Origin of the sequence: Brenneria sp. L4-2C, assembly GCF_040240335.1 — a bacterium.
Lineage (GTDB): Bacteria > Pseudomonadota > Gammaproteobacteria > Enterobacterales > Enterobacteriaceae > Brenneria.
Genome location: NZ_JBEIAC010000002.1, coordinates 346,030 through 402,100, shown reverse-complemented (window position 1 = coordinate 402,100; position 56,071 = coordinate 346,030). Strand labels below are relative to the sequence as shown.

Here is a 56,071-nt window from a genome sequence, read left to right as displayed (position 1 = left end):
ACTACAGAGGAATCGTGTGAACGGGGCGCATGATATCCGGCGTCAGATGTACTGTCAATGGCAAAGTCGAGAGTAATTGTCTGACTGTTTAGGCTGTGTACAGTTCTTTCTTCACGCGGGCTAATAAGTAACAGGCGCCTGATAGTCCGTGCTGTTTTGCCACGCTTTCAGTCTGGTTAACGGGTCCTGACGATAGAATCCTGTAAAGCACTGATATAGAAGTGGGAATCGCTCCTGTAATAGGGCCGGCGCGCTGAAGAAATACTCGGAAAGTACGGCAAAGCATTCAACAGGATCCTGGGCCGCGTAGGGATCCATACTGGCTGCGTCTTCTCCGACTAAATCGATTTCTTCCTGTAAGGACTCCATGGCGGCATGGAGGCGCTGCTCCCACAGGGCGACATCGCGCAGGGCAATCAGCGGAACCCCGGTCGACATGCCCCCGCCGCGGAGATCCAGCTTATGCGCGACTTCATGAATAACGAGGTTGAATCCGGATAGATCGAACGAGTCCTGGATCTCCTGCCAGTTCAGTATGATAGGCCCCTGATCCCAACTTTGTCCGGATTGCACCACTTTGCCGGTGTGAACCAGTCCGTACTCATCCTGCCATTCGTCATCTACCGTGAAAGGCGCGGGATAAATCAGCACGTCGTGAAAACCATCCAGGTTCTCAATGCCCAGTTCCAGGATCGGCAAAGCAAACAGTAGTGCGATGCGCTGCTGCATAATGTCGGTCAGCGCCAGTCCTTGTAATGGAAGGACGCGTTTTAGCTTCAGGAACTGATCCGCAATATTCACCAGCCGCGTCCGTTCCCGATCGCTTAACGGCGCGAGCAGGGGGATTGCCATCGCAGACTGCCAGCGATCCTGCACATCAACCTGAGGTTCATTTGTTTTCCACGGCCACTTTATCATCGCTGTTGCTCGCTAAGTCATCACTTGAATTCAAAGACGATAGCTAAGGCTGTTAAAATGCCTCAAAAGAGGGCATTATAGCAACCGCTTAAACGGAGAGATGCCGGAGCGGCTGAACGGACCGGTCTCGAAAACCGGAGTGGGGGCAACTCCACCGGGGGTTCAAATCCCCCTCTCTCCGCCACTATTCAATCACTTACAGTGATTCTATTCTGTGACGATTAGCTCGTCGGGGAAAATCATCACAAGATCGCAGTATCGCTTCCTTATCCAGTGGAATGCGTTGCTTTTAGCCGCCGCGATGGCGCGATTTGCATAGCGTCAGCCTTTTTCTCATAACATCATCGCGTACTTTGTTATCCGCGTTTATAGATCGCGGCGCGCCAGTAGCCATGACCTTGTTTGCGTTCCTCACACCATCCCTGTCGTTGAAGCTGCTTCGCAATCAGATGATTCATCATTCCATGTCCCAGCAGCAGTACGGATCCGGATTCCGCCAGGGCTATGAGCTGATTTGCCGCCAGGTATGCCCGTTGTCTGGCCTGGTGTTTGGATTCAACATGTCGTCTGTAGCCGCATAGCCAGGCCAGACGAAAAATAAAGCCCCAGTAAAACGGAGAAAGCCGCGGCCAACGCCAATGCGTAACCGGTAGTTCGGCTTCGCAAAACAGGGCGTCGATGACGTCAGGTCGATATCCCAGGGCTTGCAAAGAAGCAAGCGCCCGGGGAGACGAGCTTGCGACGATGCGGGTCGCGCGCGCCGCCAGTTCTCTGCCGGCATCGGGCGGCGAATCATCGCCAATTTCGGCCTGATTGTACCGCTCGATCCAGGATATCATTTCATATGGCGAGACTTTCCGGCTTACGCCCAGACTGGGTTTGCCGTGCCGCATCAGTATGATCTCCATGGTCTGGATTTTCCTTGTCAGCGTGAATAAAGTCGCAACGAATGGCCGGATGACGACCGGGCGCGGCGGTTTCTTTTATCGGTAGGCCTCAAACTTTTGCACATAGCAAAAATGTGATTTTCCCGACAGAAACACACTTGAATTTTTCACCAATGCTACCATCTTATTAAGCGGACAAGCGATGCTTGCCTCATAGGTTGAGCTTTTGAATGTATCAAGATATTCAGGAGGTTAATTATGGCACTGAGAACCTTGTCATTGTTCCCCGATATTTCCGGTTCGCTGTTTTCCGATCGTTTTAACCGTATTGACCGGCTATTTAGCCAACTGACCGGCGACACGCCGCTGTCGGCGACGCCGTCGTACGATATCCGTTTATTAGGCGACAACCGCTATGGGATCACGCTGAGCGTACCCGGCTGGAAAGAAGATGAATTGGAAATAAAAACCACCGGCGGTCGACTAAGCGTAACCGGTAAACGCGAAGAGAAAAGCGAAGCTGAAGATGAAGGTTGGCTGCATCAGGGGATTAGCCGCGCCGACTTTAGCATCAGCTATGCGTTGCCCGAGCATGTGAAAGTTCAGGGGGCGGCGCTGGAAAACGGGCTGTTGACCATTGAGTTGTATCAGGAAATCCCTGAAAGCGAAAAACCGCAAAAGATCGCGATCGAAAATCGCGGCAAGGCGATAGAACATCAGGCCTGATTATGGGGACAGGCGGCTATGCCGTTGTGTCCAATGAATAATATTTTACGTTAAGTCATGCTCAGGATGAATGCCGGTCGGCAAGGCTGATCGGCATTTTTTATGGCGGATGTTCCGTGCCGCCGCAAGCCAGGTTAAAGATCGCTCACGGCGTGTTTTGCTGTCCTGCTAGACGCGCGATAGTCGGCGATAAATTTGTCGGATTGCTCCGCGTGAGCTAGGTTGATAGTTAATCATTACGTTACGGAGATAAATATGGGTTTTTGGCGCATCGTTTTTACCATTATTTTACCCCCACTGGGCGTGTTGCTTGGGAAAGGGATTGGTTGGGCGTTTATCCTGAATATCATTCTGACGCTGTTGGGGTATTTCCCCGGCCTGATTCACGCATTTTGGGTACAGACGAAAAACGACGGTATCTGAGCCGGATGATATCGACGCCGCTTCTTCAGCGCAGTTGTATTTAGTTAAACGGGCGACGCCGGCGGCGTCACCCGTACACCCTGCATCTTTCTGCCGGATATAACACGTTTGCGACTGTTCAGTCTGCAAGCAAAAATGTTATTCTGATCACACGTTTTTTCTATCTTCCATGCCGTAAAACTACCTGTTGCATCATCGATTTTCATCTTTTGCCGTTGGTGGTGGCCAGCAGTTGCTCTTTTATACGTTAAATTATATAACCGCATAATCTATAAGGCGATTATCTCTTGCCGTCTGGTCGTTCAAAATGCGGATGTAGCAGTTATCTTTGTCGTATCGGGGAATCAAGATGGTTGATGTGCTTATCAAAGCCTTCTCATTTATTTTTGTCATCATTATCGGATATCTGCTGAAACAGTATGGCGTATTACAACGATCCGACAGCCTGGCGCTGTCCAGGATCATGATGAATATTACCCTGCCTGCGGCGGTCATCACCGGGTTTGCCAGCTTTAAAGTCGATCACTCTTTATTGATTCTGGTGGTACTGGGGTTGGGGTGTAATCTTTTACTGATGGGGGCGGGGTATTTGATTGCCCGCAAAGGCCCGGATGAAATGAAAGCCTTTTATATCATCAATTCGCCGGGCTATAACATCGGTTGCTTTACCTTGCCTTATGTGCAGAGTTTTCTTGGTCCGGCCGGCATCGTTGCGACCTGTCTGTTTGATGCCGGAAACTCCATTATCTGTACCGGCGGCAGCTACGTTGCCGCATCACACGCCACCGGCCGCAGCGCCGGTCTGAAAAGCACGATTCGGCGGCTGTTCTCCTCTGTGCCGTTTGATGTCTATATGTTGTTGCTGATTGCCGCGCTATTCGGTCTGCATCTTCCCAGTCAGGTCACTTTGGTGACATCGACCATCGGCAACGCCAACCCGTTTCTCGCCATGATGATTATCGGCATGATGCTGGAAATCAATATCAACCGGGCGGCGCTGGCGAATGTATTAAAGGTACTGGCGCTTCGCTACGGCGTAGCCTGCGCATTCGCCGTGTTGTTTTATTATTACACGCCGTTGCCGCTGGAAATCCGTCAGGTACTGGCCGTGGTGGTGTTTTCGCCGGTATCGTCGCTGGCGCCTTTGTTCACTTCAAGGTTCAGCGGGATGTTCGCCTCGGTTTCCAGCTTTACCAATTCGCTATCGGTCATCATCAGTATTACCATCATGACGACGCTGCTGACGCTGATGCAATCATAAAAGAGCGCGATATAGCAGTGATGTTATTAATAATATTTTTATGGAGCGCTGAATGAGTCATGCCGGTTTTGCCCGACTGCCTGAACCGCCGTATTTCGCCGTGGTTTTTTCATCACAACGTACGCCAGGGGATCGCGGATATGATGAGATGTCATCCAGAATGGCTGAGCTGGCCATGACGCAACCCGGATACCTTGGCGCGGAAAGCGCGCGCGACCAGCAGGGGTTCGGGATAACCGTTTCTTACTGGGATTCTCTTGACGCGATCAAACAGTGGAAGCGTCATTCAGAACATCGTATCGCGCAGGAGTTCGGTATTGCCGAGTGGTACCAGCATTATGAGTTGCGAATTGCGGAAGTGAAATACGCTTATGGTAAACGCCAGGGCTGATGCCGTCGGACAGCGCCATTAAAGCGGCGCTGTCCGGCTGGCTAGTCGTCCGATTTGATGACCCGATTACGCCCTTGCTGCTTGGCCTGGTATAGCGCGATATCCGCCCGGTTGATTAGCGCATCCAGCGTTTCCTTTGCCCGATATTCCGCCACGCCGCAGCTGATGGTGACCTGAATCGTCTCGTTACGGAACGGCACGACCATCGCTTCAACGTCATGACGCAGCGTTTCGGCGCGCGTCAGCGCATTGTCGATATCGCAGTTGTCCAGTAGCACCACGAACTCTTCTCCTCCCCAACGGCAAATTCGATCGCTGTTGCGGATGGACTGTTGCAATATCTGCGCGATTTTCTGCAACACCAAATCACCGGCGCCGTGTCCGTAGCGATCGTTGACTATTTTGAAGTGGTCGATATCCAGCAGCACGATGGCGATAGGTTGATGTTTTGCCTGTCGTTTGCCGCTCAGCCGTTCAAAGGCATAATCGAACGCCTGCCGGTTCATAATCCCGGTCAGCTTGTCGGTTGTCGCCATCAGCTCCAGGCGGCGCTGATAGCCGCCGATGGTCAGCCAAAGCAGGAACAGAAACAGCGTGCTGACGGCGATGCTGACCCCCAGATTTTTCATCAGCGTAGCGAACAGCCGCCGTTCGCTGGGATGGCTGGTTTGCTCGACCATTAAATACCAGCCAAACTCGGGGATCAGGCGGGTATTGAGAAAGATTTGCGTATCCTGAGCGTGGTATTCATAGGCGCCGCCCGGCACCGTCAGAATCGAGGTGGCGAGGGTTGCCAGTCCGGGTTGCTGTTGAATTTTCAGAGCACGATCGTAGGTTTTTCCGTGCAATGCGACGTTGCCGGTTTTATCAATGAAGTAAATCGTGCGGTTGTAGCGCTGCTCATATTTTTCAATCAGCAGTTTGACCCGCTCGATGGGAATGCCAATACCGGTGACGCCGATGAAGTCGCCGTCATAATCCAGGACTTTATGGTTAATAAAAATATCCAGATGGGTACGGTCTTCGGGATCGACGCGGACATCAATGAAGTAAGGGGTGTCATCCGACAGATTTCGGGCTTGAAAAAACCATCGATCGTCGAGGGATTGCGCCGAGATAGTGTGGTGAACGCGTTGAGGATCGTAAAAACGTTTCGTTTTGTCCGAGGCAAAAAAGGAAAACAGGGTATCGAAGCGGCGGTCAATCTCTTTCAGATAGCGAATCATGGCCTGCGAATCGCGTTCATCAGCAAGAACCCAGTCGCGAACAAAGGTGTCGTGCGCCATTAGCGATGAGATAAAGATCGGTTTCAGCAAGTCCTGCTGAATTTCGGAGTACACGTTATCGCTGGTCAACGGCAGCGTATGTTCTTTTATTTCTTCCTCCAGCGATTTTTTGGCTACTTCATAGCTGGTCCAACTGATAATCAGAAATGCGGTGAGCAACATGACGGCGAATATTATAATTGCGCGCGTTTTATTCAGCCAACGTGAGTTTGTTATCAATCCAGTCAGCAAAACGGTACTCCCGGTGTCATCAATGAGGTAGCAGACGGAAAATCATTTCTGAGCATCACGGCTGCCGGTCAACTTCCTTATTGAAGTTAAGCAGGCGTAGCCGGAAACAGCAACATAACGTCAGCCTGAATGCGTTCGAATCAACCTTGCAGGCGAGGGAGAAAGAAGGCGGCGGATCAAAGGATAGGACGCGTTTACTTTTGGACGGGTTATTGACGGTAACGGAAAATAAAATAATGCCCCGGCGGACGATATTTTAATGGACTATCGTGAATAAGCGCTATCGCCGGCAATAATGTAATGATTTGTATTTTATTGTGGTCTTACTCAATGTAACTTGTGAAAACCGATGAAATAGTGGTATCAATTAACGTTGGTCACGGTAATGAAGTCGGATAGACAATGGCGGCAGAAAGACGAGAAGATAAACAGGGGCGCTCGACGGCGCTGTTATTTATTAATCAAAACGCGAGAAATGGCGATTCATCGAAGTCATCTGTGGTTCAATTATTACAATCGCATAATATTAAGGTTATTGATCCCGGCGAACAGCATTCCGATTCCTGCGGCGATATTATCCGCGCCCATGCGCATGATGTGGACTTTGTTATTATCGGCGGCGGCGATGGCACGTTGAACTCGGCGGCTCAAGCGCTGGTTGATACCGGCTTGCCGCTGGGCGTCCTGCCGTTAGGCACGGCGAATGATTTTGCCCGTACGCTGGGGATACCAAAAGATTTGAAGCTGGCGATACAAATTATCGCGGCTGGAAATTTAAGGACCATCGATCTGGGGGAAGTGAACGGTCATCTGTTCTTTAATGTCTCCAGTATCGGATTTTCGGCTGCGCTGGCGCGCGGGCTATCGGCCAAGTCGAAAAAACGTTGGGGAACGCTGGGCTACGCGCTTGCCGCGTTTAAATTGCTTAAGCAGAGTCGTCCGTTCAGGGTCGAAATCGAGCACGACGGCATCAAGGAAAGCGTCAGAACCGTTCAGGTTTCCGTGGGCAATGGCCGTTTTTACGGCGGCGGCATGACGGTGGAACAGACGGCCGCGCCTGACGATGGCCGACTGGATGTTTATAGTCTGGAGATCTCCCATTGGTGGGAAATGCTGGCGCTGCTGCCTTTTCTGCGCCGGGGAACGCACGGGCGATGGCGCAAAGTACGCGCTTTCTCCGCGACCGGTTTAACGGTGCATACGGCAAAGCCGCATGATATTAATGCCGACGGCGAACTGATTGGAAAAACGCCGGCGACATTTACGTTGAGGGAAAAAGTCATTCAGGTCTTTTCCCCAAAAATCGAGATGGTTAATTAAACTAATATAAGTGCTGACGATGCAAACTATTATTTCTGCGATACTGGCTTTCTTTTTGTTTGAGCCACTTGAAAATGAATTAAATCGCTATGCGGAATCTATCAATATGTCGAAAGAAACCGCGCAGCAGGTATTTTCATGTTTAAAATCAGAGACGCCGAAAATTATTGACAAGGTTCAATCCGATCTTTGGTGGACCACGACGACCGTGCTTTCAATTTGGACCGGCGTGTCTGATGTTGAACAGATAATTACCGAGGCCGCGCCGCATTGCGCCGCGCCATTTAATAAAGTTAATAAACTAACCTGATTGCTTATTTTTTATTGTATCGCGTGGATATACCCTGAATACTTCGCGTCGCGGGAAGGCCAACGCTCAGGCAACCTGAGGTATTCAGGGGATATTATTACTCAAGCGCCGCAGACTTCGCAGCCTGGATTTTTAGGTAATTTTATTTCCCGGAACTGCATGGCGCCGGCGTCGAATATCAGCAAACGGCTGGTGATAACCTTGCCGAATCCCGTCACTAACTTGATGGCTTCCATCGCCTGCAAACTGCCGATGGTACCCACCAGCGGCGCCATCACGCCGGCTTCCACGCAGGTTAGCGCGTTTTCGCCGAACAGCCGGCTGAGGCAACGATAGCAAGGCTCATCTTGCTGGTAGGTGAATACGCTGAGCTGACCTTCCATACGGATGGCGGCGCCGGAAATCAGCGGTTTTTTCAGATGAAAGCCGATGCGATTCAGGCGATCGCGGATGGATACGTTATCGGTGCAATCGAGCACCGCATCGTGTTTCTCCACCAGTTTGCTCAACGCCTCATCATCCAGATCGGCGTTAATGGCATCAAGGGACAGGTGAGGGTTAATTTCCGCGAGCGCAATCCGCGCTGATGCAACCTTGGTCATGCCGATACGGGCATCATGATGCAGTATCTGTCGCTGAAGATTGGAGAGCGAAACGGTATCGAAGTCCAGCAGCGTCAGGTGGCCGACGCCGGCCGCCGCCAGATACTGTGAAGACGCGCAACCCAGCCCGCCGAGTCCGACAACCAGGATGCGTGCGGCTTTCAATTTTTCCTGCCCGTCAAAATCAAAGCCGCGCAGCACGATCTGGCGATTATAGCGCAGCGCTTCTTCATCACTGAGTTCCGGCAGCATGGCTAATTCCCCAACAGCGCATTGAAAGGTTCAATCTCGACCCATTCGCCGGCGGCGACGCGGCCGCGTTCGGCTTCCAGCACGATAAAGCAGTTAGCCTGACTAAAAGAACTGAATACGTGAGAACCCTGATGACCGGTGGTTTTAACTTCCCATTCGCCCAGGGCGTTGCGGCTAACAATACCCCGCTGAAAATCGATGCGGCCCGGCGTTTTTTTCAGCGCGCTGGTGGTTTTCACCCGCAGGCGCGTTGGCGGGCGCCATTGAGAATGACCCGAAAGACGGGCCAGCAACGGCTGCACCAGTTGATAAAATGTGACGACGGAAGAAACCGGGTTTCCCGGCAGGCCGCAGAACCAGGCGTTTTGCAGTTTGCCGAAGGCGAACGGTTTGCCGGGCTTGATGGCGAGCTGCCAAAAATCGATATTGCCCAGATCTTCCAATATCTGTTTGGTGTAATCCGCCTCGCCGACGGAGACGCCGCCGCTGCTGATCACCAAATCGGCGCCGCTGTCGGCTTGCCGGAACGCGTCGCGCAGCGCGCGCGGATCGTCGCGGACGATGCCCAGATCGTCGACATCGCAACCAAGCTGTTCCAGCATTAAACGCACGGCGAAGCGGTTGGTGTCGTATATTTGTCCGGCTTGCAGCGGTTGGCCGACGGGCTGAAGCTCATCGCCGGTTGAGAAAATGGCGACCTTCAGGCGACGGAACACATCAACCTGCGCGATCCCCAGCGATGCCAGCAAGGGCAACTCCGCCACGCTCAGCCTGGTTCCGGCGGGCAGCACGCAGGCGCCTTCACGGATATCTTCGCTAGGCAGACGGATATTCTGCCCGGCGCTTACTGGGTGAAGAAAACGGACGCCTGCTGCGCTGACCTCCGTCTGCTCCTGCATGACAACCGCATCCGCGCCTGCGGGAACCGGGGCGCCGGTCATAATCCGAATACAGGTTCCTGACGGCCACACGCCGTCAAAGGGCGCGCCGGCGAAGGCCTTACCGGCGATCGGGAGCGGGGCGGCGGACAAATCGGCGCGGCGAATGGCGTAACCGTCCATCGCGGCATTGGCAAAGGGGGGAACATTTATGGGCGAGGTTATCGCGCTGGCGGTGATGCGGCCCGTGGCATCATACAGTGAGACGGTTTCCGTTTCCGCTATCGCTTCAAGCCGGGAAAACAGTTTTTCCTGTGCTTGTTCGAGAGTCAATAAACCTGGGCTAACGCTTTCCATCAGAACTCCATCATGTTATTCATTGCGTCGTTGCCGACGGCCGGCAGGCAAAAATGCGCATCGTATGCCAATATTATGTCAGAGAACCACACTCCCTTCATCTTTCAGGGATGATGTCGGCGCGTTGAAACCCATCGGGTGTATATATCGTTTGGTTTAGGTCAACTAACTTAATGTTATAAAAGATATTTCCTCAGGATTATGCTGCATTTTCTGCTTTACATACTGCATGGCGCTAAATATAGTCAAAAAAAAGAGTTTGATGACAAGCGGTTATACGAGCGGCGGCCAGCTTGCTTTGCTGTTCCGACTCCCCCGTTTTATATGGAGATTCTCTGTTCATGACACAAACACGGCATCATCATGCGCTGCTTTCCGCCCCTGAGCCGGTTTTTTTTCTGCCGGATGACCGGGTGCTGTCAGTTCGCGATCTGGGCGTTTATTTTGAACAACAGGGCCAGCGGACGGATGCGGTGCGTGATTTAACCTTTTCGGTGGATCGAGGGGAGACGCTGGCGATAGTGGGGGAGTCCGGGTCGGGCAAATCGGTGACGTCGCTGGCGCTGATGCGGCTGGTCGAACAGGCCGGCGGTGTGATTCATCAGGGCGAAATGCTGTTTCGCAAGCGTGACGGCCAGGTGCTGGATTTAAGCGCCGCCGGGCCGTCGCTGATGCGTAAGCTGCGCGGCGCCGATTTGGCGATGATTTTTCAAGAGCCGATGACGTCGCTGAATCCGGTCTTTTCCGTCGGCGAGCAGATCGCCGAATCCATTCGACTGCATCAGGGAATGGATCATCGCGCCGCCAGGCGTGAAGCGTTGCGCATGCTGGATTTGGTGCGCATCCCGGAGGCGCGCAATGTGCTGGATCGTTATCCGCATCAACTCTCCGGCGGCATGCGTCAGCGGGTAATGATCGCGATGGCGCTCTCCTGTAAGCCGTCGCTGTTGATTGCCGATGAGCCGACAACGGCGCTGGACGTCACCATTCAGGCGCAAATCCTGCAACTTATCCGCGTATTGCAGCAGGAAATGGACATGGCGGTGATCTTCATTACCCATGATATGGGGGTGGTGGCGGAGGTCGCCGACCGGGTGCTGGTGATGTATCACGGGGAAAGCGTTGAGGCGGCGGCGGCCGAGGACATTTTCAAGGCGCCGCAGTGTCCCTACACCAAAGCGCTGTTGGCGGCGGTACCCAAATTGGGATCGATGCGCGGACAGCCTTATCCGGCTAAATTCCCCTTGCTGAATCAGGAAACCTCATCGGCCGCCGACAGCGAACCGCAAAATACCATTCCTCCGCGTGCTGAACCGATTCTTCAAGTGAAAGATCTGGTCACCCGCTTCCCGATTCGCAGCGGCATTCTGAACCGGGTGACGCGACAGGTGCATGCGGTGGAAAACGTCAGTTTCGATCTCTATCCGGGGGAAACGCTGGCGCTGGTGGGGGAGTCGGGCTGCGGCAAATCCACCACCGGACGCGCGTTACTGCGATTGGTGGAAAGCCAAAGCGGGACGATCATCTTTAACGGACGACGGATTGACCATATGGCGGGCGCGGCATTGCAGCATCTGCGGCGGGATATTCAGTTTATCTTTCAGGACCCTTACGCTTCGCTGGATCCCCGCATGACGGTCGGTTTTTCCATTATGGAGCCGTTGCTGGTCCACCGCGCGGCGAGTCGCCAGGACGCGGAAAAACGGGTCGCGTGGCTGCTGGCCCGCGTCGGACTGGAACCGGAACATGCCCGCCGCTATCCCCATGAGTTTTCCGGCGGTCAGCGTCAGCGTATCTGTATCGCCAGGGCGCTGGCGCTGAATCCCAAAGTGGTGATTGCCGACGAATCGGTTTCCGCGCTGGATGTCTCCATTCAGGCGCAAATCGTTAATTTGATGCTGGAATTGCAGCGCGAATTCGGCATCGCTTTTCTGTTTATTTCCCATGATATGGCGGTTGTTGAGCGGATCAGCCATCGGGTGGCGGTAATGTATATGGGGCAAATTGTGGAGATCGGGCCGCGCAGCGCGGTATTTGAACATCCGCAACATCCCTATACCCGCAAACTGATGGCGGCGGTGCCGGTTGCCGATCCCGCGCGGCGCCATCGCGAACAGGTTTTACTGGTTGATGAAGTACCCAGCCCGATCCGGGCAATAGGCGATGAACCTACCACCGCGCCTTTAGTGCAGGTTGGCGAACGACATTTCGTCGCTCATCATCCGATTGCCGGCGCTTATTGACAGGGCATGACAAGGAGAACGTAATACGATGAATGTTATCCATTTGAAACGCAACTGGCTACTTGCCGCCGGTATCGCCGCCGCCATGGCAACGGCGCCGGCCTGGGCGGCCAAGGATGCGGTGATCGCCGTCGGATCCAACTTCACCACGCTGGATCCCTACGACGCCAATGACTCATTATCCCAAAGCGTGGCCAAATCGTTCTATCAGGGACTGTTCGGCTTCGACAAGAATATGAAGCTGGTCAATGTGCTGGCGGAGAGCTATACCGCAAGCCCGGACGGTTTGGTTTATACGATTAAACTGCATCCGGGCGTGAAGTTTCACGACGGCACCGATTTTAATGCCGAAGCGGTAAAAGTGAATCTGGATCGCGCCAGCAATCCGCAGAATCGTCTGAAGCGCTACAACCTGTTCAAAATGATCGATAAAACGGAAGTGGTCGACGCGCAGACGGTGAAAATCACGCTGAAAACGCCGTTCTCCGCTTTTATCAATAATCTGGCGCATCCGGCCGCGGTGATCATCTCGCCGGCGGCGTTGCAGCAGTACGGCAAAGAGATCGGTTTCCATCCGGTGGGTACCGGACCATACCGTTTTGTCACCTGGAATCAGACCGACTACGTCAAGGTCGAGAAGTTTGCCGGCTACTGGAAATCCGGGCTGCCCAAACTGGACAGCATCACCTGGCGTCCGGTGGTGGATAACAACACCCGCGCGGCGCTGCTGCAAACCGGCGAAGCGCAGTTCGCGTATCCGATCCCGTTCGAACAGGCCAAAGTGCTGGAGAAAAACGCAGAGCTGGCGTTGGTTTCCTCGCCCTCCATTCTGCATCGCTATATCAGCCTCAACGTCACCCAGAAACCATTTGATAATCCCAAGGTGCGGCAGGCGCTTAACTACGCCATTAACAAAGAGGCGTTGATCAAAGTGGCGTTTTCCGGCTATGCGACGCCGGCGGAAGGCCCGTTGCCGCCGAGCATCGATTATGCGGTGAAATATCAGCCGTGGCCTTACGATCCGGCAAAAGCCCGCGAATTGCTGAAAGAGGCCGGCTATCCGGATGGTTTTACCACCACGCTCTGGTCGTCGCATAACCACAGCACGGCGCAGAAAGTGTTGCAGTTTACCCAGCAGCAACTGGCGCAGGTGGGCGTCAAGGTTCAGGTTACCGCCATGGATGCGGGCCAGCGCGCCGCCGAGGTCGAAGGCAAGGGCGTGAAAGAGACGGGCGTGCGGCTGTTCTATACCGGCTGGTCGGCCTCGACCGGGGAAGCGGACTGGGCGCTGTCGCCGCTGTTCGCCACCGCATCCTGGCCGCCGGCGCTATTTAACACCGCGTTCTACAGCAATCCGCAAGTGGATGCCGATCTGAGCGGCGCATTGAAAACCACCGACCGGGCGGAAAAGCAGAAACTGTATAAAGACGCGCAGGACAAAATCTGGGCCGACGCGCCCTGGATTTTCCTGGCGACTGAAAAGCTGGTTTCCGCCAACAACAAGAAATTGACGGGATTTTATGTCATGCCGGATACCGCCTTCAGCTTCGATGAAGCGGATCTGAAAGAGTAAATCGGTCGTCAGTGAATTCGGGGCGGCGATGACGGGTCGCCCCGTATTTTCAGCAATTCCACTCACAGGAGAGCGAGTCGCATGTACGTGGAAACTTATCCATGCTGAATTATTTTATTAAACGGTTGCTGGGATTAATTCCCACCTTATTGATCGTCATGGTGTTGGTTTTTCTGTTCGTACATATGCTGCCGGGCGACCCGGCGCGTTTGGCCGCCGGACGGGAAGCCGATGCCGTGGTGATAGAGATGGTTCGCCAGGATTTAGGGCTGGACAAACCGCTGCCGCAGCAATTCTGGCATTTTTTTACCAACGTCCTCCAGGGCGATCTGGGGACATCGATAGTATCCAAACGACCGGTGACGGAAGAAATCGCCACCCGTTTTATGCCGACGCTGTGGTTGACCATCAGCAGTATGGCGTGGTCGGTGGTGTTCGGCATGGCGATCGGCGTAGTTTCCGCCGTGTGGCGTAATGGCTGGCCCGACAGAATCGGTATGACGCTGGCGGTTTCCGGCATCTCCTTTCCGGCCTTCGCGCTCGGTATGCTGTTGATGCAGGTTTTTTCCGTGGAGCTGGGCTGGCTGCCCACCGTCGGCGCCGACACCTGGCGGCACTATATTTTACCCTCGATCACCCTGGGCGCGGCCGTCGCCGCCGTGATGGCCCGTTTTACCCGCGCCTCTTTTGTCGAGGTGATGCAGGAAGATTACATGCGCACCGCGCGGGCAAAAGGCGTGCGCGAGTCGTTGGTGGTGGTGAAGCATGGGTTACGCAATGCGTTGATCCCGGTCATCACCATGATGGGGTTGCAGTTTGGTTTTTTGCTCGGCGGCTCGATTGTGGTTGAGAAGGTTTTTAACTGGCCGGGGCTGGGGCGATTATTGGTCGACGCGGTGGAGATGCGTGATTATCCGGTGATTCAGGCGGAAGTCTTGCTGTTCTCGCTGGAGTTCATCCTTATCAATCTGTTGGTCGATATGCTGTATGCCGCGATTAACCCAGCGATTCGTTATAAATAAGGAAAGATAATGAGAAACTGGCGACGTAAAGCGGTGTTGTCGGCTATGCCGGTGATTAAGGAGAATCGAATTCGCACGCCGTGGCATGAGTTCTGGCGACGTTTCCGGCAGCAGCATGTGGCGATGTTGGCCGGTTTGTTTGTGGCGCTGCTGATTATCATTGCCCTGTTGGCGCCTTATCTGGTGCCTTACGATGCGGAAAATTACTTTGATTATGAGCGCCTGAACGAGGGGCCGTCGATCGAGCACTGGCTCGGGGTCGATGCGCTGGGACGGGATATTTTCAGCCGCATCTTGCTGGGGGCGAGAATTTCTCTGGCCGCCGGCATCCTTTCGGTCACCATCGGTATGCTGATCGGCACCGCGTTTGGACTATTGGCCGGTTACTATGAAGGCTGGTGGGATCGGCTGATCATGCGCGTTTGCGACGTGTTGTTCGCTTTTCCCGGTATTCTGTTGGCGATTGCCGTGGTGGCGATTATGGGCAGCGGGATGGCGAATGTGATTGTCGCGGTGGCTATCTTCAGCGTTCCCGCGTTTGCCCGGCTGGTGAGAGGCAATACGCTGGTGTTAAAGCAGCAGACCTACATCGAGTCGGCGCGCAGCATCGGCGCGTCCGACTGGACGATTGTTTCTCGCCATATCCTGCCTGGCACGGTGTCTTCCATCGTCGTGTACTTTTCTATGCGTATCGGCATGTCGATCATTACGGCGGCCAGCCTCTCCTTTCTGGGATTAGGCGCGCAGCCGCCTACGCCGGAGTGGGGCGCCATGCTCAATGAAGCCCGCTCGGATATGGTGATCGCGCCGCATGTGGCGATTTTCCCCAGTATGGCGATTTTCCTGACGGTGCTGGCCTTCAATCTGTTGGGGGATGGATTGCGTGATGCATTGGATCCGAAGCTGAAAGGCTGAACATCCCGCCATATCCCTGTCGATAACACGCAACCCGCGATATCTCGCGGGTTTTTTTATGGCGGGCTGTCCCTGCCCGCCACCCTTCGGGCCGTCGCGGGCGACGTTGAAAAACGCTCCCGGCGTTTTTTTATGGCGGGCTATCCCTGCCGCCACCTTTCAGGCCGTCGCGGGCGACGTTGAAAAACGCTCCCGGCGTTTTTTTATGGCGGGCTGTCCCTGCCCGCCACCTTGCAGGCCGTCGCGGGCGACGTTGAAAAACGCTCCCGGCGTTTTTTTATTTAATAAACGGACTGGCTGATTGCGCGGCGGCGCGGCGTAACACGCAATGAGAGTGAGGAAATATCCGTGATATCCGTCAGTTGGCTACCTGACGGCGACGCGCGGCCAACTATTGCTGATGAATGGGTAACCATATAAATATTTGTTGGTTGATAAAAATAGTTGCGACTTTAAATATGTGCTTGCGATTTGTTAAAAAAATTCACCTTTGGTAGCTAAAGACAACATTGCATTAATAAAGGAGCACTATGTCAAGGAGTACTGTAAGCAGAAAAAAGGCGCTCGCTGTGCTATGCGGCTTGAGCGCGATACTGGGCGGATGGCAAGCGGCGCAGGCGGCAACGGAGCCGCAGCGGGAACCGCCGCCGCAGGAAAAACCGTCTTCGTCAACGTTCGTCGAGGGTTCCAATCGAATCCCGGCTTGTCATTGATGGGCCGTTGCGGCGCATCGTGAGCGCATTCGCGGCAATGTCCGGCAGGCGTATCCCGCGATAATCCCTGTCGCCGCCATCCTACAGTTATTCGACGTATTTAATGCGAGGTATCTTTCCATGTCTAATCTGTCAGTAAACAACAAGCGGCATGCCGCCGCGCTGCTGGCGCTGAGCGCGACGCTTATGCTGTGGTTTCAGTCGGCGATTGCCGAAACCGGCGCCGTGAAACCGCTTAAAAGCATTACGCTGCAACTCGATCCCGCCACGGCGGTAGCGCAGGAAAAAGGTTTCTTTAAGGAAGAGTTCGACAAGATCGGCATCGAACAGGTCAACCTGATCGCTTCCGGCAGCGCCGAACTGCTGGGCGCGGAGGCGGCGCACCTCAACCACGGCGGCATCGCGGTGGCGCAGCGCATGATTTATCCGGCGGTGGTGCATCATGCCAACGGGCTGGATGCCGTTATCGTCTGGGAATCTGAGCCTTCCGACAAATACCGTACGCCGATCATCGCGCGGGCGGACAACAAGGAGATTAATCAGATTCAGGATCTGGACGGACGCAAATTCGCCAGCAGCCGGGTGAGCTGCTACTGGACGGCGCCGACCGAAATCCTGACCAAGGCGGGCTTGCCGCTCGACTCCCGCAAGCAGCAGGGGCGGGTGCGTTACCAGTCGATGGATAACAGCGCCGCGGTCGCCGCCGCCCTGTTAAGCGGCTCCATTGATGCGACGGCGGTGCATCTCGGCACTTCCGGCGCGGCCGCGCTCTATACCTCCGGGCAGGTGAAAGTGATCGGCCGTACGCCGGATGACGGCGTCTACGTCAACGGCGCCGGTCGGGTTTCCTACTTCGCGATGCGTTCGTTTGCCGAAAACTATCCGCAGGCCATTCAGGCGTTTCTGCTGGCGGTCGACCGCGCCAAAGAATGGGCGCGCACGAATCCCGATGAGGCGGCGGCGATCGTCGCCAAAGCCACGCGCGTGCCGGAACATATCGCCAAGTTCCAAATTACCGATCCGTCGCAGTTCTACTTTATGCGCGGCGAGGCAGACGCCGACAGCGTGCGCGACAATATCAAAACCTTCCAGGCCTGGTATATCGCGCAGGGGGACGACATCCTGAGCGAGCGCAATCTGAGCGATACCCAGGTTGATAAGCTGGTCGACGCGCGTTTTTTCAAAGGTGGCGCTTATTCGGCCTATAACTGATCTCGCTTAAAGGACGATAACGATGAGTGATAGCATTCTTAGCGGCGTGGCGACGGCAAAGATCGTTCGCCGCCGACGATCGGGGAACTGGCTCGGCTTTATTCTGCCGCTGGCGATCCTGTCCGGCTGGCAGGCCGCGTCCTATTATCAGTGGGTTCCGCCGGTCTTTCTGCCGTCGCCGGCGCGTACGCTCGCCTCGTTCTGGGACCTGGTGACCAAACAGTCGTTCGAGCAGGATTTTTTTATCAGTATCATGCTGGTTTCACAGTCATTCCTGCTCGGCGCATTGGCCGCGCTGCTGCTGGGGATCGCCGCCGGCATGTCCCGCAAGGTGGAAAACTTCTTCGGCCCGACGTTCGACACGATCCGTCATATCCCCGGCATCGCCTGGCTGCCGCTGATCATTCTGTGGTTGGGCGTGGGCGCGCCGGCCAAGACGCTGGTGATCGCCAAATCGGTGTTTTTCCCGGTGTTTCTCAATACGCTGCAAGGGATCCGCAACGTCGATCGCAACTACATTGAACTGGGAGAGGTGCTGCGCCTGACGCGCTGGCAAACCCTGCGGCGCATCGTGATCCCCGCGGCCTTGCCCAACGTGATGGTCAGCCTGCGTTACAGCGCCGGGCTGGCCTGGGCGCTGGTGGTGGTGGCCGAGGGCATCGCGGGGCAGGTGGGCATTGGTTTTCTGATCTTTCGCGCCCAGTCGCTGCTGCTGACCGACCAACTGCTGGTCTGCATGGCGACCATCGGCATCGTCGGTTTTCTAATCGACCGGTTAATGCTGGCGTTGCAAAAGCGCGCGCTGGTGTGGAAGCAGGGCTATGAGGGATAACCCATGACCGAGACATTGCATGTGCGCGGCGTGACCAAACGTTATTCGCACGACGGCGCCGCATCGCACGAGGTGTTGCGCGGCATCGATTTAACGGTGGAGCCCGGCGAGTTCGTCAGTATCGTCGGGCCGAGCGGCTGCGGAAAAAGTACCCTGTTGCGGCTGATTGTCGGGCTGGATCAGGATTATCAGGGCGAGATTACGCTGGGAAGCCGGCGCATTAGCGGCCCTGGCCCGGAGCGCGGCATTGTGTTTCAGGACCATCGCCTGCTGCCGTGGCTGACGCTGGAAGAGAACATCGCGCTGGCGGTGGAGAATGTCTCCTGGCCGGCGGCCCGTAAACGCGACACGGTGCGTGAACATATTGAACTGGTCGGGCTGGCGGGCTACGAACAGGCTTTTCCCCACCAGCTTTCCGGCGGTATGGCGCAGCGCGCCGCCATCGCCCGCGGGCTGGTGGCGCGTCCGGAAGTGCTGTTGCTCGACGAACCGCTGGGCGCGCTGGATGCGCTGACGCGAACCCGATTGCAGGATGAACTGCTGCATATCTGGCGGCATGAGCGCACCAGCATGATTCTGGTGACCCACGATATCGAGGAAGCGCTTTATTTGAGTCACCGCGTGGTGGTGCTGCAATCGCATCCGGGGCAGATCGCCAAAGTGGTGGAGGTAACGCTGCCGACGCCACGCGATCGCGCCAGCTATGCCTTTACCGACCTGCGCCGTGAAGTGCTGGCGGCGATGACGCCGGATGCCGTGCGGCATGAAGCGGCGGTAGCAGGGTAGGCGAGAGCCCCCTCGGCCCTCCGCAGAAGAGTGTGTGAGCGCCTCCCCTTGACAACTGTCTCTTAGTCACATTTTTATGCGGACTCAGAGGCAGTTTCGTGCGCCACAATGCTGGCATTTCCATGCTACGTCGCAGCACGCGCCCGACATAGGGGGATCAACGCCAGCCCCCTATGAAGGGCTTGCGGCTAAATTATGTCGCTGCGCGGTGCCTTCGTCGGTATCAGGCTTAACGGACCGCTTGCGACACAGCCACCTCCGCCCAGTCATTCCCGCAGTTGTTGGCGGGAATCTCCTACTGAAACCGTAAACCGCCGTTGGCTGATTCCCGGTTACTCGCCCCATCCCTAGGGCTCGCCCTTCGGGCCGCCGCAAGCGGCGTTCAAAAACATTCCCGATGTTTTTGTGCGCGGGAATGACGGGTTTGGGAAGGTGTGTCATCAACGCATTAGAGCGCGGCCAGGGCCGCGCTCTTGGGTTAAAACAGCGATGGGATCAGAACGAGGTGCGTTTGTAGCTGCGGTATTGCGGCTGCCAGAAGTTGTGCGAGATGGCTTTTGCCAGCGCATCGGCGGAGGTCACCACCGCAACGCCCTGCAACTGCGCGGCCTTGCCGACTTCCAGCGCAATGTATTTCGATACTTCCTGAATATCTGCGATATCCGGCAGCAATGCGCCTTGCCCGTCTTTTGCCAGCGGCGAACAGTCCGCCAACGCGCGGCTTGCCGCCATCAGCATGCCGTCGGTAATGCGTTTCGCGCCCGATGCCAGCACGCCTAAACCAATACCGGGGAAGATAAAGGAGTTATTGCACTGGGCGATCGGATAAACCTTATCCTGGAACTGCACCGGCTCGAACGGGCTGCCGGTGGCCACCAGCGCCGCGCCTTCCGTCCAGCGGATGATATCTTCCGGGCGGGCTTCGACGCGAGACGTCGGATTGGATAGCGGCATCACGATGGGACGCGCGCAGTGGCTGTGCATCTCACGAATGATTTCTTCAGTAAACAGGCCCGGCTGGCCGGAAACGCCGATCATAATGGTCGGCTTGGCGTTACGCACCACTTCCAGCAGAGAGATCGCGTCGCTGGTCACGTCCCAGCGGGTCAAGGATTCGCTTTTCTGCACCAGCTTACTTTGGAAGTCGAGCAGGTTCGGCAGTTTGTCGGTCAACAGGCCGAAACGATCAACCATAAAGACGCGGGCGCGAGCTTCTTCCTCGCTCAGGCCTTCGGATTTCATCTGGGCGATGATTTGTTCCGCGATACCGCACCCGGCCGAGCCCGCGCCGAGGAACACCACGGTTTGGTCGCGCAACTGGCTGCCGGCGGCGCGGCTGGCGGCAATCAGACTGCCCAGCGTCACGGCGGCGGTACCCTGAATATCGTCGTTGAAGCTACAGATTTCATCACGGTAGCGATTCAGCAGCGGGGTGGCGTTTTTCTGGGCGAAATCTTCAAACTGCAACAGGACATTCGGCCAGCGGCGTTTTACCGCCTGAATAAACTCATCGACGAATTCGTAATATTCGTCGCCGGTGATGCGAGGATGGCGCCAGCCCATATACAGCGGATCGTTCAGGCGCTGCGGATTGTTGGTGCCGACGTCCAACACCACCGGCAGGGTATATGCCGGGCTGATGCCGCCGCAGGCGGTATACAACGAGAGCTTGCCGATGGGAATGCCCATGCCGCCGATGCCCTGATCGCCCAGACCCAGAATACGCTCGCCGTCGGTAACCACGATGACTTTGACATTCTGTTTGGTGGCGTTTTGCAGCATATCGTCGATATTGGCACGGTTCGGATATGCGATAAACAAGCCGCGCGCCCGACGGTAGATATCGGAGAAGTGCTCGCAGGCTTCACCCACGGTCGGGGTGTAGATAATCGGCATCAGCTCGCTGAGGTGGGCGTCCAGCAGGCGATAGAACAGGGTTTCATTGGTATCCTGTATGTTGCGCAGGTAGACGTGCTTTTCAATGTCGTTTTTGAACTCCCGACATTGACGCCAGGCGCGTTCAGCCTGTTCTTCAATGGTTTCGACGGCTTCCGGTAATAAACCGTGCAGATTAAAGTTGGCGCGTTCTTCTTCTGTAAATGCGCTGCCTTTATTTAGCAAGGGAAATTCAAGAAGTATGGGGCCAGCATAGGGGATGTAGAGGGGGCGGGTACTTTCGTATTCTAATTCCATGTCTTTTATACTCTTTGGGTAACAGAAACGAATTCAGTGATAGGGCAAAACTTAAGGTATTGCCGATCTTAAATTACCCACAAAATATGTACAGAAAATGTTAATTAAAATAGTTACATATAACTTGCAATAAAAAATAAAAACAGGCTGTATCGATTCAACTACAGTTAATTAACATTGCTCGTCCCGCCTGGCTAATCGAGCAAGCGTAATGCGACGTTTTTACAGCCGAGTTCGTTCAAGATGAATCTGGACGTTTCCCATTGGCTGATGGCGGCGTGACGGCGTTCGACAATCACTGCCCGCTCTATTTCCGTGTGCTTTTCGCCAGCCAGATTCAGCAGGTTAAGCGCCACCTGCAAGGGCGGCAGACTGGGGTTGAATGCCGCATTTTCGGCATAGCGGCCGGTATAGAGATGGCCGCCGGCGGTTTGCAGGGCGACGCCGCTGATTGCCTGACTATAGGGCGCGTGGCTGCGATTGGCGGCGTCCAGCGCGGCAAGCGTCAGAGCGTCGTCATCCGCCAGCGTATAGGCGTGGCGGGCGCCATCCATTAACCGCGCGGCGATATCCAGATCCGCAGGGCCAAACGAGTCAGGCAGATAATGACTGAGCGCGGCGGGCTGCCGGCCCGGTAATTGAATACGCAGCGCGGAAGCGGTGTTCAGTTCATTCATAAACTGTCGGCAATGGCCGCACGGCGTGTAGTTCACCGTCACCGATTTCAACCCCGGTTCATTGCGCAGCCAGGCGTGGCTGATGGCGCTTTGTTCGGCATGCACCGTCTGCTGTAATTGCCCCCCGGTGAATTCCATATTGGCGCCGAAATAAAAGTTGCCGCTGACGCCCTGGGCGAGCGCGCCCACCTGAAAATGAGAAATCGGCGTCAGCGCGCAGGCGGCAGCCAGCGGCAACAGTTCAAAGGCCAATGCGTCGCTATCGAGTTGGGCGCTATCGCGCAAGATCCTCACGTCATCCGCGCTCAACATAGCGGCAAAGTTCTGCCGGTCCAACATCGGTTTCAGCGCGGATTGCAACCGGGCCGGCAACTGTTGAAAAGCATCGTTAAATCGTGGGTGCATATCGGCCTGCCTTTTTGACCCCGTCAGTGAATACCATAATAGGCAATGGATAGGGTGCTAATGGTGATAGTTGTCATATTATCAATGTAATCAATGAAATTGATAATATTAAAATGTGATGAAAATCACTATTTAATCGAGGTGCAAAAGTATTCCCATAGCGGGAATACTCAGACAGTTGACAAACCTATCTACCGAACCAGAACGGTGAGAATGGAATAGAAGAGTAAAGCGTCCGCGCCAGGGACGGCGCGGTTCGAGCTTACAGGGACGTACTCGCAGCGTCTTTACGAGCTATCCATTTTCACCGCTCGACACACTTTGTCATCAACCACAGTATTCCCATAGCGGGAATACTGCATCAGGCGAATTCGGTATGGCTTCACGGGCCAAAGGATGCTGTCCTTTGGCCCGTGAAGAAAGCGGCGTAAGCGGGGGACTTATTTAAAGAATGCGAGCAGGACAGGGAAAATAAACGGCGCGAGCAGCGAGGTCATGATCCCGCAGATAACCAACGCCAGCGAACTGAACGCGCCTTCCTGAAAATCAACCTCGGCGCAGCGGGCGGTACCCAGGGCATGTGAGGCGGTACCCATCGACAGACCGCGCGCGGCTTTGGTTTTTATGCCGACGCGATCGAACATGCCGTGTCCGACGACGGCGCCCACGATACCGACGAAAATCACGCAAACGGCGCTAATCGCCGGAATGCCGCCGATTGAGCTGGCGACCGCCATCGCAATCGGCGTCGTCACGGATTTCGGCAGCACCGACGCGGCGATTTCATTTGACGCGCCCAGCCACAATGCGACCAGCGTGCCGGAAACGATCGCCGCGATGCTGCCGATAAAGCAGACGCTGATAATGGATTTCCAGCGCGCCCGGATTTGATGAAGCTGTTCATACAATGGAAAAGCCAGCGCGACGACGGCCGGTTGCAGCAAGTTGTTGAGCACTTCGCTGCCCTTGAAATAGTGGTCATAAGGGATGTTCAGCAGCAGCAACAAAGGAATAATAATCGCCATCGACACCAGCAGGGGATTCAGCAACGAGATTTTCGTCCAGGCGGCCAGCTTGCGGGCGGCAAAAAAGACCAGCAGCGTGAGCGGCAAAGACCACCATATATAAGCAAGCATTATCCTTTGTCCTTAGGCAGTTCGGTTTCGCCGCCGATAGCGTGTTCACGCTGCATAAGCTGCGTACTGAAACCGACGACGAGCATGACGAAAAAGGTGCTGGTCAGACAGGAGATGACAATCGGGCCGAACTGTTGGCTCAGCAGGTCGTAATAATTCATCACGCCCACGCCGATCGGCACAAACAACATGGCCATATGGCGAATAAACAGATGGCAACCGGGTCTGACCCAGTCAGGCGGCAGGATCTGCGAGGCAAGCAGAGAGAATAAAATCAGCATACCGATGATGCTGCCCGGAATGACGATGGGAAGTAACGCGGATATCGCATTGCCTGCGAACAGACAGAGATAAATCAATGCGAAAGCGCGTAAATACTGCCAACAAAGGGTGATGGTATTACGCATGGAAAAGTCCTGATTAACTGATGGGGCAATCATAGCGCTAATGGAATTAGTGTGCCACCGCTCACAAGTTTTCCTTCCTCACTAATTTGCTGACCGCGTTAAATTGCAATGTTTGTCTCAATCGTTAAATAAACGCCGATCAGATACGGCTTCCCCGACGGCATTGATCAACTGCTGCAACTGCGCCGGTTGAATAATAAAGGGCGGCATCAGATAAATGAGTTTGCCGAATGGGCGAATCCAGACGCCGCGTTCAACAAAAAAGTGTTGTAGCCGCGCCATATTGACCGGGTGCCGCATTTCCAGCACGCCAATGGCCCCCAGCACCCTGACATCCGCCACCGTCCGCTCGGCGCTTAACGGCGTCAGCCCCTGCCGTAATTGTTGTTCGATGGCCGCCACCTGCCGCGGCCAGCGGTTCTCCGCCAGCAGCGACAAACTGGCGTTGGCCGCCGCGCAGGCCAGCGAATTGCCCATAAAGGTCGGGCCGTGCATAAAACAGCCTGCCGCGCCGTTACTGATGGTTTCCGCCACCTGCCGGGTGGTCAGCGTGGCGGCAAGCGTCAGATAACCGCCGGTCAGCGCTTTCCCCACGCACATGATATCCGGCGCGATACCCGCGTGTTCGCAGGCAAACAGTTTGCCGGTGCGGCCGAAGCCGGTGGCTATCTCATCGGCAATCAGCAACAGGTTGTGCCGGTCGCAAAGTTCTCGCACCCGCTGAAGATAACGCGGATGATAAAAGCGCATGCCGCCGGCGCCTTGGACGATCGGCTCCAGCACAATCGCCGCTATCTGTTGTCCATGTTCCGCCAGCAGCGCTTGCAGCGGCGCGATATCCTCTTCATGCCAGTCGCCGTCGAACCGGCACTGCGGCGCATCGGCGAACAGATGGTCAGGCAGATAGCCCTGATACAGGCTGTGCATCGAATTCTGCGGGTCGCAGACCGACATCGCGCCGAAGGTATCGCCGTGGTAGCCGTGGCGCAGCGTAAGGAAACGCTGGCGCCGCTCCCCGCGCGCCTGCCAGTATTGCAGCGCCATTTTCAGCGCCACCTCGACGGCGACCGAGCCGGAGTCCGCCAGAAACACGCACTCCAGCGCGTCCGGCGTGATGGCCACCAGCCGGCGACAGAGCGCCACCGCCTGCGGGTGGGTGATGCCGCCGAACATGACGTGCGACATCTGCGCCATCTGCTGCTGTAGCGCCTGATTGATGACCGGATGGTTATAACCGTGGATCGCCGCCCACCAGGAGGACATGCCGTCGATCAGGCGGCGTCCGTCATCAAGCTGAAGCTCGGCGCCGTTAGCCGCAACCACCGGATAACAGGGCAACGGCTGGGTCATTGAGGTGTAAGGGTGCCAGATATGGCGCTGATCGAAGGCGAGGTCTTCCGGGGTCATCATGCTATACGTAAACTAAAATGTTATTGAGTTGGTTGACAGTATAAAGGGTTAATTTAAACTGGCGAAGTGTTTTTATTTTGGAGATGCCGACATGGCTGACCGCATTCACTGGACGCTTGAGCAAGCGCAGACCCTCTTTGATAAACCTTTTCTTGAACTGATGTTCGAAGCCCAACAGATTCACCGCCGGCATTTTGATCCCCGGCAGGTGCAGGTGAGCACGCTGTTGTCGATTAAGACCGGCGCCTGTCCCGAAGACTGTAAATATTGCCCGCAAAGCTCCCGCTATCGCACGGGAATTGAAACCGAACGGCTGATGCAGGTGGAGCAGGTTCTGGAATCGGCGCGTCAGGCGAAAGCGGCCGGCTCGACCCGTTTCTGCATGGGCGCCGCCTGGAAGAATCCGCATGAGCGCGATATGCCGTATCTGGAAAAAATGGTGCAAGGCGTGAAAGAACTGGGCATGGAAACCTGCATGACGCTGGGTACCCTGAACGGCGAACAGGCCGAGCGTTTGGCGTCGGCGGGGCTGGATTTTTATAATCATAATCTGGATACCTCGCCGGAATTTTACGGCAGCATCATCACCACCCGTAGCTATCAGGAACGTCTGGATACGCTGGATAAGGTGCGTAACGCCGGTATCAAAGTGTGCTCCGGCGGCATTGTCGGTCTGGGAGAAACGGTGCGCGATCGCGCGGGATTGCTGGTGCAACTGGCTAATTTACCCAAACCGCCGGAAAGCGTGCCGATCAATATGCTGGTCAAGGTAAAAGGCACGCCGCTGGCGGATAACGACGATGTCGATCCCTTTGATTTCATCCGCACCATCGCCGTGGCGCGCATCATGATGCCGACGTCGTACGTGCGCTTGTCCGCCGGACGCGAGCAGATGAATGAGCAGACGCAGGCGATGTGCTTTATGGCCGGCGCCAACTCCATTTTCTATGGCTGCAAACTTCTCACTACGCCGAATCCCAAAGAAGATAAGGATCTGATGCTGTTTCGCAAACTGGGTCTGAATCCGCAGCAGACCGAGACCGAATACGGCGATAACCAGCAACAGCAACGGCTGACGCAGCAGTTGACCACGCATGCCGACACGGAGCAGTTCTACAATGCGGCCGTATAACAACGGTCGGCGGGCGGATTCATGAGCTGGCAGCAGCGTATCGCGCTGGCGCTGGAAAAGCGGCGCCAGGATGACGCCTACCGTACGCGTCAGGCGAATCAGGGCGGCAATGGCCGTTGGCTGGCGCAAGGCGGGCGGCGTTACCTCAACTTCTCCAGCAATGATTATCTGGGGTTGAGCGGTCATCCCGATATTATCCGGGCCTGGCAGCAGGGCGCGGCGCGCTATGGCGTCGGCAGCGGCGGCTCCGGCCACGTCACCGGCTATACCGACGCCCATGCGCGGCTGGAACAACAGTTAGCCGACTGGCTGGGCTATCCGCGCGCGCTGTTGTTTATTTCCGGCTATGCGGCCAACCAGGCGGTCGTGGCCGCGTTAACGCAGGCGGGCGACCATATTCTGGCCGATAAGCTGAGCCATGCTTCCCTGCTGGAGGCGGCGGCGCACTCGCCGGCCACGTTACGGCGCTTCGCCCACAACGATGATGAGTCCCTGCGCCGACTGTTGGCAAAGCCCGCCGACGGGCAAACGCTGGCGGTGACCGAAGGGATATTCAGCATGGACGGCGACGCCGCGCCGCTGCCGCAACTGCATGCGTTATGCCGTGAACGAGGCGCATGGCTGATGGTGGATGATGCGCACGGCATCGGCGTGCTGGGCGATGAGGGCCGGGGCAGTTGCTGGCGGCAGGGCATTCAGCCCGAGCTGCTGATCGTCACCTTCGGCAAGGCCTTTGGCGTCAGCGGCGCGGCCGTGTTATGCGCGCAGCCGCTGGCGGAATACTTCTTACAATTCGCCCGCCATTTGATTTACAGCACCGCCATGCCCGCCGCGCAGGCCTGCGCGCTGAGCGCCGCGCTGGATTGTATCCGGCAGGGCGACGCGCTGCGTGCGGCGTTACGGCGCAATATCGCGCTATTTCGCGCCGGGTGCGACGGCGAGTCGCACCGGTTGATGAATTCCCATTGCGCCATTCAACCGCTGGTGGTCGGCGATAATGCGCGCGCGCTGGCATTAATGACGCGTATCCGCGCGCAGGGATTGTGGGTCAGCGCGATGCGCCCGCCGACGGTTCCTCCCGGCGGCGCCCGTCTGAGAATTACCCTGACGGCGGCGCACCGGCCGGAAGATATCGAACGACTGCTGACGGTGCTGCGCCATGCTGACTGAAGCGCATGACAAGCAGGCCATTGCCAGAGCATTTGGCCGCGCGGCCGGCAGTTATGACCGTTTCGCCGCGCTGCAACGCGCCAGCGGCGAACGGCTACTCGACATGATTGCGCCGCATTCGGGTTCGCAGGTGCTGGATGCCGGCTGCGGCACCGGACATTTCAGCCGCCGCTGGCAACAACTGGGGAAGACGGTTACGGCGCTGGATTTGTCCGCCGAAATGCTGGCCCGGGCCGCCGAAAATCAGTCCGCCGCGCGTTATCTGCTGGGCGATATCGAAAATCTGCCGCTGGCGGCCGGCAGCGTGGACATCAGCTACAGCAATCTGGCGGTGCAGTGGTGCGATGATTTACCCGCGGCGCTGGCCGAACTGTATCGGGTTACCCGTTCAGGCGGCGCGATCGCCTTTTCCACGCTGGCGGACGGCTCGCTGACGGAGCTGGCGCAGGCCTGGCGCCGTTTGGACGGCTCGCGTCGGGTGAATCGCTTTCTGCCCGTCGAGGCGATTGAGGCCGCCTGTCGGCCTTATCGCTGCCGGCTCCATCAGGAGCGCGTAACCTGCCGTTTCCCGGATGTGCTGTCCGTACTGAAATCGTTGAAGGGCATCGGCGCCACCTGGCAGCATCAGGACCGTGCGCCGGGCTTGCTCAGCCGCTCGCGACTCAAGGCGTTGTCATCGGCGTATCCGCAGCAGGATGGTTATCCGTTAAGTTATCAACTGGTTTATGGAGTTATTTATCGTGATTAAACGCTGGTTCGTGACCGGAACGGATACTGAAGTCGGCAAGACGATCGCCAGCAGCGCGTTGTTGCAGGCCGCCAATCAGGCCGGATACCGCACCGCAGGCTATAAGCCGGTGGCCTCCGGCTGTGAAATCACCCCGCAAGGGGTACGCAACGGCGATGCGCTGTCGCTTCAGGCCAACAGCAGCGTGCGGCTTGACTATCAGAGCGTCAATCCGCTGGCGTTCGTCGAGCCGACGTCGCCGCATATCGTCAGCGCGGCGGAGCAACGGCCGATTTCGTTGAGCGCGCTTTCCGCCGGGCTACGGGCGTTGGAAGCGCAGGCCGACTGGCTGTTGGTGGAAGGCGCCGGCGGTTGGCTGACGCCGCTATCGGAGCAGGAGACGTTCGCCGACTGGGTGGCGCGGGAGCAGTTGCCGGTGATCCTGGTGGTCGGAATTAAACTCGGCTGTATTAATCACGCCATGCTGACCGCCTGCGCCGTCAGGCAGGCCGGTCTGACGCTCAGCGGTTGGATCGCCAATGATATTTTGCCGCCGGGGAAACGGCATCGGGAGTATCTGAACAGCTTGCAGCGGTTTTTACCGGCGCCGCTGCTGGGCGAAATTCCACACCTGACGGACCCGCAGTCGCAGAATCTGGCGCGCTATATCGATCTGATGCGGCTGGAATCATGAAAAGCGGCGCATTGCGCTGTGTAAAATCATAAGAGACAAAAAGGGGATAGCCAGGCGGGTAAATATTTATCGCTATTCCCTGTTGATAATTAGCCTCGTATTTATCATTCATCGGTAGAAAAAAATAACCTAAAAAACTCACTTAGCCCTTGACAGCGCTGACTTCGCGCTGATTTTTCCGTTCCCGCTATAATCATTTTTAGCCTAATATTTATGAGATAAATTGCAGAAAAAAAGTGAAGAAAATCCGTATCCGTGTTGCCGTTTGATGACGGTAGTATTTCGGCAGCTCAGAGCGGATGCGGGGTTGTGGGAGTTATCCACTATTTCTGTGGATAACTGTGTGCATTAGCGACAGGAAAACCATGCCAGGCGAGAGCTGACGCGGCTTTCCGCCAGGTTGGCGTTATTCTCCGCTTTTTTGCTAATTCTTTTTAAATCATTGTGTTATTTAAAATCAAGCCCCCTGGGCGCCGATGCCGGGTGGTTGCATAAATTAGCGGCAAAAAACAGACGGACACTTTAGCAATATCATTAATCTGGGGATAAATAATGACGGATCTGATTGTTGCATTAGAAAACCGTTTGCGGCGCTCAGGCCGCTCGCGATAAACACAAGGGCGTCGGCGAACGATTTGCCGGTTAATCGCGCGCGCGGGCAATAATTTCCTTGATGCTGTTTTTATATCCAGTATCATGGCGGTGGCAAACTCCGTGATTGGTTCCCATAATAGCGTGAGTGTCAATGCTTGCCGTCCGGTTCCGCTCGTTTGCCATCCGCCAGCCATCCAAGAGAAACGTATTCGACTATGAGTAAAGTATTCAAACTGAATTCCGAATTTAAACCCGCGGGCGATCAGCCGGAAGCCATTCGCCGCTTAAAGGAAGGATTAGAGGATGGACTGGCGCATCAGACGCTGCTGGGGGTCACCGGATCGGGCAAAACCTTTACCATCGCCAACGTGATTGCCGATCTGAATCGTCCCACGATGGTGCTGGCGCCCAATAAAACGCTGGCCGCCCAGCTTTACGGGGAGATGAAAGCGTTTTTTCCGGATAATGCGGTGGAGTATTTCGTCTCGTATTACGACTACTATCAGCCGGAAGCCTATGTGCCGAGCTCCGATACCTTTATCGAAAAGGATGCCTCGGTTAACGAACATATCGAACAGATGCGGCTCTCGGCGACCAAAGCCATGCTGGAGCGGCGTGATGTGGTGGTGGTCGCCTCGGTTTCCGCCATTTACGGTCTGGGCGATCCCGATCTGTATCTGAAAATGATGCTGCATCTGACGCAGGGGATGCTTATCGATCAGCGGGCGATTTTACACCGGCTGGCGGAACTGCAATATACCCGCAACGATCAGGCGTTTCAGCGCGGGACTTTCCGGGTGCGCGGCGAAGTGATCGATATTTTCCCGGCCGAGTCGGACGATGTGGCGCTGCGCGTCGAGCTGTTTGATGAAGAAGTGGAACGGCTGTCGCTGTTCGACCCTTTAACCGGGCAGATTCTGCATGTCGTGCCGCGTTATACCATCTACCCCAAAACGCACTATGTGACGCCGCGCGAGCGGATTTTGCAGGCGATGGAGGATATCAAGGTCGAACTGGCCGATCGCCGCAAGATACTGCTGGCGAACAACAAGCTGGTGGAGGAGCAGCGTCTTAGCCAGCGCACCCAGTTTGATCTGGAAATGATGAACGAGCTGGGCTATTGCTCCGGCATCGAAAACTACTCGCGCTATCTGTCCGGGCGCGGCCCCGGCGAGCCGCCGCCGACGCTGTTCGACTACCTGCCGGCCGACGGGCTGCTGGTGATCGATGAATCCCACGTCACCATTCCGCAGATCGGCGGCATGTACCGCGGCGACCGGGCGCGCAAAGAGACGCTGGTGGAGTATGGCTTCCGCCTGCCGTCGGCGTTGGATAACCGCCCGATGAAGTTTGAGGAATTTGAAGCGCTGGCGCCGCAGACCATTTATGTCTCGGCGACGCCGGGCAAGTATGAGCTGGAAAAATCCGGCGGCGAAGTGATCGATCAGGTGGTTCGTCCCACCGGCCTGTTGGATCCGGTGCTGGAAGTCAGGCCGGTCGCCACCCAGGTGGACGACCTGTTGTCGGAAATCCGCCTGCGCGCCGCGGTGAACGAACGGGTACTGGTCACCACGCTGACCAAACGTATGGCGGAAGATTTGACGGAGTATCTGGAAGAACACGGCGAACGGGTGCGCTATCTGCACTCCGATATCGATACCGTCGAGCGCGTCGAGATTATCCGCGATCTGCGGTTGGGCGAGTTTGATGTGCTGGTCGGCATTAACCTGCTGCGTGAAGGGCTGGATATGCCGGAAGTGTCGCTGGTGGCGATTCTGGACGCCGATAAGGAAGGTTTCCTGCGTTCCGAGCGCTCGCTGATTCAGACCATCGGCCGTGCGGCGCGTAACCTGAATGGTAAAGCGATTTTATATGGCGACAGAATTACTCCCTCAATGGAACGGGCGATTAGCGAAACCGAGCGCCGTCGTGAGAAACAGCAGGCTTACAACCGCGAACACGGCATCGTGCCGCAGGGTCTGAACAAGAAAATCGCGGACATTCTGCAACTGGGGCAGCCGGCGCACAAGGGTAAAGGCCGTGGTAAAAAAGCCGCCGAGCCTGCCGCCGGCTATCAGTTACTTACGCCGAAAGCGCTGGAACTGAAGATCCGCGAGCTGGAAAGTAAAATGATGACCCATGCGCAGAATCTGGAGTTTGAAGAAGCCGCCGAACTGCGCGATCAGGTTCAGGCCTTGCGCGCGCAGTTTATCGCCGCCTCATGATGGCGTAGGAGCGGACGGGATGACCGGGGAACCGGGCCATCCCGTCTTTCATGGATAACGGCAGCGTCTTTGCGCGCGTCAATCAGCTGGAGGATATCATCAGCCTTTATATAAAAGAGCGCTTAATGATTAAAATCCCCGAATAGTATTATCAGCGATATTGATAGTTACGCCCGGCATATTATTTGGATGACGCGCTAAATATCGGTCAGTTTATTCCATCAGTAAATAACCTCGTTAAATAAATCTAATGGTTGTTTCCGTTTTATTTTCCGGAATGGCGTGAAAAAATTATCCGGCATATTTAATACGTCTTGTTATACGGCTGATGTTATTAATTGATATCGTCCGGAGCGACAGGCGCAGGATATTATTCAGTCAGCGCTTTTCTATTATACGACAAATATAAAACGGCGATTAATTCTGTGACCGGCATAGCAATTAATGTCAGGAGGAAAATAAATTCAAATAATAATTGAAAAAAATCATCAATAGCGGCGTTTATTTCCTGCATGAATATGATAGGCGTATAAATAATTATTAATTGGTGCGATGTCTGGCATTGATAAGCTTCTATATTAGCAAGGGGAAACGACGATGACGTTTGAGAAAAAGATCACCCGGCGCGAGGCCATTACGGGCGGGATAGCGACCGCCGGGGTAGGGGCGCTTTCACTGATGGGCGCGGCGGGCATTGCACAGGCGGCGCAGACCGGAAATGCGGCGACAGCCGCGCTGGCGGCGGGCGGCGAGTCTGCATTCGATACCGTGATCCTCGGCGCCGGTTGCGCGGGCATGGTCTGCGCCATTCATGCCGCGGAGCTGGGACTAAAACCGATTCTGGTCGAAAAAATGTCGCGGCCGGCGGGCAACACCCTGTATGCCGGCGGGCATTTTCTGGGATTAAAAACCCGCTTTCAACAGGAACAGGGGGTAAATGCCGAGGATAGTGAGCAGCTGTTTTATGATGACATGATCAAGATGTCGCAGGGAAAAGGCGACCCGGTACTGACGCGTTATTTTGTCCGGCACTGCGACGCCGCGCTGGAGTGGCTGACCGATGTGGTCGGCATCAAATGGGCGAAGATTGAAACCGAGGCCTATCCGGCAAGAGGACGCAGCCATGTGGTCGACGGCCCGTCCAAGCCCGGCGGTTCACAACTGGTGATACAGCTTTTTGAACAGATCAAAGCCCGAGGCATTCCCGTGTTGACCAATACCAAGGCGCTCGAACTGCTGACGGATGACAAATTTTCCGTTACCGGCGTTAAGGTTGTCGATAATGAGGGCATTAAGAATCTTCAGGCGAAATACGGCGTGGTTATCGCCACCGGCGGTTTTCACGCCTCGGAAGATCTCGTTACCGCCTATATGGGGGGATGGGCGGCGCAGATGCCGATCCGGGGATCGCGCATCATCACCGGGGAAAACCTGAATCTGACGCGGCCGCTGTACGCCAAAATGGTCAATATCGATCAGTTTCATGCCGGCCCGATATACGGCAGCGCAAATCCGTCCATTCTGGTGAACTACGGCCCGCTGGTGACCAAAGAAGGGAAGCGTTATATCGACGAAGTGAATACCTATGTTCGCGTTGCCAAGGAAACCGCCAGGCTGATAAAAGAAAATCTGGCTTTCATTATTGTCGATGAGTCGTCCAAAGAATCCTCGGCGATGGTCAGGGAACGCTTTGCCCGCTATGAGAGAAACAAGGCGCCGGTCTATCAGTCCGACACCATCGAAGGGCTGGCCAAAGCCGCCGGCATCGATCCGCAGGCGTTGACCGCCACCATCAAAGAGTACAATGACGCCATTACTCAACAGCGCGCCGGCGAACTTAATCCGCCGCTGACGCTGGAACATCCGCGCCTTATCGCCAAAGCGCCTTTTTACGCCTTCCCGTTCCAGGGCGGGATGACGGCGACCTTTGGCGGCCCGCTGGTGAACGTCAAAACCGAAGTGCTGAATGGCGAAAGGAAAGTCGTTCACGGGCTTTACGCCATCGGCAACTCGATTGGCGGCCTGTTTTACGATGACTACATCGTGGGCGCGCAACTTACCGCGGCCACCCTCTATGGCATTGCCTGCGCCGATGAGTTGAATAAAAAACGCCAGGCCGGCGTTAAAGCGGCATAAGGTCTCCGCGTCGAGTCCGAAAATGAAAACACAGGGCGGCAGAGGTTTCATGACCTTCGTCGCCTTTATCCGTTATGGGTGTATCCTGAACAAGGGAATGAATGACATTATTTCGAGGAATTAAAATGGATATCGCCATACCTGATATCGAGGTTCTGTTTATCGCCGGTTTCGGCCCGATCGTGACGTCGCTTTCCGCCAGTCGTCAGCTTTACGTCAACACGCTGCGCCTGCCGTTGAAACCCATGCAGGGGAACGAGGATTATCTGCTCACGGATAAAATCGACGGCGCGAAACATTTTTCCCTGTGGCCGCTAACACAAGCCAGCGAGTCATGTTTCGGACAACCGCAGTGGCCGACCAATCTTCCCACCCCTCAGAGCTGGCTGGAGTTCGACGTTGCCGATATGGACGCGGCCACCCAGGCGCTCAAAAAACAGGGTTATCGATTATTGGTGGAAAACCGGTTGGAACCCTGGGGGCAGCAGGTAACGCGTTTCCTCAGTCCCGAGGGGATGCTGGTCGGCGTAACCTATACGCCCTGGCTGCGCGATGGAAAATCCGATGCATAACGACGTTCGAGCGTTACGGTTTTCCCCTCTGCGTTAACAAGCGCCGGCGATTAAGATCTATTGCGCTTTTCCGCCTGGCGTGTGCCGGGCGGCGTTCCAGCAACGGCTCCACTGCGCTCGGATAGCTGTTTTCCCCGCCGCCATGCAGGCGCCGCGCGGCAAACCGACTCTCAGGACTACAGGCGCGCGCCCGTCCGCATTAACGCGGATAAGCCTTTTTCGATGGCGGCGTAAAGTAATTTCCGGTCGTGGCGGTAGGGGATATCCGTCGCTTCCAGCGGCTGCTGGATCAGAATGCGCCCGTCGGCTATGTTCGCCGGCCCGGGCGGCATGATCACCATATCGATACGTCCTGCGCCGATGTGTTTCTCCATCATCGCCAGTTTCTGCGTTAGCGTCATGTCGGCCGCGCAGGGGCTAAGCTCGCGTCCCAGATTGTCGATGTAGATAATCGGCGCCGCGGTGTCGCGCAGGGCGAGGCTGAGATCGTCAAGCAGCAGCGGCGGCATCAGACTGGTGAGAAAGCTGCCGGGGCCGATCAGAATCAAGTCCGCATTGGCGATGGCTTCCAGCGCTTCAAGCGTTGCGGCGACGGCGGGAAACAGCATCAAATCCTGCGGCAGGGCGGGAAGCTGATCGACTTCGACTTCGCCGTATACCGGATTTCCCTGTTCATCAATCGCCATTAAATCGACCGGCTGTTCGGACATTGGAATCAACAACGCGTCGACTTTCAGCAGATTACGCAGCAGGTTAATGGCTTCCAGCGGACGAACGCTCAGATTATCGAGCGCTTTCAGCATCAGGTTGCCCAGGTTATGCCCCGCCAGTTCGCCGTTGCCGTTAAAACGGTATTCAAACATGGCGGAGGCGACGCTCGGCGCGGTAATCATCTGATTCAGACAGTTACGGGTATCGCCCCAGGCTATGCCGCCCTCGGCGCGTCTAATTCTTCCCGTCGAGCCGCCGTTATCCGTGGTGGTGACGATGCCGGTCAGACGGGAACCCAGCGAGGAAAGCGAAGACATTACCCGACCTAAGCCGTGTCCGCCCCCGAGGGCGACAACCCGATCGAGATCGGCCAACGTGCGTTTGAACATAATAACCCTATCATTTAAACCGAGAAGACAACTGCCGCCGGTAAGGTAGCTGATTTCGATAGAAAAGGCGAAAGATCATCGTGCAGGTGTGACCTGCGGCAATTTCCCCGCATGATTTTCCAGTATGCTGTATGAGTGTAGTAAAGAAAAATCGTTGTATATCAAAGTATATATCGTATTTTTAAGTGACTCCGCGTCATGTTTGGGGCTAGACTTATAGCCGAAATTTATGATTTGCGTCAGTGGGATTCGGCGGGTTATCGCCAAATCGCCGACATAAATCAAACTCCTAGCCTTGGCGCCTAAGTGATGCGTTGCAACGCATGATAAGGCGCCCTGGCCGTGACCGTTAGCGTCGCCAGGGTGCGAGGTAGAAATGCCTGCATCTCCCGTATTTGGAAAGGTGTTTATGGTGAGTCAACTGACTGATGCGTTTGCGCGCAAGTTTTACTATTTGCGGCTGTCGATTACTGATGTCTGCAATTTCCGTTGTACCTATTGTCTGCCGGATGGCTATAAGCCGAATGGCGTCAAAACCCACCAGTTTTTGTCTTTGGATGAAATCCGTCGCGTAAGCCGCGCGTTTGCCGAATTAGGCACGGAAAAAGTGCGTCTCAGCGGCGGGGAACCCTCTTTGCGTCGCGATTTTACCGAGATTATCGCGGCGATCCGCGAAAATCCGGCTATCCGTACGCTGGCCGTGACCACCAACGGCTACCGTCTTGCCCGTGATGTCGCCCAATGGCGCGAAGCCGGACTGACCGGACTAAATGTCAGCGTGGATAGTCTGGATGCGCGCCAGTTTCAGGCGATCACCGGGCAGGATAAGTTCCGTCAGGTGATGGAGGGCATTGATGCGGCTTTCGCCTGCGGTTTCAGCAAGGTGAAAATCAATACCGTCCTGATGCGGGATGTCAACCACGCCAGCCTGCATACCTTTCTTCAGTGGATTAAGGATCGGCCGATTCAACTGCGCTTTATTGAACTGATGGAAACCGGCGAAGGGAGTAAAATCTTCCGGCAGCGCCACATTTCCGGCGACGTGATTCTGCGGCAATTGTTGTCGCAGGGATGGTGCGAACAGGCCCGCGGCCGCAGCGACGGCCCGGCGCGAGTATTCCGGCACCCGGATTATCAGGGCGAAATCGGTTTGATCATGCCCTATGCGAAAGATTTCTGTCAGAGCTGTAACCGTCTGCGCGTGTCCGCCATCGGCAACCTTCATCTCTGTCTGTTCGGCGAGCAGGGGATCCCGCTGCGGGATCTGATGGCCGACGATAGCCAGCTTGATGCGTTGAAAAGCCGCATCTCCGGCGGATTATCATCCAAGAAGCAAACCCATTTTCTGCATCAGGGTAATAGCGGCATTACGCAGAACCTGTCGTTTATCGGCGGTTAAGCCCGGTGGTGCGGCGTATTTCTTAAGGAGTCAGGCATGAGCAAGGTTAGTAGCGAATTTGTCCCGCTGAATATCGCGGTGCTTACTGTGTCGGAAAAGCGTACCGCGGCCGACGATACGTCCGGCGACTATCTGCGCGAAGCGGCGCAGTCCGCCGGGCATCAGATCATCGCCAGCCGGATCGTCCGGGAAAACATCTATCAGATCAGGGCGCAGGTCTCCGCCTGGATCGCCAGCGACGAGATTCAGGCGATCCTGATTAACGGCGGAACGGGATTTACCGCCGGCGACGTGGCGCCGGAAGCGATTCGCGTGCTGTTCGACCGTGAGATTGAAGGGTTCGGCGAACTGTTCCGCATGGTGTCGTACGAAGATATCGGCACCGCCACGATACAATCGCGCGCGATTGCCGGTTTGGCCAATCAGACGGTGATTTTCGCCATGCCGGGATCCACCCGCGCCTGCCATACCGCCTGGGAGCGCATTATTCAGGAACAGCTGGATGCGCGCCAGAAGCCCTGTAATTTTTATCCTCATCTGAAAAAGTAAAATAACGATGTCACAACTGACGCATATTAACGCCGACGGCGAAGCGATGATGGTGGATGTCTCCGCCAAAGCGGATACCGTGCGCGAAGCGCGGGCGGAAGCCTTTGTTGAAATGGCCCCGCAAACGCTGTCGATGATTATCGAGGGCAGCCACCACAAAGGCGATGTGTTCGCCACCGCCCGCATCGCCGGCATTCAGGCGGCGAAACGCACCTGGGAACTGATCCCGCTTTGCCATCCGCTGCTGTTGAGCAAAGTGGCCGTCGAACTTGAGGCCCAGCCCGAGCATAACCGGGTGCGTATTGAAGCGCTGTGCCGTCTGACCGGCAAGACCGGGGTTGAAATGGAAGCGCTGACGGCGGCTTCGGTCGCGGCGCTGACCATTTACGATATGTGCAAAGCGGTACAGAAGGATATGGTGATCGGCCCGGTGCGCCTGCTGGCGAAAAGCGGCGGCAAATCAGGCGATTTTAAGGCGGTAACATCATGATTAACGTGCTGTTTTTTGCTCAGGTACGTGAACTGACCGAGATGGACAGTCTGACGCTGTCGGCGCAATACGCCACGGTGGATGAACTGCGGCAGGCGTTATGCGGACGGGGAAATCGCTGGGCGCTGGCGCTGGAGTCCGACAAGCTGCTGGCGGCGGTAAACCAGTCGCTGGTGGAGATGCGGCATCCGCTGCGCGATGGCGACGAAGTGGCTTTTTTCCCGCCGGTGACGGGAGGATGAGCATGGCTGAGACGCGAATTCGGGTCGGCGCGGAAAATTTTAACCCCGGCGACGAATACCAGTGGCTGGCGCAGTGCGATGAAGACGGCGCGGTCGTGACCTTCACCGGCAAAGTGCGCAATCATAATCTGGCGCAGAACGTCAGCGCGTTGACGCTGGAGCATTATCCCGGCATGACGGAAAAAGCGCTGGATGAAATCGTCGAACTGGCGCGCGAACGCTGGCCGCTGTCGCGGGTCAGCGTTATTCATCGGGTCGGGCCGCTCTATCCCGGCGATGAAATCGTCTTTGTCGGCGTCAGCGGCGCGCATCGCGGCGTCGCTTTCGATGCGGCGCAGTTCATTATGGATTACCTGAAAACGCGCGCGCCGTTCTGGAAACGTGAAGCCACGCCGGAAGGCGAACGCTGGGTTGAGTCGCGCGACAGCGACAAACTGGCGGCGCAGCGCTGGTCGCCGGCCGGAAGCAACTGAAGCGGCGTTTATGTGTTAGGATAAAGGAAGGTGAGACGCCCTGTCTCTTACGTATAACTTACTGCAAATAAAGGTAACATCATGGATAGATATCCACGCTCGGGTGGTTCGATTGTTGAACGCGCGCAGTCCGGTCTACAGGCCTATATGGCGCAGGTTTATGGCTGGATGACCTGCGGATTATTACTCACGGCGTTTGTATCCTGGTATGCCGCCAACACACCCGCGGTACTCAATTTCGTCTTCTCCAGCCAGATTACCTTCTTTGGTCTGATCATCGTCCAACTGGGTCTGGTGTTCGTGATTTCCGGCATGGTGCAGCGTTTGAGCGGCGGGATGGCGACCAGCCTGTTTATGCTCTATTCGGCGCTGACCGGGCTGACGCTCTCCAGCATCTTCATTCTGTATTCCGGCGAGTCGATCGCCAGCACCTTTGTGATTACCGCCGGTATGTTCGGCGCCATGAGCCTGTATGGCTACACCACCAAACGCGACTTAAGCGGATTCGGCAGCCTGCTGTTTATGGCGCTGATCGGGATTGTGCTGGCCTCGCTGGTTAACCTGTGGCTGAAAAGCAATGCGCTGATGTGGGCCATCACCTATATCGGGGTGGTGGTATTTGTCGGCCTGACGGCGTATGACACGCAGAAACTGAAAGCCATCGGCGAACAGCTGGCCGTTGACGACAAAGATAACTTCCGCAAATATTCGATTGTCGGCGCGCTGACGCTGTATCTGGACTTTATCAACCTGTTCCTGATGCTGCTGCGCATTTTCGGCAACCGTCGCTAAGGCTGCTGAGCGGCGCTAACGGAATGGCGGAATAAAGCGTCAGAGACGGCGCGGTTCGCGCTTACGGCATGAACTGGCCGCGTCTTTACCCTCTATCTGTTCTCACCGCGCGACGCACGTTGTCATCAACCTCAAATCCCCGCCAGTGCGGGGATTTTTGTATCCTCTTTATTTCTCAACCGTCTTGCTCTATCAACGGCGGCCTTCCGTCTGTCAGGCAATCTTGCGCCGGAATATGGCATAGGCGGCGGAGCCGGTGGTGACGATAATCACCAGCAGCGGCCACACTCCTTGCCAGACAATCGAAAAATCGGCGTCTTTCAGGTAGATCTGTTTGGTGATTTCAGTGAAATGGCGGATAGGGTTGATCCAGGTGACGTTCTGTAACCACTGCGGCATGTTTTCCACCGGCGAAACGTAGCCGGAGAGCAAAATCGCCGGCATCATAAACACAAACACGCCGATAAACGCCTGTTGCTGGGTGTCGCAAACGGAGGAGATCAGCAGTCCGAATCCGACCAGCGACAGGCCGTAAATCAGCAGCGTGGGATAGAATAGCAGCAGCGAACCGGCAAAAGGGATCTGGTAGGCGAAGATGCCGGCCAGCAGCACAATGGTCGCCTGGAAGGCGGCGACGATCAGCGCCGGCACCGCCTTGCCGACAAAGATCTGCCAGGTCGACAGCGGCGAAACCAATAGCTGTTCCAGCGTACCCTGTTCACGTTCGCGCGCGACGGAAAGCGCGGTGACGATCAGCACGCCGACGGTGGTGATCAAGGCAATCAGCGACGGCACCACAAACCATTTGTAATCCAGATTCGGGTTATACCAATGGCGGATCACCAGTTCGCTGTTGTTGCCGGTCGGGCTATCGGCCAGCAGTTCGCGCTGATAATCCTGCACGATTTTCTGTACATAATTGGCGGCGATCTGGGCGCTGTTGGAGTGGCGTCCGTCCAATATCATTTGCAGGGAGGTACTTTCGCCGCGCGCGATGTTGCGTGAAAACTGCGGCGGGAAGCGGATGGTGAGCAATGCCCGCTGGTTATCCATCGTCGGTTCGATCTCTTGCGGCGCATGCAGCAACAGCACATTGGGAAACGCCCTGGATTTGGCGAAACGTTGCGTGAGTTCAACGGAGGCCTGCCCGTTATCCTCGCTGTAGATGGCGATGGTGGCGTTGGTCACGTCCAGCGTGGCGGCGAAGGGGAACAGACCGACCTGAATTACCACGGGCAGCATCAGTATGGCGCGCGTTTGCGGTTCGCGCAGCAGCGACTGGAGTTCCTTGATAATGAGTGTCCACAGGCGATGAAACATATTGTCTCCCTAGTCCAGTCTGCGCTGGGTTTTCCAGGCGGTGATGCCGATGAATACCACGGCGGAGGCGATAAGAAACAGCAGGTTGATAAACAGCACGCTGCCGATATTGCCCGCCAGAAACAGCGTTTGCAGCGAACTGACGAAATAACGGGCGGGGATCAGATAGGAGACGGCCCGCACCGGTGCCGGCATGCTGTCGATTTCAAAAATAAAGCCGGAGAGCATCACGGCGGGCAAAAACGCGATGTTCAGGGCCATCATGGCGGCGTTGAATTGGTTTTTCGTCACGGTGGAAATCAGCAATCCCATCCCCAGCGTGCTGGCGAGAAACAGACTGCTGATGCCAAACAGTATCAGCAGCGAGCCGCGGTACGGCACCTGCATGACGAAACGGGCGATGACGACGCACAGCGCCATCGCGATCATGCCGAGAACGTAGTAAGGGATCAGTTTCGCCAGCAGCAGTTCGCTGCGGGTCACCTGCGTGGATAATAGCGCCTCCATGGTGCCGCGCTCCCATTCGCGGGCAATGACCAGCGAGGTTAAAATCGCGCCGATAACGGTCATGATGATGGTGATGGCGCCGGGTACGATAAAGTGCTGGCTGATGGCGGCCGGGTTGAACCAGTAACGCTGGTGTACCTCGATTAATTGGCTAAACGATTCGCCGTCGTCGCTGGCCCGCTGTTGCTGCCAGATGAGCCATATTCCCTGCGCATAAGCCTGTACGAAGTTGGCGGTGTTGGGTTCGGAACCGTCGGTTATGACCTGAATCGGCGCCTGAACCGAGGGGCGCGCCATCTGTTCGGCGAAATCAACGGGAATGACAATCAGTCCGCGAATGTGTCCGGCCTGCATCTTCTGGATAAGCTGCTGACGATTGTCGCTGATGGTCGGCGAAATAAACGGCGAGGCGCTAAAAGCCGCCGCCAGATCCAGCGCATCTTCGCTTTGCTGCTCGACCAGAATACCGACCCGAAGCCGGCTGGAATCAAGGTTGATGCCGTAGCCGAAGATAAACAGCAGCAGTATCGGGATAACAAAGGCAATCAGCCAACTGCTCGGGTCGCGTAATATTTGCCGGGTCTCTTTCAGGCATAAGGCGCGCAGGCGACGGTAGGAAAATCGGGGGCTGTTTCGCTGATTATCCATGGTTATTCTCCCGGTCATAGTCCTGAATCAGCGTAATAAAGGCCTGTTCCATGGTGGGGGAAGGCGTTTGATCGTCAGCGGCCTTTTGCTTTAGATCGTCCGGCGTGCCGACGGCGATCAGTTTGCCGTGATAAACCAGCCCGATGCGGTCGCAATACTCTGCTTCATCCATAAAGTGGGTCGTCACCATGACCGTCACGCCCTTGTTCACCATGCCGTTGATATGGATCCAGAATTCCCGGCGGGTGAGGGGATCGACGCCGGAAGTCGGCTCGTCCAGAAACAGGATATCCGGTTCGTGCATCAGCGCGCAGGCCAGCGCCAGACGCTGTTTGAAACCCAGCGGCAGCGCATCGGGCGTTTGGTGATAAATCGGCTGAAAATTAAACGCGTTCGCCATGGCGGCCATTTTGTTGCGCTGCGTCTGGCCTTGCAGACCGTAGACGCCGGAGAAGAATCGCAGATTTTGTTCCACCGTCAGATTGCCATACAGCGAGAACTTCTGCGCCATATAGCCCAAATGCTGGCGCGCTTTGCCGGAGCTGCTTTTCAGATCCATATCCAGCACCAGCGCTTTGCCGTCCGTCGGCACCAACAGGCCGCACATCATTTTGAAGGTAGTCGATTTTCCCGCGCCGTTAGGGCCGAGCAGGCCAAAAATTTCGCCGCGCCGCACCTTAAAGCTGACATGGTCGGTGGCGGCGAAATCGCCGAATTTTTTCGTCAGTTGGCGGGCTTCAATCACCGTTTCTTCACCGTTGATGTTAATCGCCGGCATGATTTTCGCCAGCGAGGATTCGCTGGCCGGGCCGCCGCCCAGTAAATCGATAAACGCATCCTCAAAACGCGGATCGGTGTCCTCCATACTGTCTTCGGGAAGTTCCAGCGCCGCCAGCAGCGCCGCCCGGTCCGCCTGCGGATGCAGAATCAGCCGCACGTACTGTCCCTGAATAACGCCGTCGCTGACCTGCGGCTGGCGCAGGGCGCGTTGCAGCAGTTTACGGTGACTTTTATCCTGCGCGCTGACCAGCACGCAGCGGCCGGTCATTTTTTCCGTTAGCCGCCGGGGTTCGCCCCGATAAAGCTGTACGCCTTCATTGAGCAGCAGAATGTCCCGGCATTGTTCGGCCTCATCCAGATAGGATGTGCTCCACACGATCAGCATGCCTTCATCGGCCAGTTCATGCACCATACGCCACAACTCGCGGCGCGAGATGGGATCGACGCCGACGCCCGGTTCATCCAGCAACAGGACTTGAGGTTGTCCCAGCAGCGTGCAGGCCAGCCCCAGCTTCTGCTTCATCCCGCCGGAGAGCTTGCCGGCCGGTCGACCGGTAAAACGGGTGAGGTCGGTAAACGACAGCAGCCGATCGAAGGTTTCCTTGCGCGCATCGCCGGTGATGCCGCGCAGGTCGGCGTACAGGTTAAGGTTTTCCATCACCGTCAGGTCTTCATACAGCCCGAATCTTTGCGGCATATACCCCAGAATGGCGTGGAGTTGCCGATCCTGTTTGATGGGGTCGAGGCCGGCTACCTGTATGTCGCCGCTGCTGGGGGTCAACAAGCCGGCCAGCATCCGCAGCAGAGTGGTTTTGCCGGCGCCGTCCGGGCCGACCAGCCCGGTGACGGCGCCGGCCCGGATTTGCTCGGTGAGACTGGCCACCGCGGGTTTGTCCTGATCCGGAAAGCGCTTTTCCAGCGCCTTTATCTCGATGCGCGCGGCGGTATCATTCATGGCGGGACGCATCCTGAGCGAAACGCAGCGTCACCGGCATTCCCTGACGCAGGTGCTCATCGGCATCGTTCACCACAATACGCAGGCGGTAGACCAGATCGGTGCGCAGATCTTCGGTTTCCACTGTTTTCGGCGTGAATTCGGCGCTGGGAGAGACGAAGCCGATTTGACCGTGATACGGCGTATCCGGCCTGCCGTCGGTATACACCAGAATGCGGCTGCCCGGCACGGCCTGACCCAAATCTTTTTCGCTGACGTAGGCGCGCACCCAGACGGGGCGGGTCAACGACAGGGTAAAGACCGTGCCGCCGGCGCTCAGCATACTGCCGGCTTCCACCGCCCGGGTCAGAATAACGCCGGCGGACGGCGAGACCAGTTCGGTATCCTTCAGATCCAGTTCGGCCTGCGCCTGTGCGGCTTCGGCCTGGGCCAGCGTTGCCTGCGCGGTGGCGATCTCCTGCGGACGGTTGCCGCTTTCATACTGTTTCAGTTTATCTTTGGCGCCCTGTAGGGTCGCCAACGCCTGATTACGGGTGGTTTTGGCATCTTCCAGCGTATCGGCGGAAATCGTGCGTTTGGCCCACAGCCCCAACTGGCGCTGATAGAAGCTGTTCGCGTAGCGATAAGCCGCCTCGCTTTGCGCCAACTGGGCGCGCACCTGTTCGATCTCTTCGCGGCGATACCCTTCCTGCAACAAGTTCAACTGCGCTCTGGCGCTGGCGACGTTAGCCTGCGCCTGCCGCAGCGCGTTTTGATAAGGCGCGCTATCCAGACCGGCCAACGGCTGGCCCGGCTGGATGCTGTCGCCTTCATCCACGTTCAGTGCGTCCAGTCGTCCGCCGACGCGGAACGCCAGATTGACCGAGCGAATATCGACGTTGCCGTACAGCGTCAGGGGTTTTTCCTGCTGTTGGCGGTACTGGACGATGCCATAAATCGCCGCCGCAATCAGGACGATGATAACCAGAGTAAAAACCAGTTTTTTCTTATTCATCACGCATTATTCCTTTATCTGTCGGGCATGATGGACCCGCAGTCCGTTAAGGAGAATGTCAAGGTGTTCCATCAGGACTTGCTGAATGAGCGTCGTTTCTTCGTTGCCGATGTCTTGCCAGCCCGCACGCAGAAGGATGGTTTCCCTGGCAACGCGAAAGGAAAGCACCTCGCCGATCAGCGCATGGGTATGAACGATGACTTTGGGATGATGCTGGTCCATCCCGGTATAGCGGGCGATCAGCATCGTCAGCAACCGGTGCATGGGATCGATAACCTGCTGATGGATAATCGGATAAGCATCCGTTGGCGATAGCTGTTCGCGGGACACGATCCGGCTCAGATTCAGCGTTTCCGAACGGGTCATCAGGCGGCTGAAAGTCAGGATGCCGCGGCGGATATACTCCATAAGCTGCTCCGCCGACTGCTGTTGCGGCGGGCGTTGCATAAAGGCTTCGATTTCCGCCACCAGCGGACGGTAAGTCTGACGCACGTAATCGGACATCCAACCGGCGACCGCCAGGTACAACCCTTCCTTGGACTGAAAATGATAGGCGATGGCGGCGATATTCTGCCCGGCGCGATTGGCGATATCACGGGTCGTCGCGGCCTGCGGCCCGTATTCGCCAAAGACTTCCAGCGCGGCTTGCATCAGTTGCTGCCGCGTTTGATCGCTGCGGCCGGAAGACTGAGATTTATCAGGCATAAGCCGCCTTGGGAAAACGAGTTAATCAGATGATTAACTTTAGGCCTGTTTTGAGTATTTTTATCGATCTTGATCACAAAAATGACTTTTATGCGCGTATATCGGTTTGAGTAACAAATTGAGCAACGCACAGATAAAAATTTTTTAACCTTTAGAATCTCTGGTACAATCAGCGCCAGTTACGCACTGTAGTTGTGTCCGTTCATCGTGGTTGTGCTTATGTCGTTATTGTTGAGTTGATGGTGGCCCGGCAAACCCGCCTTATTATCCCTCTGAAAACTACACCGGATGTTATCCGGTCAGGGCGGATCTGGAGTTGTTCTCTATTATGTCATTTGATTCTCTCGGCCTGAGTGCCGACATTCTGCGTGCTGTTGAAGAACAGGGCTATCGTGAACCGACGCCCGTACAGCGCCAGGCGATCCCTGTTGTGCTGGCCGGTCGTGATTTAATGGCCTGCGCGCAAACCGGCACCGGTAAAACGGCGGGTTTCACCTTACCGCTGTTGCAATTGCTGAGCAGCGCGCCGGCGCCGAAAGGTCGACGTCCGGTTCGGGCGCTGATCCTGACGCCGACCCGCGAGCTGGCAGCGCAGATTGGCGAAAACGTTCAGGCCTACAGCAAATATTTGCGCCTGCGTTCCCTGGTGGTGTTCGGCGGCGTCAGCATCAACCCGCAGATGATGAAGCTGCGCGGCGGGGTGGATATTCTGGTGGCGACGCCGGGCCGTTTGCTCGATCTCGAACATCAGAACGCCGTCGATCTGTCGCAGATTGAAATCCTGGTGCTGGATGAAGCCGACCGCATGCTGGATATGGGCTTTATCCACGATATCCGCCGCGTGTTGGCCAAGCTGCCGGCTAAACGTCAGAACCTGCTGTTCTCCGCCACCTTCTCTGATGAAATCAAAAGCATGGCGAGCAAGTTGCTGACTAACCCGGCGTCGGTCGAAGTGGTGCGCCGCAATACGCCGTCGGAACTGGTTACGCAGCATGTCCATTTTGTCGATAAGCGCCGCAAACGCGAGTTGTTATCCCAACTGATCGGCGAAAATAACTGGCGGCAGGTGCTGGTGTTTACCCGCACCAAACACGGCGCCAACCACCTGGCCGAACTGTTGGAAAAAGACGGCATCAGCGCCGCCGCCATCCATGGCAACAAAAGTCAGGGCGCGCGTACCCGCGCGTTGGCGAATTTCAAAGACGGTACCATCCGCGTGCTGGTGGCGACCGACATTGCCGCCCGCGGTCTGGATATCGACCAGTTGCCGCACGTGGTGAACTATGAGTTGCCGAACGTGCCGGAAGATTATGTTCACCGTATCGGCCGTACAGGCCGCGCGGAATCCACCGGAGAGGCGTTATCGCTGGTCTGCGTGGATGAGCACAAGCTGTTGCGCGATATCGAACGTTTGCTGAAGCGCGAGATCCCGCGCATTGCCGTACCGGGCTATGAGCCGGATCCGTCAATCAAGGCCGAGCCGATCGTCAACGGCCGTCAGGGTAATCGCGGCGGGGGCGCCCGTAACGGCGGACCTCGCGGTCAGTCCGGCGCTGCGCGCGCTCAGGGCGAACGCAAGAATAGCGACGGCGCCCGTCAGCCGCGTCGTTCCGGCGGCAACAGCGCCGGTCCGTGGAGCAACGGCGAAGGGCAGCAGCGCCGCGCGCCGCGTCCGCAAAACCGCAGCAAGCCCGCGGCGAAATAATGCGGAGCTGACCCCACCCCAACCCTCCCCTTCGCAGGGGAGGGAGTATCGCGCCTCCCCCTGACAAGGGGGAGGGCGGGGGGGGGGGCGGCAGGCGTTGTCAGTTTATTATTGACCCCACCCCGACCCTCCCCCTTCGCAGGGGAGGGAGAACGCGCCTCCCCCAGACAAGGGGGAGGCCGGGAGGGTGTAGTGGCAGGCGTCGTCAGTTTATTATTGACCCCACCCCGACCCTCCCCCTTCGCAGGGGAGGGAGAACGCGCCTCCCCCTGACAAGGGGGAGGCCGGGAGGGGGTAGCGACAGGCGTCGCAATAGTCGTGATTGACTCACCCCAACCCTTTGCAGGGGCTGTCTCTTAGTCATATTTTTTGCGGACTCAGAGGCGGTTTCGTGCGCCGCAATGCCGCCATTTCCATGCTACGGCGTAGCACGCGCCAAGCTTTCGCCGCATCCTAAGCCAGCTATCTCCTCAGCATAATTTTTTACGCCGCGTAACGGCCAATCCCGTCAGCCCCTCTGCTTTGTGTATATGAGACTGCAACCTCAAGAGAGAAAGGGGAGCGAACCGACGCGTCACTCTCATCCGGGATGAACATTCATTTCACCGCTGCGGCGGACGCCACCCGCCGGCGCGGGCGGTAAAACATCACCGCGTTGCCCGCCAGGATCAGCAGCAAGCCTAACACGTCATTGACCTGCCATTGATAGCCTTCATAGATCGTGGAAATGGATAGCGCCACCAGCGGAAACAGCAGCGTGGAATAGGCGCTCTGACTGGCGCCGATGCGGCCTACCAGGCTGAAGTAAGCGCCGAAAGCGATGACCGAACCGAAGATCGCCAGATAGAATAGCGAGCCGAGGTAGCGGGTGGTGATTTCCGGTGAAAAATCATATCCCTGAATCAGGCTGAATAACCCCATCCATAGCGCGCCGTAGCACATGCCCCAGCCGTTGGTGGTCATCACGTCGCGCCCTTGCCGCTGATGCTGGGCGCTGATCATATTGCCCAGCGAGAAGCAGTAGGTACCCAGCAGACAGAGCCCGGCGCCCAGGAGCAAATGCGGCTGCGCATCCATATTCGTCAGGTCGTGCCAGAACAACGCCGCAATGCCGAACAAACCCAGCGGCGCGGCGAAAATCACGTTGCGCGTCAGGCGCTGACCGAAGAAAAGCCGGCTGTTGAAAGCATTAAATAACACCGCCATGGAAAAAATGACCGACTCTAATCCACTCGAAATCCAGGCGATGGCGTGATAAAAACAAACAAAGTTAATGCCGAATACGCACAACCCCTGAAGCATACACAGCAGGTGTCCCCGGCGCGACAGCGGCCGCAGGCGTTTCGTCAGCGTCAGAAAGGCCAGTAAAATCGCCGACGAGAGAAGAAAGCGCCAAAAAATGGAGACTTCGGCGGCCACGCTTCCCTGTTGCAGGCTGATGGCGATCCAGGTAGTACCCCAAATCAGCACCACGGAAAGGTAGAGTAAAATATTCATTGGCAGACTCCGGTGTTCTTCATGCCTGCCAGTATGCGGTTTTGCCGCCGCATGGGCTTTCAGCGTATTGCGCTCAATAACATAATCTTGCGGTTTATTGGTAAGGAGAGGGGAATGCACCGGTATAAAGTGTTCGACACGCTACAGCATCATAAAACTAAACTGCGTGATACCGTTGAGTTGGGTTGCGGCGTGCGTCTGGCGTCATGGTCTAACAGCCACGATCGCGTCACTATGGAAAATACCGATCACCACACTATCAGCCTGTACGTCGCCGATGGTTACGAGAGCTATCACCAGACGGCGAATGGCTGGCGCAACGGCGGCGGTCCCGACCGCTTCTGCCTGATGCCGAAAGATTGCATCTCAACCTGGGACATTCGCGGCGACCTTTCGTTTGTTCACCTTTACTGCGATGACGGTCATTTTCGCCGGCTGGCGGAACAAACCTGGGATCGCAGCCCGGCCGTTATCCGTACCGAAGAGCGGATCTTTGGCGACGACCCGCAAATCACTACGCTTTACCGACAGTTTTTACTCAACAACAGTTGGGCGGATCCGGCGAACCAACTGGTGCTGAGCAGCGCGGCGACGCTGTTGATGCTGCATATCCTGAGACAATATACCCAGCTTCAATGGACGCTGCCCGAGGTGCGGGGCGGTCTGGCGCCGGCGGTGCAGCGCAGGGTGAAAGAGATGATGGAAAACCGGCTGGGCGAACCGCTGACGCTGGCTGAACTGGCCGCGGAGGCCGGGTTAAGCGAATTTCACTTTGCCCGCATGTTCCGTCAGAGCGAGGGCATGGCGCCGCACCAGTATATCCTGACGCGGCGGTTGGCGCGGGCGGAGGAGATGCTGCGCCGCAGCGCGCTGTCGATCACCGAGATTGCGCTGCTGTGCGGCTTCAGTTCCGCCAGCCACCTCAGTCATCGTTTCAAAAGCGAGCGCGGCATCACGCCCTCGGCGCTGCGTCGGTCACTGCTGCGCTGAGGCGTCGCCGGCCGCCAGCAGACACAGATTCAGCGCGACCTGGTACGATTTCACAAACGAGGGAATCGGCAGGAATTCAAAGCGCGAATGAAAATTGTGCGCGCCGGTAAAGAAATTCGGCGTCAGCAAGCCTTTGGCGGACAGCGCCGCGCCGTCGGTGCCGCCGCGCATCGGCGTGACTTTCGGCGGGATCGCCAGCTTATCCAGCGCGGCGAACAGCAGATCGATGGCGCGGCGATCGTCGGTAATCGCATTACTGATGTTGCTGTAGGTATCGCTGACGGTAAAGCTGACTTTGCCGGTGGGATACCGCTCGGCGATCGTCGTCGCCACCTCGGCGATTTGCCGCTTGCGCTGTTCAAACGAGGCCAGATCGAAATCCCGAATGGAGGCCTTCAGCTTCGCCTCATTGGCGTTCGCCGTCAGATCGTTGAACCAGACGTAGCCCTGACGTCCGTCGGTGTGCTCCGGCGTCTGCCGACGGTCGAAATGGCTGATAAAATCGTGCGCCATCAGCAGCGGGTTGACCAACACGCCTTTCGCCGACATCGGGTGCGCGGTCACGCCGGTAAAACGGATTTCGGCGGCGGCGGCATTGAAGTTCTCATACACTACTTCGCCCAGCTCACAGCAGTCGATGGTGTAGGCGAAATCCACGTCGAAGCGTTTGAGATCCAGCGCTTTCGCGCCGCGCAGGCCGATCTCTTCATCCGGCACGAATGCCACGACGATATCGCCATGCGGCGTATCGTCGGCGAGGTTCTCCAGCAAGGTCATGACCACCGTGACGGCGGCTTTGTTATCGGCGCCGAGTACGCTGGTGCCGTCGCTGAAAATAATATCCTGCCCGACATAAGGCATAATTTCCGGGTGTTCTGCCGTGCGCAGCCAAATGTCCTGTTCGCGGTTCAGGCAGATATCCGCGCCGGTAAAACGCAGGGTTTGCGGATGAATATGCGCGGACAAACCGACGTCGACGGTATCGATGTGCGTAATGAAGCCGATGCGCGGCGCGTCGGGGCAATTGCCCGGTTTTAGCGCGGTGACGGTGGCATGCCCATCGATAACGATATTGTTCAGACCGAGTTCATGCAGCTCTTCCGCCAGCATTTTCGCCATGTCGTGTTGTCCCGGCGTGCTGGGCAGCGTTGAAGAGGCGGCGTCGCTTTGGCTGGTCACGGCGAGATAGCGGTAAAAGCGTTTGCTGAGCTGACTGGCCAGATTGTGGGTCATAACGCATCCTTCCTGCTTTGTTTTTTGCATTTTGCGGCTGTTTTATATCGTAGCCTAATTATGTTATTTGTTAACTACCTATGTTTTTCCGTTGCGCGCTCCTGACAAGGAACAGTACCATTGCCTGCTTTTTACTGGCCCGTTGGTAACCGAGTAACGTTATGCGTGTTCTGCTTGCTCCGATGGAAGGGGTTCTCGACTCTCTGGTGCGGGAACTGCTGACCGATGTTAATGATTACGATCTGTGCATCACCGAATTTTTACGGGTGGTCGATCGCTGCCTGCCGGTCAAATCCTTCTATCGTTTATGCCCGGAATTACACCATGCCAGCCGCACGCCGTCCGGCACGCCGGTGCGCGTCCAACTGCTGGGACAATATCCGCACTGGCTGGCGGAAAACGCCTGTCGGGCGGTCGAGTTGGGCTCCCACGGCGTTGACTTAAACTGCGGCTGCCCGTCCAAACTGGTCAACGGCAGCGGCGGCGGGGCGACGTTGCTCAAAGATCCCGAACTGATTTATCAGGGCGTCAAAGCGATGCGCGCCGCGGTGCCGTCGCATCTGCCGGTAACGGTGAAAGTGCGTCTCGGCTGGGATTCGCCATCTCGCCGGTTTGAGATCGCCGATGCGGCGCAGCAGGCGGGGGCGACGGAATTGACGGTACACGGACGCACCAAAGAAGAGGGCTATAAAGCGGAGTGCATTGACTGGCAGGCCATCGGCGAGATTCGTCGGCGGCTGACCATTCCGGTGATCGCCAACGGCGAAATCTGGGACTGGCAAAGCGCGCAGGCGTGTATGGCGGCCACTGGCTGCGACGCCATCATGATTGGTCGCGGGGCGCTGAACGTGCCGAACCTGAGCCGGGTGATCAAATACCAGGAACCGCGTATGCCGTGGGCGGCGGTGGTGAGGCTGCTGCGAAAATACGTCCAACTGGAAAAACAGGGCGATACCGGCCTGTATCACGTCGCGCGCATCAAACAGTGGCTGGGCTATCTGCGCAAGGAGTATCGCGAGGCCTCAGCCTTGTTTAGCGAGATCCGCGCGCTGAAAACCTCGGCTGAAATCGCGCGCGCGATCGGCAACCTTCCGGACTAACCCGCTTTCCCCCGTTGCGCAAATTGTGGCTGATCGACGCCGTCGCCCCCGGACTACCTTTGCTTTCCGACTTATTTAGCGGTATAACGCGCCATCTGTCTGGAAGTTTAGACGTCTGTATATGCAAGGGGCATGATGGAACAGCACAAGGCCGGCCCGGCAGGGCAATTCAAGCGCACGATGAAAGCGCGTCATTTGGTTATGCTTTCGCTTGGCGGCGTTATCGGCACCGGGCTTTTTTTCAATACCGGTTACATCATTTCGACCACGGGGGCGGCGGGGACGCTGATGGCCTACCTGATCGGCGCGCTGGTGGTGTATCTGGTCATGCTGAGCCTGGGCGAGTTGTCCGTCGCCATGCCGGAAACCGGCGCTTTTCATGTCTATGCCGCGCGATACCTCGGCCCGGCCACGGGCTATACCGTCGCCTGGCTGTACTGGCTGACCTGGACGGTGGCGCTGGGCTCCAGCCTTACCGCGGCCGGATTCTGCATGCAGTACTGGTTTCCCCACGTGCCGGTCTGGATCTGGTGTTTGCTGTTCTGCACGCTGATATTCCTGCTGAACGTCATCTCGTCGCGTTTCTTTGCTGAAGGCGAGTTTTGGTTTTCGCTGATCAAAGTGGTGACCATTCTGGCGTTTATCATTCTGGGCGCGGGCGCGATGTTCGGCTTTATTCCGCTGAAAGACGGATCGCCGGCGCCGTTTTTCCAGAACATCACCGCATCGGGCTGGTTCCCGCACGGCGGCCTGCCGATACTGATGACCATGGTGGCGGTTAACTTCGCGTTTTCCGGGACGGAATTGATCGGCATCGCCGCCGGCGAAACGGAAAATCCGCAGAAAGTCGTTCCCATCGCTATCCGCACCACGGTGGCGCGGCTGGTGATTTTCTTTATTGGCACCGTGGTGGTGCTGGCGGCGATGTTGCCGATGGATCAGGCGGGGATTATTAAAAGCCCGTTTGTGATGGTGTTTGAAAAAATCGGCATTCCTTATGCGGCGGATATTTTTAACTTCGTCATTCTTACCGCGATCCTCTCCGCCGCCAACTCCGGGCTCTATGCCTCAGGACGTATGCTGTGGTCGTTGTCGAACGAACGCACGCTGCCGGCGTGCTTTTCGCGCCTGACGCGTCGCGGCATCCCGCTGTTCGCCATTTCGGTCAGCATGCTCGGCGGACTGCTGGCGCTGTTCTCCAGCGTAGTGGCGCCCGATACCGTGTATGTGGCGCTGTCCGCCATTTCCGGCTTTGCCGTGGTGGCGGTCTGGTTGAGTATCTGCGCGTCTCACTATACTTTTCGTCGTCGTCACCTGCGCGACGGTCTGCCGCTGGCGGATCTGCAATATCGCGCGCCGTGGTTTCCGGTAACGCCGATTCTCGGTTTTGCCCTCTGTTTGCTGGCCTGTATCGGCCTGGCGTTTGATCCTGAGCAGCGCATCGCGCTGTGGTGCGGAATACCCTTTGTCGCTTTATGTTATGGCGCTTATTATTTCACTAAACTGATTCAGAAACGTGAATTCTCGAAGGGAGCGGAAGATGTTGCGTAGTAATCCGGTGGCCGACATGCTGGCGACGACGCCGACGATTGTGCTGGATGGGGCATTAGCCACGGAGCTGGAAGCGCGCGGTTGCGATCTGACCGATCCTCTGTGGTCGGCCAGGGTGCTAATCGAAAATCCGGCGCTGATTTATCAGGTTCATCTCGACTATTTTAACGCGGGAGCGCAGTGCGCCATTACGGCCAGCTATCAGGCGACCCCGCAGGGGTTTAAAGCCCGCGGACTCGACGAACGGCAGTCGCTGGCGCTGATTGAAAAAAGCGTACGGCTGGCGGCCCAGGCGCGCGACGACTATCGCCGCGACCATCCTGAAAGCGGCAGGTTGCTGATCGCCGGATCGGTCGGGCCGTACGGCGCTTATCTGGCGGACGGCTCGGAGTATCGCGGCGACTACGCGTTGCCGCCGGCGGAGATGATGGCTTTTCACCGCCCGCGCATCGCGGCGCTGCTTGACGCCGGCGTGGACATTCTTGCCTGTGAAACGCTGCCGTCGTTCGCTGAAATCAAGGCGCTGGTCGATTTGCTGGCGGAATTTCCCCAGGCGTCGGCCTGGTTCTCCTTTACGCTGCGCGACAGTCACCACCTGAGCGACGGCACCCCGTTGCCGGATGTGCTGTTATTGCTGAATCGCTGCCCGCAGGTTGTCGCCGTCGGCATCAACTGCATTGCGCTGGACAGCGTAACCGCAGCGTTAACGCAGCTATCCGCCAATACCTCGCTGCCGCTGGTGGTGTATCCGAATTCGGGCGAGCACTATGATGCGGTCAGCAAAACCTGGGAGCGTCACGCGGACGAAGCCTGTTCCCTGACGGCGCATTTAGCGCAGTGGCGGGCGGCCGGCGCGAAATTGATCGGCGGTTGCTGCCGCACGACGCCGGCGGATATCGCCGGCATCGCCCGCTTTTGTCAGTCTGCGTGATAAGGAGAGTAATGATGGATATCGATACCGAGCTGCATCAACAATATGCACAAGCAAGACGGCATAGCGGGCAGACTGCGCCAGTGACGCTGCTGTCCATCGACGACCGGCAAACGACGGCCGTCTGCGGCGCCGGGGCGGCGCCGGACGTTATTCTGCGTCTGAAGCTGGGCAGTAAAAAAACGGCGGAAGCCTTTTTTAAACATCTTCCGCCCACGCCGGATGAAATGGAGCTGGCGATTATGACCGTCGAAGATGAGGTGATGGCGATTCGTCACGATCTGCCGCCAGACTCGTCGCTGTTTTCCTGCGATCCGGAACTGGCGGTTATCGCCCGGCTTTCCGGCGGGCAGGAAGGCCCCGACGGCTGGCTATTGCCGCTGGATAATATGGAGCAAACCTTCAAACGGCTGGAGCGGGTGATGCTGGGCAGTCCCGCCTCCTGGGAAGAGATACCGCTGGACAACGCGTTCTCCGCCAGATTGCTGATTTTGCGAGAATTTATGCATCATCATGGTTTTGAAAACGTGCGTATTCTGGCGACGGCGCCTGACGACAAATAAGGCGCTGCGCTTAATTGACGTGCCGCGATCCAAACCGTTCCTGATATTGGCCGGGGGTGCAGTCCGCATATTTTCTGAAGATGGCGATAAAATATTTGTAATCCTTAAAACCGACGTCGGAAGCGATAAGGTAGATTTTACGATCGCCGCGTTTCAGTAAATCCATCGCCCGGCCGATGCGGTAGCGGTTCAGAAAATCATTGAACGTATAGGTGGTTTCGCTTTTGAATTTACGGTTCAGGTAGGCCGCGCTGATGCTAAGCCGCGTCACCAGATCGTTAATGGAGATTTTTGCCGCGTAGTTTTCCTGGATATATTCAATCGCCTTCGCCACATAATGCGAGGTGTGATGCGGCAGTTTCATTAATGAAGTCTGGATATCTTCATCGCCGGACGACGCGGCGTCCAGCATGGCGGCATAACGCTGCTTGATTTCAACCTGCCGTTTCGCCCGTTCCAGCGCGTCGGCGAGCTGTTCCTGATCGAGCGGTTTGAGCAAATATTCCGTGACCCCGAGGCGGATAGCCTGTTTCGCCAGACCGAACTCGTCATAGCCGGACAGAATAATATAGCTGCAAATGGCGGCGTCCCGTTCGCTATGTTCGATCATCGAAATGCCGTTCATCAGCGGCATATTGATATCCACCACCACGATATCCGGTTTCAGCGTGCGAATATAATGCAGACCGGACTCGCCGTTTTCCGCTTCGCCCACCACGATACAGTCTGCCGCCAGCCAGTCGAAGGTATAGCGAAGACCCTTGCGAATGATTTCCTCGTCTTCAATCAGCAGCACTTTAAACATGCGCGCTCTCCTTTTCACAGGGAATGGTGATTCTGACGGTCGTACTTTCGCCGGCGCGGCTGCTGATGGCAAGGCCGTAACGATCGCCGTAGATTAGCGTCAGGCGGCGGTGCAGATTGTGCAGGC

53 protein-coding genes, 2 tRNA genes and 1 riboswitch (2 of these 56 running past the window's edge) are annotated in these 56,071 nt (G+C 56.6%); of the genes, 34 read left to right on the top strand and 21 right to left on the bottom strand.

Annotation, left to right across the window (positions count from 1 at the left end; all coding sequences use genetic code 11):
* Positions 1 to 11 (bottom strand) — tRNA-Asn (locus ABRZ26_RS05775); it reaches 65 nt to the left of the window's first position.
* A 109-nt stretch (positions 12 to 120) separates the two neighbouring features.
* Positions 121 to 918, bottom strand: coding sequence for a DgsA anti-repressor MtfA (gene mtfA / locus ABRZ26_RS05770; protein WP_319603298.1), 798 nt, complete (start codon positions 916 to 918; stop codon positions 121 to 123).
* Between the two features lie 94 nt (positions 919 to 1,012).
* Here mtfA and ABRZ26_RS05765 point away from each other — a divergent pair.
* A tRNA-Ser gene (locus ABRZ26_RS05765) sits at positions 1,013 to 1,102 on the top strand.
* Positions 1,103 to 1,274: 172 nt separating this feature from the next.
* Here ABRZ26_RS05765 and ABRZ26_RS05760 read toward each other — a convergent pair.
* A complete protein-coding gene (locus tag ABRZ26_RS05760; protein ID WP_319603297.1) occupies positions 1,275 to 1,826 on the bottom strand; it encodes a histidine phosphatase family protein in 552 nt (183 codons plus the stop codon).
* Between the two features lie 237 nt (positions 1,827 to 2,063).
* Between ABRZ26_RS05760 and ABRZ26_RS05755 the strand changes: the two genes are divergently transcribed.
* The 4 genes from ABRZ26_RS05755 (at position 2,064) to ABRZ26_RS05740 (ending at position 4,606) form a co-directional block, all read left to right on the top strand.
* On the top strand, positions 2,064 to 2,531 hold the full coding sequence (locus tag ABRZ26_RS05755; RefSeq protein ID WP_319603296.1) for an Hsp20 family protein: 468 nt from the start codon (positions 2,064 to 2,066) through the stop codon (positions 2,529 to 2,531).
* A gap of 255 nt (positions 2,532 to 2,786) precedes the next feature.
* The gene (locus ABRZ26_RS05750; RefSeq protein WP_319603295.1) at positions 2,787 to 2,954 is read left to right on the top strand and encodes a YqaE/Pmp3 family membrane protein; all 168 of its coding nucleotides are present in this window, start codon (positions 2,787 to 2,789) and stop codon (positions 2,952 to 2,954) included.
* 349 nt (positions 2,955 to 3,303) lie between these two features.
* The gene (locus ABRZ26_RS05745; RefSeq protein ID WP_319603294.1) at positions 3,304 to 4,215 is read left to right on the top strand and encodes an AEC family transporter; all 912 of its coding nucleotides are present in this window, start codon (positions 3,304 to 3,306) and stop codon (positions 4,213 to 4,215) included.
* 52 nt (positions 4,216 to 4,267) lie between these two features.
* Positions 4,268 to 4,606, top strand: coding sequence for an antibiotic biosynthesis monooxygenase family protein (locus ABRZ26_RS05740; protein ID WP_319603293.1), 339 nt, complete (start codon positions 4,268 to 4,270; stop codon positions 4,604 to 4,606).
* 41 nt (positions 4,607 to 4,647) lie between these two features.
* Here the strand turns inward: ABRZ26_RS05740 and ABRZ26_RS05735 are convergent, their stop codons facing one another.
* Positions 4,648 to 6,123, bottom strand: a complete 1,476-nt coding sequence (locus tag ABRZ26_RS05735) for a sensor domain-containing diguanylate cyclase (protein ID WP_319603292.1) — start codon at positions 6,121 to 6,123, stop codon at positions 4,648 to 4,650.
* Between the two features lie 402 nt (positions 6,124 to 6,525).
* Between ABRZ26_RS05735 and ABRZ26_RS05730 the strand changes: the two genes are divergently transcribed.
* Together ABRZ26_RS05730 and ABRZ26_RS05725 are read left to right on the top strand one after the other, a co-directional pair.
* Positions 6,526 to 7,443 (top strand): lipid kinase, encoded by a 918-nt coding sequence (locus ABRZ26_RS05730; protein ID WP_319603291.1) that lies wholly within the window; start codon positions 6,526 to 6,528, stop codon positions 7,441 to 7,443.
* Positions 7,444 to 7,462: 19 nt separating this feature from the next.
* Complete coding sequence (locus ABRZ26_RS05725; protein WP_319603290.1) at positions 7,463 to 7,753, top strand: hypothetical protein; 291 nt, start codon at positions 7,463 to 7,465, stop codon at positions 7,751 to 7,753.
* Positions 7,754 to 7,854: 101 nt separating this feature from the next.
* Here ABRZ26_RS05725 and moeB read toward each other — a convergent pair whose 3' ends face one another.
* The gene (gene moeB, locus ABRZ26_RS05720; protein ID WP_319603289.1) at positions 7,855 to 8,607 is read right to left on the bottom strand and encodes a molybdopterin-synthase adenylyltransferase MoeB; all 753 of its coding nucleotides are present in this window, start codon (positions 8,605 to 8,607) and stop codon (positions 7,855 to 7,857) included.
* A gap of 2 nt (positions 8,608 to 8,609) precedes the next feature.
* Positions 8,610 to 9,842 carry a molybdopterin molybdotransferase MoeA gene (gene moeA / locus ABRZ26_RS05715; RefSeq protein WP_319603288.1) on the bottom strand — a complete coding sequence of 411 codons (1,233 nt, stop codon included), beginning with the start codon at positions 9,840 to 9,842 and terminating at the stop codon, positions 8,610 to 8,612.
* Between the two features lie 341 nt (positions 9,843 to 10,183).
* Here moeA and gsiA point away from each other — a divergent pair, with 341 nt between their 5' ends.
* The 8 genes from gsiA to ABRZ26_RS05675 all read left to right on the top strand — a co-directional run bounded on the left by gsiA (position 10,184) and on the right by ABRZ26_RS05675 (position 19,138).
* Positions 10,184 to 12,085, top strand: a complete 1,902-nt coding sequence (gsiA, locus tag ABRZ26_RS05710) for a glutathione ABC transporter ATP-binding protein GsiA (RefSeq protein ID WP_319603287.1) — start codon at positions 10,184 to 10,186, stop codon at positions 12,083 to 12,085.
* 28 nt (positions 12,086 to 12,113) lie between these two features.
* Positions 12,114 to 13,658, top strand: coding sequence for a glutathione ABC transporter substrate-binding protein GsiB (gene gsiB / locus ABRZ26_RS05705; RefSeq protein WP_319603286.1), 1,545 nt, complete (start codon positions 12,114 to 12,116; stop codon positions 13,656 to 13,658).
* A 101-nt stretch (positions 13,659 to 13,759) separates the two neighbouring features.
* On the top strand, positions 13,760 to 14,680 hold the full coding sequence (gsiC, locus tag ABRZ26_RS05700; RefSeq protein ID WP_319603285.1) for a glutathione ABC transporter permease GsiC: 921 nt from the start codon (positions 13,760 to 13,762) through the stop codon (positions 14,678 to 14,680).
* A gap of 9 nt (positions 14,681 to 14,689) precedes the next feature.
* Positions 14,690 to 15,595, top strand: coding sequence for a glutathione ABC transporter permease GsiD (gene gsiD / locus ABRZ26_RS05695; RefSeq protein ID WP_319603283.1), 906 nt, complete (start codon positions 14,690 to 14,692; stop codon positions 15,593 to 15,595).
* Between the two features lie 530 nt (positions 15,596 to 16,125).
* On the top strand, positions 16,126 to 16,308 hold the full coding sequence (locus tag ABRZ26_RS05690) for a hypothetical protein (RefSeq protein WP_319603282.1): 183 nt from the start codon (positions 16,126 to 16,128) through the stop codon (positions 16,306 to 16,308).
* A 120-nt stretch (positions 16,309 to 16,428) separates the two neighbouring features.
* Entirely contained in the window at positions 16,429 to 17,520 is a 1,092-nt protein-coding gene (locus tag ABRZ26_RS05685; protein ID WP_319603281.1) for an ABC transporter substrate-binding protein, read from the top strand.
* A 22-nt stretch (positions 17,521 to 17,542) separates the two neighbouring features.
* A complete protein-coding gene (locus ABRZ26_RS05680; protein ID WP_319603280.1) occupies positions 17,543 to 18,352 on the top strand; it encodes an ABC transporter permease in 810 nt (269 codons plus the stop codon).
* A gap of 3 nt (positions 18,353 to 18,355) precedes the next feature.
* A complete protein-coding gene (locus tag ABRZ26_RS05675) occupies positions 18,356 to 19,138 on the top strand; it encodes an ABC transporter ATP-binding protein (protein WP_319603279.1) in 783 nt (260 codons plus the stop codon).
* Between the two features lie 495 nt (positions 19,139 to 19,633).
* Here ABRZ26_RS05675 and ABRZ26_RS05670 read toward each other — a convergent pair whose 3' ends face one another.
* The 5 genes from ABRZ26_RS05670 to bioA all read right to left on the bottom strand — a co-directional run bounded on the left by ABRZ26_RS05670 (position 19,634) and on the right by bioA (position 25,363).
* Positions 19,634 to 21,331, bottom strand: a complete 1,698-nt coding sequence (locus tag ABRZ26_RS05670; RefSeq protein ID WP_319603278.1) for an NAD-dependent malic enzyme — start codon at positions 21,329 to 21,331, stop codon at positions 19,634 to 19,636.
* A 194-nt stretch (positions 21,332 to 21,525) separates the two neighbouring features.
* On the bottom strand, positions 21,526 to 22,413 hold the full coding sequence (cdd, locus tag ABRZ26_RS05665; protein WP_319603277.1) for a cytidine deaminase: 888 nt from the start codon (positions 22,411 to 22,413) through the stop codon (positions 21,526 to 21,528).
* Positions 22,414 to 22,853: 440 nt separating this feature from the next.
* Positions 22,854 to 23,549 carry a CidB/LrgB family autolysis modulator gene (locus ABRZ26_RS05660; RefSeq protein WP_319603276.1) on the bottom strand — a complete coding sequence of 232 codons (696 nt, stop codon included), beginning with the start codon at positions 23,547 to 23,549 and terminating at the stop codon, positions 22,854 to 22,856.
* Positions 23,549 to 23,956, bottom strand: a complete 408-nt coding sequence (locus ABRZ26_RS05655) for a CidA/LrgA family protein (protein ID WP_319603275.1) — start codon at positions 23,954 to 23,956, stop codon at positions 23,549 to 23,551. The genes ABRZ26_RS05660 and ABRZ26_RS05655 overlap by 1 nt, the downstream gene beginning before the upstream one ends.
* Positions 23,957 to 24,073: 117 nt before the next feature.
* Positions 24,074 to 25,363, bottom strand: coding sequence for an adenosylmethionine--8-amino-7-oxononanoate transaminase (gene bioA, locus ABRZ26_RS05650; RefSeq protein WP_319603386.1), 1,290 nt, complete (start codon positions 25,361 to 25,363; stop codon positions 24,074 to 24,076).
* A gap of 94 nt (positions 25,364 to 25,457) precedes the next feature.
* On the opposite strand from bioA, the gene bioB reads away from it, so the two are divergent.
* The 7 genes from bioB (at position 25,458) to ABRZ26_RS05615 (ending at position 34,616) form a co-directional block, all read left to right on the top strand.
* Positions 25,458 to 26,498 carry a biotin synthase BioB gene (gene bioB / locus ABRZ26_RS05645; RefSeq protein WP_319603274.1) on the top strand — a complete coding sequence of 347 codons (1,041 nt, stop codon included), beginning with the start codon at positions 25,458 to 25,460 and terminating at the stop codon, positions 26,496 to 26,498.
* Between the two features lie 21 nt (positions 26,499 to 26,519).
* A complete protein-coding gene (gene bioF, locus ABRZ26_RS05640; RefSeq protein WP_319603273.1) occupies positions 26,520 to 27,668 on the top strand; it encodes an 8-amino-7-oxononanoate synthase in 1,149 nt (382 codons plus the stop codon).
* Positions 27,658 to 28,416, top strand: coding sequence for a malonyl-ACP O-methyltransferase BioC (gene bioC, locus ABRZ26_RS05635; RefSeq protein ID WP_319603272.1), 759 nt, complete (start codon positions 27,658 to 27,660; stop codon positions 28,414 to 28,416). The genes bioF and bioC overlap by 11 nt, the downstream gene beginning before the upstream one ends.
* Positions 28,409 to 29,089 carry a dethiobiotin synthase gene (bioD, locus tag ABRZ26_RS05630; protein WP_319603271.1) on the top strand — a complete coding sequence of 227 codons (681 nt, stop codon included), beginning with the start codon at positions 28,409 to 28,411 and terminating at the stop codon, positions 29,087 to 29,089. Before bioC ends, bioD begins: the two co-directional genes overlap by 8 nt.
* An 809-nt stretch (positions 29,090 to 29,898) precedes the next feature.
* Entirely contained in the window at positions 29,899 to 31,908 is a 2,010-nt protein-coding gene (uvrB, locus tag ABRZ26_RS05625) for an excinuclease ABC subunit UvrB (protein ID WP_319603270.1), read from the top strand.
* A gap of 597 nt (positions 31,909 to 32,505) precedes the next feature.
* Positions 32,506 to 34,044 (top strand): FAD-dependent oxidoreductase, encoded by a 1,539-nt coding sequence (locus ABRZ26_RS05620; protein ID WP_319603269.1) that lies wholly within the window; start codon positions 32,506 to 32,508, stop codon positions 34,042 to 34,044.
* Positions 34,045 to 34,169: 125 nt separating this feature from the next.
* Positions 34,170 to 34,616: a VOC family protein gene (locus ABRZ26_RS05615; protein WP_319603268.1), complete on the top strand. Its 447-nt coding sequence runs from the start codon at positions 34,170 to 34,172 to the stop codon at positions 34,614 to 34,616.
* A 176-nt stretch (positions 34,617 to 34,792) separates the two neighbouring features.
* Here the strand turns inward: ABRZ26_RS05615 and ABRZ26_RS05610 are convergent, their stop codons facing one another.
* Positions 34,793 to 35,716 (bottom strand): gluconeogenesis factor YvcK family protein, encoded by a 924-nt coding sequence (locus ABRZ26_RS05610; protein ID WP_319603267.1) that lies wholly within the window; start codon positions 35,714 to 35,716, stop codon positions 34,793 to 34,795.
* A gap of 274 nt (positions 35,717 to 35,990) precedes the next feature.
* A riboswitch (molybdenum cofactor riboswitch) is annotated at positions 35,991 to 36,138 on the top strand.
* Here ABRZ26_RS05610 and moaA point away from each other — a divergent pair.
* The 6 genes from moaA to ABRZ26_RS05580 all read left to right on the top strand — a co-directional run bounded on the left by moaA (position 36,126) and on the right by ABRZ26_RS05580 (position 39,661).
* A complete protein-coding gene (gene moaA, locus ABRZ26_RS05605) occupies positions 36,126 to 37,115 on the top strand; it encodes a GTP 3',8-cyclase MoaA (protein WP_319603266.1) in 990 nt (329 codons plus the stop codon). It overlaps the preceding riboswitch by 13 nt.
* 36 nt (positions 37,116 to 37,151) lie before the next feature.
* Positions 37,152 to 37,664, top strand: a complete 513-nt coding sequence (moaB, locus tag ABRZ26_RS05600) for a molybdenum cofactor biosynthesis protein B (protein WP_319603265.1) — start codon at positions 37,152 to 37,154, stop codon at positions 37,662 to 37,664.
* A gap of 7 nt (positions 37,665 to 37,671) precedes the next feature.
* On the top strand, positions 37,672 to 38,154 hold the full coding sequence (gene moaC / locus ABRZ26_RS05595; protein WP_319603264.1) for a cyclic pyranopterin monophosphate synthase MoaC: 483 nt from the start codon (positions 37,672 to 37,674) through the stop codon (positions 38,152 to 38,154).
* Positions 38,151 to 38,396 carry a molybdopterin synthase sulfur carrier subunit gene (moaD, locus tag ABRZ26_RS05590; RefSeq protein ID WP_319603263.1) on the top strand — a complete coding sequence of 82 codons (246 nt, stop codon included), beginning with the start codon at positions 38,151 to 38,153 and terminating at the stop codon, positions 38,394 to 38,396. The genes moaC and moaD overlap by 4 nt, the downstream gene beginning before the upstream one ends.
* Positions 38,397 to 38,398: 2 nt before the next feature.
* Positions 38,399 to 38,869, top strand: coding sequence for a molybdopterin synthase catalytic subunit MoaE (gene moaE, locus ABRZ26_RS05585; protein ID WP_319603262.1), 471 nt, complete (start codon positions 38,399 to 38,401; stop codon positions 38,867 to 38,869).
* 81 nt (positions 38,870 to 38,950) lie between these two features.
* Entirely contained in the window at positions 38,951 to 39,661 is a 711-nt protein-coding gene (locus tag ABRZ26_RS05580) for a Bax inhibitor-1/YccA family protein (RefSeq protein ID WP_319603261.1), read from the top strand.
* A 213-nt stretch (positions 39,662 to 39,874) separates the two neighbouring features.
* Here the strand turns inward: ABRZ26_RS05580 and ABRZ26_RS05575 are convergent, their stop codons facing one another.
* From ABRZ26_RS05575 to ABRZ26_RS05555, 5 genes are read right to left on the bottom strand one after another with little or no spacing between them, the layout of a single operon-like run.
* The gene (locus ABRZ26_RS05575; protein WP_319603260.1) at positions 39,875 to 40,981 is read right to left on the bottom strand and encodes an ABC transporter permease; all 1,107 of its coding nucleotides are present in this window, start codon (positions 40,979 to 40,981) and stop codon (positions 39,875 to 39,877) included.
* Between the two features lie 9 nt (positions 40,982 to 40,990).
* The gene (locus ABRZ26_RS05570; RefSeq protein ID WP_319603259.1) at positions 40,991 to 42,136 is read right to left on the bottom strand and encodes an ABC transporter permease; all 1,146 of its coding nucleotides are present in this window, start codon (positions 42,134 to 42,136) and stop codon (positions 40,991 to 40,993) included.
* Positions 42,129 to 43,871 (bottom strand): ATP-binding cassette domain-containing protein, encoded by a 1,743-nt coding sequence (locus tag ABRZ26_RS05565; protein ID WP_319603258.1) that lies wholly within the window; start codon positions 43,869 to 43,871, stop codon positions 42,129 to 42,131. Before ABRZ26_RS05565 ends, ABRZ26_RS05570 begins: the two co-directional genes overlap by 8 nt.
* Positions 43,864 to 44,865: a secretion protein HlyD gene (hlyD, locus tag ABRZ26_RS05560; RefSeq protein WP_319603257.1), complete on the bottom strand. Its 1,002-nt coding sequence runs from the start codon at positions 44,863 to 44,865 to the stop codon at positions 43,864 to 43,866. The genes ABRZ26_RS05565 and hlyD overlap by 8 nt, the downstream gene beginning before the upstream one ends.
* Before the next feature lie 6 nt (positions 44,866 to 44,871).
* Positions 44,872 to 45,570: a CerR family C-terminal domain-containing protein gene (locus ABRZ26_RS05555; RefSeq protein ID WP_319603256.1), complete on the bottom strand. Its 699-nt coding sequence runs from the start codon at positions 45,568 to 45,570 to the stop codon at positions 44,872 to 44,874.
* A 328-nt stretch (positions 45,571 to 45,898) separates the two neighbouring features.
* On the opposite strand from ABRZ26_RS05555, the gene rhlE reads away from it, so the two are divergent.
* Entirely contained in the window at positions 45,899 to 47,275 is a 1,377-nt protein-coding gene (rhlE, locus tag ABRZ26_RS05550; RefSeq protein WP_319603255.1) for an ATP-dependent RNA helicase RhlE, read from the top strand.
* A gap of 597 nt (positions 47,276 to 47,872) precedes the next feature.
* Here rhlE and ABRZ26_RS05545 read toward each other — a convergent pair.
* Complete coding sequence (locus ABRZ26_RS05545; protein ID WP_319603254.1) at positions 47,873 to 48,772, bottom strand: DMT family transporter; 900 nt, start codon at positions 48,770 to 48,772, stop codon at positions 47,873 to 47,875.
* Between the two features lie 114 nt (positions 48,773 to 48,886).
* Here ABRZ26_RS05545 and ABRZ26_RS05540 point away from each other — a divergent pair, with 114 nt between their 5' ends.
* Positions 48,887 to 49,762, top strand: coding sequence for a helix-turn-helix domain-containing protein (locus tag ABRZ26_RS05540; protein WP_319603253.1), 876 nt, complete (start codon positions 48,887 to 48,889; stop codon positions 49,760 to 49,762).
* On the opposite strand, the gene pepT is transcribed toward ABRZ26_RS05540, so the two are convergent.
* Positions 49,748 to 50,995, bottom strand: coding sequence for a peptidase T (gene pepT, locus ABRZ26_RS05535; RefSeq protein WP_319603252.1), 1,248 nt, complete (start codon positions 50,993 to 50,995; stop codon positions 49,748 to 49,750). The two genes, ABRZ26_RS05540 and pepT, sit on opposite strands and share 15 nt — an antisense overlap.
* A gap of 161 nt (positions 50,996 to 51,156) precedes the next feature.
* On the opposite strand from pepT, the gene dusC reads away from it, so the two are divergent.
* From dusC to ABRZ26_RS05515, 4 genes are all read left to right on the top strand, one after another.
* Positions 51,157 to 52,095, top strand: a complete 939-nt coding sequence (dusC, locus tag ABRZ26_RS05530; RefSeq protein ID WP_319603251.1) for a tRNA dihydrouridine(16) synthase DusC — start codon at positions 51,157 to 51,159, stop codon at positions 52,093 to 52,095.
* 135 nt (positions 52,096 to 52,230) lie between these two features.
* Positions 52,231 to 53,646, top strand: a complete 1,416-nt coding sequence (gene mmuP / locus ABRZ26_RS05525; protein WP_319603385.1) for an S-methylmethionine permease — start codon at positions 52,231 to 52,233, stop codon at positions 53,644 to 53,646.
* Entirely contained in the window at positions 53,636 to 54,577 is a 942-nt protein-coding gene (gene mmuM, locus ABRZ26_RS05520; protein WP_319603250.1) for a homocysteine S-methyltransferase, read from the top strand. The genes mmuP and mmuM overlap by 11 nt, the downstream gene beginning before the upstream one ends.
* Before the next feature lie 11 nt (positions 54,578 to 54,588).
* Positions 54,589 to 55,140 (top strand): hypothetical protein, encoded by a 552-nt coding sequence (locus ABRZ26_RS05515; RefSeq protein ID WP_319603249.1) that lies wholly within the window; start codon positions 54,589 to 54,591, stop codon positions 55,138 to 55,140.
* Positions 55,141 to 55,150: 10 nt separating this feature from the next.
* On the opposite strand, the gene ABRZ26_RS05510 is transcribed toward ABRZ26_RS05515, so the two are convergent.
* On the bottom strand, positions 55,151 to 55,945 hold the full coding sequence (locus ABRZ26_RS05510) for a response regulator transcription factor (RefSeq protein ID WP_319603248.1): 795 nt from the start codon (positions 55,943 to 55,945) through the stop codon (positions 55,151 to 55,153).
* Positions 55,938 to 56,071, bottom strand: partial view of a cache domain-containing sensor histidine kinase gene (locus ABRZ26_RS05505; RefSeq protein WP_319603247.1) — the end only. Its footprint extends 1,567 nt past the window's final position; 134 of the gene's 1,701 nt are visible here — the last part of the coding sequence; the start codon falls outside the window, past its right edge — the gene reads right to left on this strand; the stop codon is at positions 55,938 to 55,940. The genes ABRZ26_RS05510 and ABRZ26_RS05505 overlap by 8 nt, the downstream gene beginning before the upstream one ends.

Bases quoted from the DNA above. Each gene is read 5' to 3' on its own strand.
- mtfA (WP_319603298.1), bottom strand. From the start codon at position 918: ATGATAAAGTGGCCGTGGAAAACAAATGAACCTCAGGTTGATGTGCAG.
- ABRZ26_RS05760 (WP_319603297.1), bottom strand. From the start codon at position 1,826: ATGGAGATCATACTGATGCGGCACGGCAAACCCAGTCTGGGCGTAAGC.
- ABRZ26_RS05755 (WP_319603296.1), top strand. From the start codon at position 2,064: ATGGCACTGAGAACCTTGTCATTGTTCCCCGATATTTCCGGTTCGCTG.
- ABRZ26_RS05750 (WP_319603295.1), top strand. From the start codon at position 2,787: ATGGGTTTTTGGCGCATCGTTTTTACCATTATTTTACCCCCACTGGGC.
- ABRZ26_RS05745 (WP_319603294.1), top strand. From the start codon at position 3,304: ATGGTTGATGTGCTTATCAAAGCCTTCTCATTTATTTTTGTCATCATT.
- ABRZ26_RS05740 (WP_319603293.1), top strand. From the start codon at position 4,268: ATGAGTCATGCCGGTTTTGCCCGACTGCCTGAACCGCCGTATTTCGCC.
- ABRZ26_RS05730 (WP_319603291.1), top strand. From the start codon at position 6,526: ATGGCGGCAGAAAGACGAGAAGATAAACAGGGGCGCTCGACGGCGCTG.
- ABRZ26_RS05725 (WP_319603290.1), top strand. From the start codon at position 7,463: ATGCAAACTATTATTTCTGCGATACTGGCTTTCTTTTTGTTTGAGCCA.
- moeB (WP_319603289.1), bottom strand. From the start codon at position 8,607: ATGCTGCCGGAACTCAGTGATGAAGAAGCGCTGCGCTATAATCGCCAG.
- moeA (WP_319603288.1), bottom strand. From the start codon at position 9,842: ATGGAAAGCGTTAGCCCAGGTTTATTGACTCTCGAACAAGCACAGGAA.
- gsiA (WP_319603287.1), top strand. From the start codon at position 10,184: ATGACACAAACACGGCATCATCATGCGCTGCTTTCCGCCCCTGAGCCG.
- gsiB (WP_319603286.1), top strand. From the start codon at position 12,114: ATGAATGTTATCCATTTGAAACGCAACTGGCTACTTGCCGCCGGTATC.
- gsiC (WP_319603285.1), top strand. From the start codon at position 13,760: ATGCTGAATTATTTTATTAAACGGTTGCTGGGATTAATTCCCACCTTA.
- gsiD (WP_319603283.1), top strand. From the start codon at position 14,690: ATGAGAAACTGGCGACGTAAAGCGGTGTTGTCGGCTATGCCGGTGATT.
- ABRZ26_RS05690 (WP_319603282.1), top strand. From the start codon at position 16,126: ATGTCAAGGAGTACTGTAAGCAGAAAAAAGGCGCTCGCTGTGCTATGC.
- ABRZ26_RS05685 (WP_319603281.1), top strand. From the start codon at position 16,429: ATGTCTAATCTGTCAGTAAACAACAAGCGGCATGCCGCCGCGCTGCTG.
- ABRZ26_RS05680 (WP_319603280.1), top strand. From the start codon at position 17,543: ATGAGTGATAGCATTCTTAGCGGCGTGGCGACGGCAAAGATCGTTCGC.
- ABRZ26_RS05675 (WP_319603279.1), top strand. From the start codon at position 18,356: ATGACCGAGACATTGCATGTGCGCGGCGTGACCAAACGTTATTCGCAC.
- ABRZ26_RS05670 (WP_319603278.1), bottom strand. From the start codon at position 21,331: ATGGAATTAGAATACGAAAGTACCCGCCCCCTCTACATCCCCTATGCT.
- cdd (WP_319603277.1), bottom strand. From the start codon at position 22,413: ATGCACCCACGATTTAACGATGCTTTTCAACAGTTGCCGGCCCGGTTG.
- ABRZ26_RS05660 (WP_319603276.1), bottom strand. From the start codon at position 23,549: ATGCTTGCTTATATATGGTGGTCTTTGCCGCTCACGCTGCTGGTCTTT.
- ABRZ26_RS05655 (WP_319603275.1), bottom strand. From the start codon at position 23,956: ATGCGTAATACCATCACCCTTTGTTGGCAGTATTTACGCGCTTTCGCA.
- bioA (WP_319603386.1), bottom strand. From the start codon at position 25,363: ATGACCCCGGAAGACCTCGCCTTCGATCAGCGCCATATCTGGCACCCT.
- bioB (WP_319603274.1), top strand. From the start codon at position 25,458: ATGGCTGACCGCATTCACTGGACGCTTGAGCAAGCGCAGACCCTCTTT.
- bioF (WP_319603273.1), top strand. From the start codon at position 26,520: ATGAGCTGGCAGCAGCGTATCGCGCTGGCGCTGGAAAAGCGGCGCCAG.
- bioC (WP_319603272.1), top strand. From the start codon at position 27,658: ATGCTGACTGAAGCGCATGACAAGCAGGCCATTGCCAGAGCATTTGGC.
- uvrB (WP_319603270.1), top strand. From the start codon at position 29,899: ATGAGTAAAGTATTCAAACTGAATTCCGAATTTAAACCCGCGGGCGAT.
- ABRZ26_RS05620 (WP_319603269.1), top strand. From the start codon at position 32,506: ATGACGTTTGAGAAAAAGATCACCCGGCGCGAGGCCATTACGGGCGGG.
- ABRZ26_RS05615 (WP_319603268.1), top strand. From the start codon at position 34,170: ATGGATATCGCCATACCTGATATCGAGGTTCTGTTTATCGCCGGTTTC.
- ABRZ26_RS05610 (WP_319603267.1), bottom strand. From the start codon at position 35,716: ATGTTCAAACGCACGTTGGCCGATCTCGATCGGGTTGTCGCCCTCGGG.
- moaA (WP_319603266.1), top strand. From the start codon at position 36,126: ATGGTGAGTCAACTGACTGATGCGTTTGCGCGCAAGTTTTACTATTTG.
- moaB (WP_319603265.1), top strand. From the start codon at position 37,152: ATGAGCAAGGTTAGTAGCGAATTTGTCCCGCTGAATATCGCGGTGCTT.
- moaC (WP_319603264.1), top strand. From the start codon at position 37,672: ATGTCACAACTGACGCATATTAACGCCGACGGCGAAGCGATGATGGTG.
- moaD (WP_319603263.1), top strand. From the start codon at position 38,151: ATGATTAACGTGCTGTTTTTTGCTCAGGTACGTGAACTGACCGAGATG.
- moaE (WP_319603262.1), top strand. From the start codon at position 38,399: ATGGCTGAGACGCGAATTCGGGTCGGCGCGGAAAATTTTAACCCCGGC.
- ABRZ26_RS05580 (WP_319603261.1), top strand. From the start codon at position 38,951: ATGGATAGATATCCACGCTCGGGTGGTTCGATTGTTGAACGCGCGCAG.
- ABRZ26_RS05575 (WP_319603260.1), bottom strand. From the start codon at position 40,981: ATGTTTCATCGCCTGTGGACACTCATTATCAAGGAACTCCAGTCGCTG.
- ABRZ26_RS05570 (WP_319603259.1), bottom strand. From the start codon at position 42,136: ATGGATAATCAGCGAAACAGCCCCCGATTTTCCTACCGTCGCCTGCGC.
- ABRZ26_RS05565 (WP_319603258.1), bottom strand. From the start codon at position 43,871: ATGAATGATACCGCCGCGCGCATCGAGATAAAGGCGCTGGAAAAGCGC.
- hlyD (WP_319603257.1), bottom strand. From the start codon at position 44,865: ATGAATAAGAAAAAACTGGTTTTTACTCTGGTTATCATCGTCCTGATT.
- ABRZ26_RS05555 (WP_319603256.1), bottom strand. From the start codon at position 45,570: ATGCCTGATAAATCTCAGTCTTCCGGCCGCAGCGATCAAACGCGGCAG.
- rhlE (WP_319603255.1), top strand. From the start codon at position 45,899: ATGTCATTTGATTCTCTCGGCCTGAGTGCCGACATTCTGCGTGCTGTT.
- ABRZ26_RS05545 (WP_319603254.1), bottom strand. From the start codon at position 48,772: ATGAATATTTTACTCTACCTTTCCGTGGTGCTGATTTGGGGTACTACC.
- ABRZ26_RS05540 (WP_319603253.1), top strand. From the start codon at position 48,887: ATGCACCGGTATAAAGTGTTCGACACGCTACAGCATCATAAAACTAAA.
- pepT (WP_319603252.1), bottom strand. From the start codon at position 50,995: ATGACCCACAATCTGGCCAGTCAGCTCAGCAAACGCTTTTACCGCTAT.
- dusC (WP_319603251.1), top strand. From the start codon at position 51,157: ATGCGTGTTCTGCTTGCTCCGATGGAAGGGGTTCTCGACTCTCTGGTG.
- mmuP (WP_319603385.1), top strand. From the start codon at position 52,231: ATGGAACAGCACAAGGCCGGCCCGGCAGGGCAATTCAAGCGCACGATG.
- mmuM (WP_319603250.1), top strand. From the start codon at position 53,636: ATGTTGCGTAGTAATCCGGTGGCCGACATGCTGGCGACGACGCCGACG.
- ABRZ26_RS05515 (WP_319603249.1), top strand. From the start codon at position 54,589: ATGATGGATATCGATACCGAGCTGCATCAACAATATGCACAAGCAAGA.
- ABRZ26_RS05510 (WP_319603248.1), bottom strand. From the start codon at position 55,945: ATGTTTAAAGTGCTGCTGATTGAAGACGAGGAAATCATTCGCAAGGGT.